General features: G+C 67.8%; 52 protein-coding genes (2 of these 52 only partly in view). 28 read left to right on the top strand and 24 right to left on the bottom strand.

All coding sequences use genetic code 11. The features are described from left to right. The 4 genes in view from ftsE to ung are tightly spaced (at most 7 nt apart) and all read left to right on the top strand, a layout consistent with a single transcriptional unit that may run on beyond the window. Nucleotides 1–377 carry the 3' portion of a cell division ATP-binding protein FtsE gene (ftsE, locus tag B9Y82_RS16790; protein ID WP_014648630.1) on the top strand. The gene continues 310 nt to the left of window position 1, outside the view, so the window shows 377 of its 687 coding nt (coding positions 311–687); the start codon falls outside the window, past its left edge; the stop codon is at nucleotides 375–377. Nucleotides 378–380: 3 nt separating this feature from the next. After that, nucleotides 381–1,328: a permease-like cell division protein FtsX gene (gene ftsX / locus B9Y82_RS16785; protein ID WP_100474115.1), complete on the top strand. Its 948-nt coding sequence runs from the start codon at nucleotides 381–383 to the stop codon at nucleotides 1,326–1,328. A gap of 7 nt (nucleotides 1,329–1,335) precedes the next feature. Continuing rightward, on the top strand, nucleotides 1,336–2,178 hold the full coding sequence (locus B9Y82_RS16780) for a response regulator (protein ID WP_049424094.1): 843 nt from the start codon (nucleotides 1,336–1,338) through the stop codon (nucleotides 2,176–2,178). Beyond that, on the top strand, nucleotides 2,175–2,888 hold the full coding sequence (gene ung / locus B9Y82_RS16775; protein WP_100474114.1) for a uracil-DNA glycosylase: 714 nt from the start codon (nucleotides 2,175–2,177) through the stop codon (nucleotides 2,886–2,888). The genes B9Y82_RS16780 and ung overlap by 4 nt, the downstream gene beginning before the upstream one ends. Nucleotides 2,889–2,925: 37 nt before the next feature. Here the strand turns inward: ung and B9Y82_RS16770 are convergent, their stop codons facing one another. From B9Y82_RS16770 to B9Y82_RS16760, 3 genes are all read right to left on the bottom strand, one after another. Further along, a complete protein-coding gene (locus B9Y82_RS16770) occupies nucleotides 2,926–4,461 on the bottom strand; it encodes a serine hydrolase domain-containing protein (RefSeq protein ID WP_238381626.1) in 1,536 nt (511 codons plus the stop codon). 130 nt (nucleotides 4,462–4,591) lie between these two features. Continuing rightward, on the bottom strand, nucleotides 4,592–6,121 hold the full coding sequence (locus B9Y82_RS16765) for a M56 family metallopeptidase (protein ID WP_100474112.1): 1,530 nt from the start codon (nucleotides 6,119–6,121) through the stop codon (nucleotides 4,592–4,594). After that, nucleotides 6,118–6,510, bottom strand: coding sequence for a BlaI/MecI/CopY family transcriptional regulator (locus B9Y82_RS16760; RefSeq protein WP_100474111.1), 393 nt, complete (start codon nucleotides 6,508–6,510; stop codon nucleotides 6,118–6,120). Before B9Y82_RS16760 ends, B9Y82_RS16765 begins: the two co-directional genes overlap by 4 nt. A gap of 358 nt (nucleotides 6,511–6,868) precedes the next feature. Here B9Y82_RS16760 and rpoH point away from each other — a divergent pair, with 358 nt between their 5' ends. Continuing rightward, a complete protein-coding gene (gene rpoH / locus B9Y82_RS16755) occupies nucleotides 6,869–7,744 on the top strand; it encodes an RNA polymerase sigma factor RpoH (protein ID WP_049424102.1) in 876 nt (291 codons plus the stop codon). Between the two features lie 146 nt (nucleotides 7,745–7,890). On the opposite strand, the gene purD is transcribed toward rpoH, so the two are convergent. Further along, nucleotides 7,891–9,174, bottom strand: coding sequence for a phosphoribosylamine--glycine ligase (gene purD / locus B9Y82_RS16750; RefSeq protein ID WP_100474110.1), 1,284 nt, complete (start codon nucleotides 9,172–9,174; stop codon nucleotides 7,891–7,893). 61 nt (nucleotides 9,175–9,235) lie between these two features. Further along, a complete protein-coding gene (gene purH, locus B9Y82_RS16745; protein ID WP_100474109.1) occupies nucleotides 9,236–10,819 on the bottom strand; it encodes a bifunctional phosphoribosylaminoimidazolecarboxamide formyltransferase/IMP cyclohydrolase in 1,584 nt (527 codons plus the stop codon). 208 nt (nucleotides 10,820–11,027) lie between these two features. On the opposite strand from purH, the gene B9Y82_RS16740 reads away from it, so the two are divergent. Genes B9Y82_RS16740 through B9Y82_RS16715 form a run of 6 tightly spaced genes read left to right on the top strand, consistent with a single transcriptional unit; the run spans nucleotide 11,028 to nucleotide 16,822 of the window. Then, nucleotides 11,028–11,645: a CDP-alcohol phosphatidyltransferase family protein gene (locus B9Y82_RS16740; RefSeq protein ID WP_100474108.1), complete on the top strand. Its 618-nt coding sequence runs from the start codon at nucleotides 11,028–11,030 to the stop codon at nucleotides 11,643–11,645. A gap of 31 nt (nucleotides 11,646–11,676) precedes the next feature. Continuing rightward, nucleotides 11,677–13,428, top strand: coding sequence for a bifunctional alpha/beta hydrolase/class I SAM-dependent methyltransferase (locus tag B9Y82_RS16735; RefSeq protein ID WP_100474107.1), 1,752 nt, complete (start codon nucleotides 11,677–11,679; stop codon nucleotides 13,426–13,428). Further along, nucleotides 13,428–14,753 (top strand): phosphatase PAP2/dual specificity phosphatase family protein, encoded by a 1,326-nt coding sequence (locus tag B9Y82_RS16730; protein WP_100474106.1) that lies wholly within the window; start codon nucleotides 13,428–13,430, stop codon nucleotides 14,751–14,753. The genes B9Y82_RS16735 and B9Y82_RS16730 overlap by 1 nt, the downstream gene beginning before the upstream one ends. Continuing rightward, on the top strand, nucleotides 14,750–15,187 hold the full coding sequence (locus tag B9Y82_RS16725; RefSeq protein WP_100474105.1) for a hypothetical protein: 438 nt from the start codon (nucleotides 14,750–14,752) through the stop codon (nucleotides 15,185–15,187). Before B9Y82_RS16730 ends, B9Y82_RS16725 begins: the two co-directional genes overlap by 4 nt. 13 nt (nucleotides 15,188–15,200) lie before the next feature. After that, complete coding sequence (locus tag B9Y82_RS16720) at nucleotides 15,201–15,830, top strand: lysophospholipid acyltransferase family protein (RefSeq protein ID WP_100474104.1); 630 nt, start codon at nucleotides 15,201–15,203, stop codon at nucleotides 15,828–15,830. Continuing rightward, complete coding sequence (locus B9Y82_RS16715) at nucleotides 15,827–16,822, top strand: phosphatidate cytidylyltransferase (RefSeq protein ID WP_087923789.1); 996 nt, start codon at nucleotides 15,827–15,829, stop codon at nucleotides 16,820–16,822. Before B9Y82_RS16720 ends, B9Y82_RS16715 begins: the two co-directional genes overlap by 4 nt. A gap of 77 nt (nucleotides 16,823–16,899) precedes the next feature. On the opposite strand, the gene fis is transcribed toward B9Y82_RS16715, so the two are convergent. The 3 genes from fis to prmA form a co-directional block, all read right to left on the bottom strand. Continuing rightward, nucleotides 16,900–17,175, bottom strand: a complete 276-nt coding sequence (fis, locus tag B9Y82_RS16710; RefSeq protein WP_005419706.1) for a DNA-binding transcriptional regulator Fis — start codon at nucleotides 17,173–17,175, stop codon at nucleotides 16,900–16,902. A gap of 115 nt (nucleotides 17,176–17,290) precedes the next feature. Further along, nucleotides 17,291–18,058: a DUF3426 domain-containing protein gene (locus B9Y82_RS16705; protein ID WP_100474103.1), complete on the bottom strand. Its 768-nt coding sequence runs from the start codon at nucleotides 18,056–18,058 to the stop codon at nucleotides 17,291–17,293. 42 nt (nucleotides 18,059–18,100) lie between these two features. Beyond that, on the bottom strand, nucleotides 18,101–19,021 hold the full coding sequence (gene prmA / locus B9Y82_RS16700) for a 50S ribosomal protein L11 methyltransferase (protein ID WP_100474102.1): 921 nt from the start codon (nucleotides 19,019–19,021) through the stop codon (nucleotides 18,101–18,103). Between the two features lie 164 nt (nucleotides 19,022–19,185). Here prmA and B9Y82_RS16695 point away from each other — a divergent pair, with 164 nt between their 5' ends. Together B9Y82_RS16695 and B9Y82_RS16690 are read left to right on the top strand one after the other, a co-directional pair. Next, entirely contained in the window at nucleotides 19,186–20,157 is a 972-nt protein-coding gene (locus tag B9Y82_RS16695) for a hypothetical protein (protein WP_100474101.1), read from the top strand. Further along, nucleotides 20,154–20,528: a hypothetical protein gene (locus B9Y82_RS16690; RefSeq protein ID WP_100474100.1), complete on the top strand. Its 375-nt coding sequence runs from the start codon at nucleotides 20,154–20,156 to the stop codon at nucleotides 20,526–20,528. The genes B9Y82_RS16695 and B9Y82_RS16690 overlap by 4 nt, the downstream gene beginning before the upstream one ends. 101 nt (nucleotides 20,529–20,629) lie before the next feature. Here B9Y82_RS16690 and accC read toward each other — a convergent pair whose 3' ends face one another. The 5 genes from accC to B9Y82_RS16665 all read right to left on the bottom strand — a co-directional run bounded on the left by accC (nucleotide 20,630) and on the right by B9Y82_RS16665 (nucleotide 24,415). Next, entirely contained in the window at nucleotides 20,630–21,997 is a 1,368-nt protein-coding gene (gene accC, locus B9Y82_RS16685; protein ID WP_100474099.1) for an acetyl-CoA carboxylase biotin carboxylase subunit, read from the bottom strand. A gap of 10 nt (nucleotides 21,998–22,007) precedes the next feature. Continuing rightward, a complete protein-coding gene (accB, locus tag B9Y82_RS16680) occupies nucleotides 22,008–22,487 on the bottom strand; it encodes an acetyl-CoA carboxylase biotin carboxyl carrier protein (RefSeq protein ID WP_100474098.1) in 480 nt (159 codons plus the stop codon). Between the two features lie 54 nt (nucleotides 22,488–22,541). Beyond that, nucleotides 22,542–22,964, bottom strand: a complete 423-nt coding sequence (locus B9Y82_RS16675) for a lysozyme inhibitor LprI family protein (protein WP_202908159.1) — start codon at nucleotides 22,962–22,964, stop codon at nucleotides 22,542–22,544. After that, complete coding sequence (gene aroQ / locus B9Y82_RS16670) at nucleotides 22,964–23,413, bottom strand: type II 3-dehydroquinate dehydratase (RefSeq protein WP_100474096.1); 450 nt, start codon at nucleotides 23,411–23,413, stop codon at nucleotides 22,964–22,966. Before aroQ ends, B9Y82_RS16675 begins: the two co-directional genes overlap by 1 nt. 273 nt (nucleotides 23,414–23,686) lie before the next feature. Beyond that, nucleotides 23,687–24,415 carry a DOPA 4,5-dioxygenase family protein gene (locus B9Y82_RS16665; protein ID WP_100474095.1) on the bottom strand — a complete coding sequence of 243 codons (729 nt, stop codon included), beginning with the start codon at nucleotides 24,413–24,415 and terminating at the stop codon, nucleotides 23,687–23,689. A 166-nt stretch (nucleotides 24,416–24,581) separates the two neighbouring features. Here B9Y82_RS16665 and B9Y82_RS16660 point away from each other — a divergent pair, with 166 nt between their 5' ends. Continuing rightward, nucleotides 24,582–25,409, top strand: a complete 828-nt coding sequence (locus B9Y82_RS16660) for an isocitrate lyase/PEP mutase family protein (protein WP_100474094.1) — start codon at nucleotides 24,582–24,584, stop codon at nucleotides 25,407–25,409. A 76-nt stretch (nucleotides 25,410–25,485) separates the two neighbouring features. On the opposite strand, the gene B9Y82_RS16655 is transcribed toward B9Y82_RS16660, so the two are convergent. Beyond that, the gene (locus tag B9Y82_RS16655) at nucleotides 25,486–26,019 is read right to left on the bottom strand and encodes a hypothetical protein (RefSeq protein ID WP_100474093.1); all 534 of its coding nucleotides are present in this window, start codon (nucleotides 26,017–26,019) and stop codon (nucleotides 25,486–25,488) included. A gap of 126 nt (nucleotides 26,020–26,145) precedes the next feature. Between B9Y82_RS16655 and B9Y82_RS16650 the strand changes: the two genes are divergently transcribed. After that, on the top strand, nucleotides 26,146–26,742 hold the full coding sequence (locus B9Y82_RS16650; protein ID WP_100474092.1) for an NAD(P)H-dependent oxidoreductase: 597 nt from the start codon (nucleotides 26,146–26,148) through the stop codon (nucleotides 26,740–26,742). Between the two features lie 16 nt (nucleotides 26,743–26,758). Next, a complete protein-coding gene (locus tag B9Y82_RS16645; RefSeq protein ID WP_100474091.1) occupies nucleotides 26,759–27,352 on the top strand; it encodes a TetR/AcrR family transcriptional regulator in 594 nt (197 codons plus the stop codon). Nucleotides 27,353–27,357: 5 nt separating this feature from the next. On the opposite strand, the gene B9Y82_RS16640 is transcribed toward B9Y82_RS16645, so the two are convergent. Further along, entirely contained in the window at nucleotides 27,358–28,152 is a 795-nt protein-coding gene (locus B9Y82_RS16640; RefSeq protein ID WP_100474090.1) for a D-alanyl-D-alanine carboxypeptidase family protein, read from the bottom strand. A gap of 118 nt (nucleotides 28,153–28,270) precedes the next feature. Here B9Y82_RS16640 and B9Y82_RS16635 point away from each other — a divergent pair, with 118 nt between their 5' ends. Both B9Y82_RS16635 and B9Y82_RS16630 read left to right on the top strand, forming a co-directional pair. After that, entirely contained in the window at nucleotides 28,271–29,824 is a 1,554-nt protein-coding gene (locus B9Y82_RS16635) for an alkaline phosphatase (protein ID WP_100475265.1), read from the top strand. A 42-nt stretch (nucleotides 29,825–29,866) separates the two neighbouring features. Continuing rightward, the gene (locus B9Y82_RS16630; protein WP_100474089.1) at nucleotides 29,867–30,433 is read left to right on the top strand and encodes a GIY-YIG nuclease family protein; all 567 of its coding nucleotides are present in this window, start codon (nucleotides 29,867–29,869) and stop codon (nucleotides 30,431–30,433) included. Nucleotides 30,434–30,440: 7 nt separating this feature from the next. Here the strand turns inward: B9Y82_RS16630 and B9Y82_RS20775 are convergent, their stop codons facing one another. Continuing rightward, entirely contained in the window at nucleotides 30,441–30,584 is a 144-nt protein-coding gene (locus tag B9Y82_RS20775; protein ID WP_202908131.1) for a hypothetical protein, read from the bottom strand. A 98-nt stretch (nucleotides 30,585–30,682) separates the two neighbouring features. Here B9Y82_RS20775 and B9Y82_RS16625 point away from each other — a divergent pair, with 98 nt between their 5' ends. The 4 genes from B9Y82_RS16625 (at nucleotide 30,683) to B9Y82_RS16610 (ending at nucleotide 34,833) form a co-directional block, all read left to right on the top strand. Continuing rightward, nucleotides 30,683–31,588, top strand: coding sequence for a LysR substrate-binding domain-containing protein (locus tag B9Y82_RS16625; protein WP_100474088.1), 906 nt, complete (start codon nucleotides 30,683–30,685; stop codon nucleotides 31,586–31,588). An 89-nt stretch (nucleotides 31,589–31,677) separates the two neighbouring features. Beyond that, on the top strand, nucleotides 31,678–32,367 hold the full coding sequence (locus tag B9Y82_RS16620; protein ID WP_100474087.1) for an HAD family hydrolase: 690 nt from the start codon (nucleotides 31,678–31,680) through the stop codon (nucleotides 32,365–32,367). Further along, the gene (locus B9Y82_RS16615) at nucleotides 32,364–33,668 is read left to right on the top strand and encodes a DUF5690 family protein (protein WP_100474086.1); all 1,305 of its coding nucleotides are present in this window, start codon (nucleotides 32,364–32,366) and stop codon (nucleotides 33,666–33,668) included. Before B9Y82_RS16620 ends, B9Y82_RS16615 begins: the two co-directional genes overlap by 4 nt. A 10-nt stretch (nucleotides 33,669–33,678) precedes the next feature. Next, the gene (locus B9Y82_RS16610; RefSeq protein WP_238381625.1) at nucleotides 33,679–34,833 is read left to right on the top strand and encodes a TIGR03364 family FAD-dependent oxidoreductase; all 1,155 of its coding nucleotides are present in this window, start codon (nucleotides 33,679–33,681) and stop codon (nucleotides 34,831–34,833) included. Nucleotides 34,834–34,872: 39 nt separating this feature from the next. Here B9Y82_RS16610 and phnF read toward each other — a convergent pair whose 3' ends face one another. Continuing rightward, nucleotides 34,873–35,619 (bottom strand): phosphonate metabolism transcriptional regulator PhnF, encoded by a 747-nt coding sequence (gene phnF, locus B9Y82_RS16605; protein WP_157804651.1) that lies wholly within the window; start codon nucleotides 35,617–35,619, stop codon nucleotides 34,873–34,875. A 100-nt stretch (nucleotides 35,620–35,719) separates the two neighbouring features. On the opposite strand from phnF, the gene B9Y82_RS16600 reads away from it, so the two are divergent. Together B9Y82_RS16600 and B9Y82_RS16595 are read left to right on the top strand one after the other, a co-directional pair. Next, the gene (locus B9Y82_RS16600) at nucleotides 35,720–36,862 is read left to right on the top strand and encodes an alpha-D-ribose 1-methylphosphonate 5-triphosphate diphosphatase (RefSeq protein ID WP_100474085.1); all 1,143 of its coding nucleotides are present in this window, start codon (nucleotides 35,720–35,722) and stop codon (nucleotides 36,860–36,862) included. Between the two features lie 136 nt (nucleotides 36,863–36,998). Beyond that, nucleotides 36,999–39,611 carry a TonB-dependent receptor gene (locus tag B9Y82_RS16595; RefSeq protein ID WP_100474084.1) on the top strand — a complete coding sequence of 871 codons (2,613 nt, stop codon included), beginning with the start codon at nucleotides 36,999–37,001 and terminating at the stop codon, nucleotides 39,609–39,611. 54 nt (nucleotides 39,612–39,665) lie between these two features. Here the strand turns inward: B9Y82_RS16595 and B9Y82_RS16590 are convergent, their stop codons facing one another. Further along, nucleotides 39,666–40,382 (bottom strand): ABC transporter substrate-binding protein, encoded by a 717-nt coding sequence (locus B9Y82_RS16590; RefSeq protein ID WP_100475262.1) that lies wholly within the window; start codon nucleotides 40,380–40,382, stop codon nucleotides 39,666–39,668. Nucleotides 40,383–40,463: 81 nt separating this feature from the next. On the opposite strand from B9Y82_RS16590, the gene B9Y82_RS16585 reads away from it, so the two are divergent. After that, nucleotides 40,464–40,835, top strand: coding sequence for a VOC family protein (locus B9Y82_RS16585; protein WP_100474083.1), 372 nt, complete (start codon nucleotides 40,464–40,466; stop codon nucleotides 40,833–40,835). A 19-nt stretch (nucleotides 40,836–40,854) separates the two neighbouring features. Here the strand turns inward: B9Y82_RS16585 and B9Y82_RS16580 are convergent, their stop codons facing one another. Further along, nucleotides 40,855–41,697 (bottom strand): arylamine N-acetyltransferase family protein, encoded by an 843-nt coding sequence (locus B9Y82_RS16580; protein ID WP_100474082.1) that lies wholly within the window; start codon nucleotides 41,695–41,697, stop codon nucleotides 40,855–40,857. A gap of 203 nt (nucleotides 41,698–41,900) precedes the next feature. Between B9Y82_RS16580 and B9Y82_RS16575 the strand changes: the two genes are divergently transcribed. Next, complete coding sequence (locus tag B9Y82_RS16575; protein ID WP_100474081.1) at nucleotides 41,901–44,438, top strand: methyl-accepting chemotaxis protein; 2,538 nt, start codon at nucleotides 41,901–41,903, stop codon at nucleotides 44,436–44,438. Nucleotides 44,439–44,484: 46 nt separating this feature from the next. Here B9Y82_RS16575 and B9Y82_RS16570 read toward each other — a convergent pair whose 3' ends face one another. The 5 genes from B9Y82_RS16570 to B9Y82_RS16550 form a co-directional block, all read right to left on the bottom strand. Continuing rightward, entirely contained in the window at nucleotides 44,485–47,007 is a 2,523-nt protein-coding gene (locus B9Y82_RS16570; RefSeq protein ID WP_100474080.1) for a PepSY domain-containing protein, read from the bottom strand. 745 nt (nucleotides 47,008–47,752) lie between these two features. Beyond that, nucleotides 47,753–48,316 carry a TlpA family protein disulfide reductase gene (locus B9Y82_RS16565; RefSeq protein ID WP_100474079.1) on the bottom strand — a complete coding sequence of 188 codons (564 nt, stop codon included), beginning with the start codon at nucleotides 48,314–48,316 and terminating at the stop codon, nucleotides 47,753–47,755. Continuing rightward, the gene (locus B9Y82_RS16560) at nucleotides 48,313–50,694 is read right to left on the bottom strand and encodes a protein-disulfide reductase DsbD family protein (protein WP_100474078.1); all 2,382 of its coding nucleotides are present in this window, start codon (nucleotides 50,692–50,694) and stop codon (nucleotides 48,313–48,315) included. The genes B9Y82_RS16565 and B9Y82_RS16560 overlap by 4 nt, the downstream gene beginning before the upstream one ends. Then, nucleotides 50,691–51,029, bottom strand: coding sequence for a divalent-cation tolerance protein CutA (gene cutA / locus B9Y82_RS16555; RefSeq protein WP_010481118.1), 339 nt, complete (start codon nucleotides 51,027–51,029; stop codon nucleotides 50,691–50,693). Before cutA ends, B9Y82_RS16560 begins: the two co-directional genes overlap by 4 nt. Before the next feature lie 68 nt (nucleotides 51,030–51,097). Next, on the bottom strand, nucleotides 51,098–52,888 hold the full coding sequence (locus B9Y82_RS16550; RefSeq protein WP_100474077.1) for an endonuclease: 1,791 nt from the start codon (nucleotides 52,886–52,888) through the stop codon (nucleotides 51,098–51,100). Nucleotides 52,889–53,200: 312 nt separating this feature from the next. On the opposite strand from B9Y82_RS16550, the gene B9Y82_RS16545 reads away from it, so the two are divergent. Both B9Y82_RS16545 and groL read left to right on the top strand, forming a co-directional pair. After that, nucleotides 53,201–53,488, top strand: coding sequence for a co-chaperone GroES (locus B9Y82_RS16545; RefSeq protein ID WP_006396661.1), 288 nt, complete (start codon nucleotides 53,201–53,203; stop codon nucleotides 53,486–53,488). Between the two features lie 81 nt (nucleotides 53,489–53,569). Then, nucleotides 53,570–54,780, top strand: the 5' portion of a protein-coding gene (gene groL / locus B9Y82_RS16540; protein WP_057500842.1) for a chaperonin GroEL. It continues 439 nt past the right edge of the window; only the first 1,211 of its 1,650 coding nucleotides appear in the window; it begins with the start codon at nucleotides 53,570–53,572; its stop codon lies beyond the right edge, outside the window.

The following is a 54,780-nucleotide window of genomic DNA, read 5'->3' as shown; positions in this document are numbered from 1 at the left end:
TGCCGCTGATCCTGCGTGGCACCCGCCGTGGCGACATCAGCAAGCGCGTGCGCTCGGTGCTCGAGCGGATGGGCCTGGGCCATCGCGAGAAGGCGCTGCCCTCGCAGCTGTCGGCCGGCGAGCAGCAGCGCGTGGGCATCGCCCGCGCCATCGTCGGCGAGCCCAAGCTGCTGGTGGCCGATGAGCCGACCGGCAACCTCGACCCGACCCTGGCGGCGGAGATCATGGCCCTGTTCGCCGAGCTGCCTTCGCGCGGCACCAGCGTGCTGGTGGTCAGCCACGACCTGCCGCTGCTGCGCCGCATGCGCAAGCGCGTGCTGATCCTCGACCACGGCCGGCTGGTGGATGACATCTCGCCGCAGGACCTGGCGGAGTAACCGATGGCGAAGAACGAAAACAGCGAAGCCGCCGCCCCCTCGCGTGTGGGTGTCTGGTTCCAGCACCACGTGCACAGCGTGGTGTTCAGCCTGGGCCGCGCCTGCCGCAAGCCGTGGGCGACCCTGCTGACGGTGATGGTCATGGCATTGGCGCTGGCGTTGCCGCTGGGGCTGTCGATCGCCCTGGACAACCTCAAGCAGTTCGCCGGCAGCGTGCAGCAGTCGCGCGACATCAACGTGTTCCTGAAGGGCAACGTCGATGGCCCCGGCGCGCTGCGCCTGGCCGGCCAGCTGCGCGGCCGCGATGACGTGGCCGAAGTGAACGTGCGCACGCCCGAGCAGGGCCTGCAGGAACTGCGCGATGCCGGCCTCGGCGAGGCGATCGACGCACTCAACGACAATCCACTGCCTTCGTTGCTGGTGATCACCCCCGGCCAGGGCAAGGATGACGCGCGCCTGGCGCGCGCGCTGGAAGGCCTGCCCGAGGCGGACCTGGTGCAGCACGATGCGCTGTGGCGCCAACGCCTGGATGCCTGGCTGGCCTTCGGTGCGCGGCTGGTGCAGGTGCTGTCGGTGCTGCTTGGCGTGGGTGCCGCGCTGGTGGTCGGCAACACGGTGCGCCTGGACATCCAGGCCCGCCGCGAAGAGATCGGCGTGCTGCAGCTGCTGGGCGCCAGCGATGGCTTCATCCGCCGCCCGTTCCTGTACCTGGGCGCGTGGTACGGCCTGGGCGCCGGTGCGGTGGCGCTGGCCCTGATCGCCGCCGCCGGTGCCGCGCTGCGCGTGCCGCTGGCCGAACTTTCGCGCAGCTACGGCAGCCCGTTCGTGCTGCACGGCCTGGACCTGCTGCACGGCGGCCTGGTCCTGCTCGGCACGCTGCTGCTGGGTTGGCTGGGCGCCTGGCTGGTCACCGGCCACTTCCTCCGCCAGACCCGCCCGACCGACACCTGAGACCGGCATGCAACCGCAAGCGCTGAAGCACCTTGAAGGGCCCGCGACGCGGGTGATGGTGGTCGATGGTTCGAAGCTGGTCCGCAAGCTGATCGCCGACGTCCTGCAGCGCGACCTGCCGGGCGTGGAGGTGATCGGCTGCGACAGCATCGAGGATGCGCAGCAGGCGCTGGCGCAGGGCCCGGTGGACCTGGTGACGACCTCGCTGACCCTGCGCGATGGTGACGGCCTGGCGCTGGCGCGGATGGTGCGCGAAGCGGCCGGCCAGGCCTATGTGCCGGTGATCGTGGTCTCTGGCGATGCCCAGCAGCACCTGGAGCAGCGTCGCTTCACCGAGTACGTCACCGACTATTTCGACAAGGCGCTGGGCCACGAGGCACTGGCGACCTTCATCCGCGGCTACGTGCAGCCGCAGACCATTCCCGGCGCCACCATCCTCTATATCGAGGACAGCCGCGTGGTGGCCGAGGCGACCAAGCGCATGCTGGAACGCCAGCAACTGAACGTGCTGCACGTGGTCAGCGCCGAAGAAGCGTTCACCCTGCTGACCGCCGAGTCGCTGGGCCGCAGCCGCCACCGCATCGACCTGGTGCTGACCGACGTCACCCTGAAGGGCGAACTGAGCGGCCGCGACGTGGTGCAGCGCGTGCGCGTGGACTTCGGCTACGGCAAGCGCCGCCTGCCGGTGCTGGTGATGACCGGCGATGGCAATCCGCACAACCAGACCGGGCTGCTGCAGTCCGGTGCCAACGACCTGGTGCTCAAGCCGATCGAAGAACGGTTGCTGGTTACCAAGGTGCTGTTCCAGCTACGGCTGGCCCGATTGAACGATGGACCTCTGTTGCGATGATGGATGAAGTAGCCGACACCCCGACGATCCAGCTGGAACCGAGCTGGAAGCAGCATGTCGGCGATTACCTGCTGCAGCCGCAGATGCGCGAGCTGTCCGCCTTCCTGCGCCAGCGCAAGGCCGGTGGCGCGGCGGTGTTCCCGCCCGGCCCGCAGATCTTCGCCGCGTTCGACGCCACGCCGTTCGAGCAGGTGAAGGTGGTCATCCTCGGCCAGGATCCATACCACGGCCGCGGTCAGGCACATGGCCTGAGTTTCTCGGTGCCGCCGGGCGTGCCGGTGCCGCCGTCGCTGCTGAACATCTACAAGGAGATCGAGAGCGATCTCGGCATTCCGCGCCCGGACCACGGCTGCCTGATTCCGTGGGCGCAGCGTGGCGTACTGCTGCTCAATGCGGTGCTGACGGTGGAGGAGGGCAAGGCCGGTGCGCACCAGGGCCGTGGCTGGGAAGGCTTCACCGACCACGTGGTGGACGTGCTCAACCGCGAGCGCGAAGGGCTGGTGTTCATGCTGTGGGGCGCCTACGCGCAGCAGAAGGGCAAGGTCATCGACACCCGCCGCCATCGCGTGCTGAAGTCGCCGCATCCGTCGCCGCTGTCGGCCCATCGCGGCTTCCTCGGCTGCCGCCATTTCTCGATGGCCAACGAGTACCTGCAGCGTCGCGGGCAGGCCCCGATCGACTGGTCGCTGCCGCCGCGTTCGGCACTCTGAGCGGGCCGGGCAGTAGCCCGGCGCCGCCAGCGATGGATCAATGGCCCGCTGCTGGCGCGATATCCGCCCGCCGATAGTAGGCACGCGCGCCTTCGGCGATCACGCTGAGGGCCTGGACCGTGCCGTCGCCGCCACGGTGGAACAGCAGCTCTGCGCCCACGCTGCCGGCGAGGAAGCGAACAGGGGTCAGCGCTTGGAGCACGACGGCCTTGTCCCGTCCTGGAAGGTGCAGTTCCAGTCCCGCTTGGCCTACCTGTAGATCCAACGTCGTGGCTTCGAACCAGTCAGCGAGACCGCCGCGGACGTCCATCGGCAGCGCGCCATCGAGCACGAAGTGACCGCTGAAACCTGGGTAGCTGTCGCGCAGAAGCGCCGGGTCAAGCGTGCGGATGACTGGTTTGGCATTGTGGCCGAGTGCATCGGAAAGGGCATTGCGGATTTCCCCGCGCAGTGCGGGGCCGTTGTCGCCATTGGTCAGGATGACGAATCCATCGCCGCTCTCCGGGTAGCCTTCAATGCCGGCGTGATAGCTGTCATTGCTGCCGTTGTGGAAGAAACGGCGACTGGCGCCGGTGCCGGCCAGCTCCGGACCCAGGCCACGACCGGCCGGCGCCACTTCGCTGACCATCTGCAGGGCCAATGGCTGCGGCAGCCATCCATCCTTGGTGCGGATGCTGCGCAGCAGGGCTGCGACGAACAGGCCCATGTCGTTGGCGCTGGTCCACAGCCCGGACGCCGCCTGTTCTGGAAAGCTCTGCCAGCCGCGTGGCAGGGCCTCCGGCTGGCCCCTGTTGTCGTGCGCGTGGGCAATGTTGCCGTAGCTGGCCGGCAAGGGATTCTGGTACGTGCTGCGGGACATGCCCAATGGCGCGAACACCTCGCGTTGTGCGACCTCAGCGAATGCTCTGCCGGTCAGATCTTCGATCGCCAGCTGCACCACCATGTAGCCGCCACCGGAGTAGTCGACCTGCCGGCCGGGCGCGTGGACCAGGCGTATCGGTTCATTCTTCGCAGGCGCCAGTCCATCCAGTGTCTGCAGCAAGGTCGGCAGGCGTTCGCCGGGCTGGTAGTCCTGGAAGCCATGCACGTTGAAGCCGGCGGTGTGCGAGAGCAGCATGCGCAGGTTGATCGGCGGGTGCAGTCCCTGCGCATCGGCAGGCACATGCCAGCGACGCAGCCGAAGGTCGATGTTCTCTTCCAGCGAGACTGTGCCGGCGGCAACCAGCTTCAGGGTGGTTGCTGCAGCGCCCATCTTGCTGACCGAGCCGACCGAGAACACGGTATCGGCATCCACCGCATCGCGCGTGCCCGCCTGGCGCAGGCCGAATCCAGCGGCGTATACCACCTGGCCATTCCGGATCACCGCAACGGCAGCGCCCGGTATCTTGTAGTGGGCGAGGCGTTCCTCGATCGACCACTGCGGCAGTGCGGCGCCCAGCGGGGCCGTGCTGGGGCGCAGGCCATGGGCCATTGCCTGGGCAAAGCGCGCAGGGTCTTCAGCACTGGCGTCAGTGGCCATCACGTGGAACGGGGTCAGGGAGACCAGTAGCGAACACAGCAACAGGCGGTTCATCATCGACATCCTTGCGGGAGTGGAAGAGGGTTGGGATCGGCGCAGGCGTTGCCACGCACGCCTGCCGCGTCCGGTCGTTGCGGGTGGAACGGGTTATCGCCGCAGCGCGGGAGGCGATGCGGCGGCGGCGTCAGCGTCGTTCGCGGCGGGCGCCCTGCGCCAGCAGGTAATCGCGCACGGCCGCGTTGCCAGCCTGGTTCAGCGGTGTCCGCCAGCGCCCCAGCCAGCCGTCGGCCTCCACGCCCAGGTTGATGTCGGCGCCGTGCGCGAGCAGGTACTGCACGGTGGCCAGATGCCCTTCGCGCGAGGCATTGATCAGCGGTGTCTCGTCATAGGTCACGACCCGGTTGACGTCTGCACCGGCCTGCACCAGCTGCTCGACGATGGGTTGCAGGCCCAGCGCGGAGGCGACGATCAATGGATTGCCTTCGCCCAGCGCGGCACGATCGGGGTCGGCGCCCAGTTGCAGCAGGGCGTCGACCATCGCCGGATCGCGTGCGCGGATGGCCTGGATCAGCGCCGTGCCGTCGCCGAGCACGCGCGCATCAAGATCGACACCGGCCGCCGCCAACGCGTGGACCTGCGCGACGTCATGCGTGCTGGCGGCCTGGAGCAGCGTGTTGACGCGCGTATCGGAGGAGCTGGCAACCGGTGGTGAGGCGAGTCGTGGTGAGACAGCCACCGCAGTGCCGGTGCAGGCCAGCAGAAGCAGCAGGCCCAGCACCAACAGGCTGCGGCGCCGGGGGGACTGCGACGCGGCGTCCAGCAGCTGATCGATGCGCTGCGCCAGCTGGCTGCGTGCACTGAACATGCCCAGTGCAAGCGTCGGTGCCTCTTCGCGCAGGGCCTGCAGCTGTTCGATGCTGGCCAGCAGCGAACCTGCATAGTCCAGCGGTTCGCGTGCCTGCATCGCAGCGCGTGCATCACAGGCCATTTCGCGCAGTACCGCCAGGCGTGCCTGGGCAAGGTGCAGGAGTGGATTCCACCAGAACAGTGCTGTTCCCGCCCGCAGCAGCGTGCTTGTCCACAGGTCGCGTCGATCCAGGTGTGCAACCTCGTGGCGGACGATGTCGCGCAGCACGTTGTTGTCCAGCCGTGCCAGCAAGGGGCGGGGCAGGAGGATCTGCGGGCGCCACAGGCCGACGACCATCGGCCCGTCGACGGCGCAGGTGGCGATCGTCACGCGGGCGGGCACGATGTCGGCCAGGACCGCGCGCAATCCGGCGGACGCCGGTTGCGCCAGCCGCCGCAGCCGGCGCGCGTGCAGCATCGCGTCCAGCAGGCGCATGCCCAGCCACAGGGTGCCCAGCAGCCAAAGCAGTGCAAGCACCGTCGGCAGGGTCTTTGGCAGTTCGACGTAATAGATGTCGGGCTGCCGTCCGGCTTCGAAGATGGCCTCTTCCGTCGTTGCCCCTTCGCCGGGCATGGGGTGGAACGCGGCCGCGGGCGGTGCCGGTGCGGGCAGGGTGGTCGACCAGCCCGGGAGGAAGGCGCTGAGCGGCAACAGCAGGGCCACTGCCATCGCTGCGGTCAGCAGCCAGGAGCGTTGTTCGGCACTGAGGGCCCGCCGCCGTGCCAGCCACAGCGCTGGCAGCAGCACAACTGCGGACAACAGCAACTGCCGAAGGCCCAGTGCCATCGCCATGTCGATGAGGTTCATTCCTTCCTCCCGGCCCTGGCATCGCTGATGCGCTGCTGCAGTGCCTGCAGTTCGTTGCGGTCGATTTCGCGTTCGTCCACCAGGTGCTGTGCCAACACGTTCGGTGAGCCGTCGAAGAACTGATGCAGCAGATGGTCGAGCGCCTGCCGGCGGGCCTGCTCGCGGCTGAGCGTGGCGTGGTAGATGTAGGCGCGACCTTCCTGGCGATGACTGACGAAGCCTTTCTTCGCCAGCACGTTGAACATAGTCAGCACCGTGGTGTACGCGACCGGCTTGTGTTCGCCGAGCACATCCGCCACTTCGCGCACGGACGCTTCGCCCTTGTCCCAGAGGATGTCCAGGATGGCCTGCTCGGCGGGGGTGGGAGTCTGCGAGACAGGACGGGCCATGTGCTTCTACGTATGAATTAGTTGATGCATCGGAGCATGTCGCCGGATGGCTGTCAACGGGTTTCTTAGTAGTAAAGGGGGCGACCCTCGGCCTTCGGGCCTGAACACCCGGCAACGTCTCCAGGCCTGAATGGACCTCCAGGCCGGCTCGTTCAGCTCCGCTTGACCGGAAATCGCCGGTTTCCGGCAGGTAATTGATTGAATTCCAAGGGATTGTGAATCCCGAAAAGCGTGCTCGCCACTGTCATCAAATCGCGCTACGGTAGGGCTCTGTTTGGGACCAGTGTTGCATCAATAGGATGCTGGAACTTTTTCCTCCTTTAGCAGTCCAAATCCCGGACTGCTAAGATGGGTGCCTATGAGCCAGAACACCTCTACTGCCCTTGTGGCAAACAATCTCCCGATTCCCAGTGCGCTCGGTTCGCTGGACGCCTACATCGGTGCCGTGCACCAGATCCCGGTGCTGTCGGTCGATGACGAACAGGACCTGGCCCGTCGCTTCCGCGACGGCAACGATCTGGACGCTGCCCGCGAGCTGGTGCATTCGCACCTGCGCTTCGTGGTGCATGTGGCCCGCGGCTACAACGGCTACGGCCTTGCCCTGGGCGACCTGATCCAGGAAGGCAACATCGGCCTGATGAAGGCGGTCAAGCGCTTCGACCCGGACATGGGCGTGCGCCTGGTCTCCTTTGCCGTGCACTGGATCCGTGCCGAGATGCACGAGTTCATCCTGAAGAACTGGCGCATCGTGAAGGTCGCCACCACCAAGGCGCAGCGCAAGCTGTTCTTCAACCTGCGCAAGTCGAAGACGCGCCTGGGCTGGATGAACGCGGCTGAGGTCAGCGCGGTGGCGAAGGACCTGAACGTGTCCGAGCGCGAGGTCATGGAAATGGAGTCGCGCCTGTCCGGTCGCGATATCGGTTTCGATGCGCCGGCCGACGAGGACAACGAACACGCGCCGCCGTCGCCGGCTGCGTTCCTGGTCGCCAACGACGAAGACCCGTCGATGGCCTACGAACGTGCCGACAGTGAAGACAACCAGATGCAGCTGCTGCGCGAAGGCCTGGCCGAGCTGGATGCGCGTTCGCGCGACATCATCCGCCGCCGCTGGCTGGATGCCGACAGCAAGGTGACGCTGCAGGAGCTGGCCGACGAGTACGGCGTGTCGGCCGAGCGCATCCGCCAGGTCGAGGCGAACGCGCTGAAGAAAATGAAGGCGCTGTTCACCGCGTAAGGCGGGACGGCGTTGAAGCAATGAAAAGGCCCGGCACTGCCGGGCCTTTCTTTTCGGGTGTTCAATCCACGCATGGCGTGCATCTCCCCCTGCTGCAGAACCAGTAGATCCACGCGATGCGTGGATGTCCTGACGCCGCGCCTGCCTCACCCCTCGCGTGCGATCGCGCGCCAGCCGATGTCGTTGCGGTGGAATTCGTTGGCCCAGCTGACCTTGGCCACGCCGGCATAGGCGTTGGCCTGCGCGTCGCGCACGCTGTCGCCCAGCGCAGCCACGCACAGCACGCGGCCGCCGGCGCTCAGCACCTGGCCCTGCGCATCCAATGCCGTACCGGCATGGAACACCTTGGCACTGGCAGGCACCTCGTCCAGGCCGGAAATCACGTCACCGGTGATCGGCGATTCCGGGTACGGCCTGGCGGCCATCACCACGCCCAGCGACGGGCGCGCATCCCAGTGTGCTTCCACCTGGTCCAGGCGGCCATCGATGGCCGCTTCCACCAGCTCCACCAGATCCGACTGCAGGCGCAGCATCACCGGCTGGGTTTCCGGGTCGCCGAAGCGCACGTTGAATTCGATCACCTTCGGCGCGCCACTGGCGTCGATCATCAGGCCGGCGTAGAGGAAGCCGGTGAACGGGATACCGTCGGCAATCATGCCCTGCACGGTCGGGTTCACCACTTCGCGCATCACCCGCGCGTGCACCTCCGGCGTGACCACCGGGGCCGGCGAGTACGCACCCATGCCGCCGGTGTTGGGGCCGGTGTCGCCGTCGCCGACGCGCTTGTGGTCCTGCGAGGTGGCCATCGGCAGCGCATGCACGCCGTCCACCATCGAAATGAAGCTGGCTTCCTCGCCGTCGAGGAACTCTTCGATCACCACGCGGGCGCCGGCATCGCCGAACGCGTTGCCGGAGAGCATGTCACGCACCGCGTCTTCGGCCTCGGTCAAGCTCATCGCGACGATCACGCCCTTGCCGGCGGCGAGGCCATCGGCCTTGACCACGATCGGTGCGCCCTTCTCGCGCACGTACGCCAACGCAGCGTCCACGTCGCTGTGCACGGCGTAGAACGCGGTGGGGATGTTGTGGCGGGCCAGGAAATCCTTGGCGTAAGCCTTGCTGCCTTCCAGCTGCGCGGCAGCGGCGGTCGGCCCGAAGATGCGCAGGCCAGCGGCGCGGAAGCGGTCGACCACGCCGGCCACCAGCGGTACTTCCGGGCCGACCACGGTCAGCGCGACGCCCTCGGCCTGGGCCAGCGCCAGCAGGCCGTCGATGTCAGTGACTTTCACCGCCACGTTGCGGCACTTGCCTTCACTGGCGGTGCCGGCGTTGCCGGGCGCCACGATCACTTCAGTGACACGGGAGGACTGGGCCAGCTTCCATGCCAGGGCGTGTTCGCGGCCGCCGGAGCCGATGACGAGGATCTTCATGGGACAGGGTTCTCGGGTGCGGAAAAGAAAAGCCGGGCAGGGCCCGGCTTCGTAATGCGGATCAATGGCGGAAGTGGCGCACGCCGGTGAACACCATGGCCAGGCCATGTTCGTCGGCAGCGGCGATCACTTCGGCATCGCGCATCGAACCGCCCGGCTGGATGACCGCCTTGATGCCGGCGGCAGCGGCGGCGTCGATGCCGTCGCGGAACGGGAAGAACGCGTCGGAGGCCATCACCGAGCCCTCGACCACCAGGTTCGCGTCGGCGGCCTTGATGCCGGCGATGCGGGCCGAGTACACGCGGCTCATCTGGCCGGCGCCCACGCCAATCGTGCGGTTGTCCTTGGCGTAGACGATCGCGTTGGACTTCACGAACTTGGCGACCTTCCAGGCGAACAGCAGGTCGGTGAACTGCTTGTCGGTCGGCGCCAGCTTGCTGACCACCTTCAGTTCATCGCGGGTCATGCCGCGGTTGTCCGAGGACTGCAGCAGCAGGCCCGAGCCGACGCGCTTGCTGTCGAAGTTGTTCAGGCCATCGCCGTGCGGGATGCGCAGCACGCGTACGTTGGCCTTCTTCTGCGCGTATTCCAGCGCGGCAGGTTCGTAGTCCGGGGCAATCAGGACTTCGACGAACTGGCGGTCCAGGATCACCTTGGCGGTGGCCGCGTCCAGCGGTTTGTTGAAAGCGATGATGCCGCCGAAGGCGCTGGTCGGGTCGGTGGCGTAGGCCAGCTCGTAGGCATCGCCGTTGCCGGCACCGACGGCCACGCCGCACGGGTTGGCGTGCTTGACGATGACGCAGGCCGGCGCGTCGAACTGGCGCACGCATTCCCACGCTGCATCGGCATCGGCCAGGTTGTTGTAGCTCAGTTCCTTGCCCTGCAGCTGCTGGAAGGTGGCCAGCGTGCCCGGCACCGGGTAGAGATCGCGGTAGAACGCGCCGCTCTGGTGCGGGTTCTCGCCGTAGCGCAGGTCCATCACCTTCACGAAGGTGGAGTTCATCTGTGCCGGGTACTCGGCACGCGCCGGTACCGCGGCGTCGGTGGCGGTGACGGCCGACAGGTAGTTGCTGATCGCCGCATCGTACTGGGCGACGCGGTTGAACGCGGCCACCGAGAACGCGAAGCGGGTGGTGGCCGACAGCTGGCCGTCGTTGGCGTCCAGCGAAGCCAGCAGTTCGGCGTACTGCGACGGATCGGTCGCCACCGCCACGCGGGCGAAGTTCTTGGCCGCCGAGCGCAGCATGGCCGGGCCGCCGATGTCGATGTTTTCGACCGCGTCGGCCAGGGTGCAATCGGCCTTGGCGGTGACCGATTCGAACGGATACAGGTTCAGCACCAGCAGGTCGATGGCGCCGATGCCGTGCTCGGCCATCACTGCGTCATCCAGGCCGGAGCGGCCCAGCAGGCCGCCGTGCACCATCGGGTGGAGGGTCTTGACCCGGCCGTCCATCATTTCCGGGAAGCCGGTGACGTCGGCCACGTCCTTCACGGCCAGGCCCGCATCGCGGATCGCCTTGGCGGTGCCGCCGGTGGACAGCAGCTCCACGCCGCGTGCCGCCAGCGCAGTGGCCAGCTCGACCAGGCCGGTCTTGTCGGAAACGGAGAGGAGGGCCCGGCGGACGGGCAACAGATCAGCAGTCATGGGACAGAATCGGCAGCGGAGCGGGGCCGATATTGTAGGCGGTGGGGGCCGGTGGCGGGCGCCGGTGGGGAAAATCGGCCCGCGCCGGTGGCCCTGCGGCCGCCTTCAGCACAGCCGGGCCGGAGTGGCCCGCAGGCAACAGGATGGGGCCGGCTGCCCCAATCGGGTAGGCTGTGCCCGCACTGCCAAGGATCAGCGGGTACGGATCATGTCGATCTATGCATTGAAAGGACGTTTCCAGGACCTGTTGCGTCCGGCCGTACGCGGCCTGTACCGCATGGGGATCACCGCCAATACGGTGACCGTGGCCGCTGCCGGGGTCTCGCTGCTGGTGGCCGCCGCCGTGTGGTGCTGCGCGCCGGCCCAGCCGCTGTTGTACCTGCTGCTGCCGCTGTGGATGCTGCTGCGCATGGCGCTCAACGCCGTGGACGGCATGCTGGCCCGCGAGTTCGGCCAGCAGTCGCGGCTGGGCGCCTATCTGAACGAGCTGTGCGATGTGATCGCCGACGCCGCGCTGTACCTGAGCCTGCTCAGCGTGCCGGGCGTGCGCCCGGAGGCGCTGTGGCTGCTGGCCTGGACCGCTGCGCTGAGCGAGTACGCCGGGGTGCTGGGGCTGATGGTCGGCGCCAGCCGCCGCTATGACGGCCCGATGGGCAAGAGCGATCGCGCCTTCGTGATCGGTGCGCTGGGCCTGCTGCTGGCGTTTGAGTGGGGTGGCGCGATGACGGTCACTGGCGTGGCCGCGGCCATGGCGGTGCTGTGCGTGCTGACGATGATCAACCGCGTCCGTCGTGGACTGCGGGAAGCGGCGGTTTCGCCGAATTAATCAAGATACAAAAAGACAATCAGGAGATTGCATGCGCCAGGCGCAGGAACGGGAATTCCACAGCTTCGACCAGGTACCGCTGTTCTACCGGTACTGGGCGGGCACCACCGCCACCCCGGCCACCAAGGCCATCGTGCTGTTGCATCGTGGCCACGAGCACTCCGGGCGTGTCACCCACCTGGTCGATGAGCTGGACCTGCCCGACACCGCCTTCTTCGCCTGGGACGCGCGTGGCAATGGCCGTTCGCCGGGCGCACGTGGCGATGCACCGGGCTTCCCGGCGCTGGTGCGCGATCTGGACAGCTTCATTGCCCATATCGGCGCCGAGCATGGCATCGCGGTGCAGGACATCGTGGTGATCGCGCAAAGCGTGGGAGCGGTGGTTGCCGCCACCTGGGTGCACGATTACGCACCGCGCCTGCGCGCACTGGTGATGGCTTCGCCGGCGTTCAAGGTGAAGCTGTACGTGCCGTTCGCACGCCCGGGCCTGGCCTTGATGCAGAAGCTGCGTGGCAACTTCTTCGTCAACAGCTACGTCAAGCCGCAGTGGCTGACCCATGACCCGGCGCGGGTGGAAAGCTACCGCACCGATCCGCTGATCACCCGGCCGATCTCGGTGCGCGTACTGCTGGGCCTGTACGAGGCCGCCGACCGCATCGTCGCCGATGCGCAGGCGATCAGTGTGCCGGTGCAGCTGCTGGTGTCCGGCTCGGACTTCGTCGTGCATCGTGGCCCGCAGGACCGCTTCTACGAGCGCCTGTCCAGCCCGGTCAAGGAGCGCGTGCACCTGCCGGGCTTCTTCCACGACACGCTGGGCGAACGTGATCGGGCGCCGGCACTGGCGCGCATCCGCAGCTTCATCCAGGCGCGTTTCGCCGAACCGCTGCGTGAGCTGTCACGGCGCGATGCGCACCGCCATGGGCCGACCTTCGAGGAATCGGAGATCCTGGCCTGGCCACCGGAGCGCAACAGCCTGGCCGACCTGCGCTGGCGGGTGGTACGTGGCGGCCTGCGTTTCGGCGGAACGTTGTCCGAAGGTATCGCGCTGGGACTGCAGACCGGTTTCGATTCGGGCAGCACGCTCGACTACATCTACCGCGATGAGGCGCGCGGCAAGGGCCCATTGGGTCGCATGGTCGACCGTAATTATCTGGACGCGATCGGCTGGCGCGGCATCCGCGTGCGTGGCCAGCACCTGCAGGAACTGCTGCGCGATGCTGCCCAGCGCCTGCGCGGGCAGGGCACGCCGGTGCGCGTGCTGGACGTGGCCGCTGGCCATGGCCGCTATGTGCTGGAAGCACTGGGCCAGGGCGAACAACGCGCCGAGCGCATCGTGCTGCGTGACTTCAGCGATCTGAACGTCACCCAGGGCCAGGCCTTGATAGAGCGCCTGGGGGCGGCCGACATCGCCCGCTTCGAACAGGGCGATGCGTTCGACCCGGTGCAGCTGGCGAAGGTCGACCCGGCACCGACGTTGGCGGTGGTATCGGGCCTGTACGAGCTGTTCCCCGACAACGATGCGGTGCTGCGCTCGCTGCAGGGCATTGCCGCGACGGTGCCGGCGGGCGGCTACCTGGCCTATACCGGCCAGCCCTGGCACCCGCAGCTGGAATTCATCGCCCGCGCGCTGACCAGCCATCGGGGTGGCGCCGCGTGGGTGATGCGCCGCCGTACCCAACAGGAAATGGATGAGCTGGTGCGCCTGGCCGGGTTCGAGAAGGTGGCGCAGCGTATCGACGACTTCGGCATCTTCACGGTGTCGCTGGCGCGCCGGATCGCGTGATGGCGACGCTCGCCGCATCCCCGCTGGCCGCAGAGGGGCGCCCCTGGCGGCGCGCCCTGTTGTGGCTGGCCCTGCTGGGCCCGTTCTTCTTCGCCAGCTATGGCTTCGCCAACTGGATGGCCGGCCGCCACGCTACGCTGCCGGTGATGGCGTTCGCGTGGGAGGCGCATATCCCGTTCGTGCCGTGGACGATCGTGCCGTACTGGTCGATCGACCTGTTCTACGCGGTCTCGTTCTTCCTGTGCCGGCAGCGCCTCGAACTGGACCGGCACGCGCTGCGGCTGTTCAGTGCACAGCTGATCGCCGTGAGTTGTTTCCTGCTGTGGCCGCTGCGCTTCAGCTTCCAGCGGCCGGAGATTGGCGGTGTGTTTGGCTGGCTGTTCGACGTGCTGCTGGGCTTCGACAAGCCGTTCAACCAGGCGCCGTCGCTGCACATCGTGCTGCTGATCGTGCTGTGGGTGAAGTTCGCGCAATACCTGCACGGTGCGTGGCGCTGGGTGCTGCATGGGTGGGCGCTGCTGATCGGCGTTTCGGTACTGACCACGTTCCAGCATCACTTCATCGATATCCCGACCGGCCTGCTGGCCGGCTGGCTGTGCGTCTGGCTGTGGCCGGAGCAGGGCACGCCACCGCTGCGTGCATGGCGCACGACACGTGATGCCGGGCGCTGGCGCCTGGCGGGGTTGTACCTGCTGGGGGCCGCTGTGCTGATGGTGCCGGTGATCCTGCTGCGGAGTGTGGCGTTGTGGCTGCTGTGGCCGGTGGTGTCGCTGCTGCTGGTGGCGCTGGCCTATGCCGGGCTGGGCACGGCGGTGTTCCAGAAGCGCGCCGATGGGCGGCTGACCATGGCGGCGCGCTGGTTGCTGGCGCCGTACCTGGGCGCGGCCTGGATCAATTCGCGGCTGTGGACGCGACGTGCGCCGCAGCCGGTGCCGGTGATGGATGGCGTGTGGCTGGGGCGCATTCCCTGTGCTGCGTTGCCAACACCCTTGGTCGGCGTGGTCGATACCTGTGCTGAACTGTCCTGTCGTGCATCGGGCGCGGCGTATGCCAGCGTGCCGATGCTGGACCTGGTGGTGCCCACGCCGGAACAGCTGCGCGCGGCGGCCGAGGCCATCGAGCGCCTGCGCATGCAGGGGCCACTGTTGGTCTGTTGCGCGCTGGGCTATTCGCGCAGCGCCGCCAGTGTGGCGACCTGGCTGCTGCGCAGTGGTCGTGTGGCCGACGCGGACGCGGCGGTGGCGATCGTGCGTGGTGCACGCCCCGGCATCGTGTTGGGCGCAGCGCACCTGAAGGCCATCACTGCTGCAGGAGCGCGCGCATGAGCATGGCCCCCGATCTGGCGACCATGCAGTTGCTGTTGCGGCAGGGGCGTTGGCCGGCGCTGCTGTCGCTGGGCCTGTTGCTGGTGGCGTTGCTGCTGCTCGGCATCGAGCCGGGCCTGGCGATGATCGCTGCCGGCCTGTTGCTGATCAGTGTTGCCGTGGGTATCGCACAGGCCTGCCAGGCATGGCGGGTCGGGCTGGATGCCAGCCTGCTGCAGCTGCTGCGCGATGAGGGCCTGGACGGCGAAGCCGCTGCGCGCCGCACCGATCAGCTGCTGCACGACAGTGGCCTGCGTCGCGCGGCGCCCGATGCGCCGCTGCGCGGCTGGGACGCGCGCTGGGCCGGCATGCGCCGCCTGCTGCTGCGCCAATACCTGCTGACCACAGTGCAGTTCGCACTGCTGGTGCTGGCCGTGTTGTGGCCGCAGACGTGAACGGGAGGGACCAATGTTCGCCGAGCTGATTGCCAGCGCCTGCAGTGGCGCGATCCATGTGGTGACCGGCGCCCGCGCGCTGTGGATCGGCTGCGCGCCGTCCAGCGAACGACGCGTGTATTACGGCAACCATGCCAGCCATGGTGACTTCGTGCTGATCTGGTCGTCGATGCCACCAGCACTGCGGCGCCAGGTGCGCCCGGTGGCTGCGGCCGAATACTGGCAGCGCGATGGCCTGCGCCGCTACCTGATCGACGCGGTGTTCAACGGCGTGCTGGTTGAACGCGAGGCCGGCCAGCGCCGGCAGGACCCGCTGCAGGTGCTGCGTGACGCGGTGGACGAAGACTGCTCGCTGATCCTGTTTCCGGAAGGTACCCGCAATGTGGGCGATGAGCCGCTGTTGCCGTTCAAGAGCGGCATCTACCATCTGGCGCGGCAACGGCCGGAGCTGGAGTTCGTGCCGGTGTGGATCGACAACCTGAAGCGGGTGATGCCCAAGGGGCGGTTCCTGCCGCTGCCGCTGCTGTGCACGGCCACGTTCGGGACGCCGCTGCGGCTGCAGGCCGACGAGGACAAGGCGGCCTTCCTGGCCCGCAGCCGGCAGGCGCTGCTGGACCTGGCGCCGAACGGGGGGCGTGCATGAGTTTCGTGTTGGATGTATCTGGCGATCTGGCAACGCAGAGCGTAGGCCAGCAGACCGGCCTGCTGTTTGCCGGTGTCGGTGCGGTGCTGGTGCTGGCCACGCTGGTGGCCGAGACCCTGCGCTGGCGCCAGCGCGGTCGGCCCAGTGCGGTGATCGCCAACCTGGTTTCACGCATCCGTGCCTGGTGGGTGATGGCGATCGTGGTCGGGCTGGCGCTGTTCTTCGGCCGTGCCGGCGTGATCGTGCTGTTCGCGATCATCTCGCTGTTCGCGCTGCGCGAGTTCATCACCCTGGCACCGACACGCTCAGGGGACTACTACGCGTTGCTGGCCGCGTTCTACATCGTGCTGCCCTGGCAGTACTACCTGGTGTGGATCGACTGGTACGGCATGTACACGCTTCTGATCCCGGTGTACGCGTTCCTGTTCCTGCCGATCCTGTCGACCATCGGTGGCGACACCACGCACTACCTGGAGCGCACGGCGAAGGTGCAGTGGGGGCTGATGATCTGCGTGTTCTGCATCTCGCACGTGCCGCTGCTGCTGAACCTGCACGTGCCCGGCCATGACCCGTCGCGCAACGTGCTGCTGTTCGCCTTCCTGGTGATCGTGGTGCAGTCCTCGGACGTGCTGCAGTACATCTGGGGCAAGTTGCTGGGCAGGCACCTGATTGCGCCGAAGCTGTCGCCGTCGAAGACCGTGGAGGGCTTCGTGGGCGGCGTGCTGAGTGCCAGTGCGCTGGGCGCGGCGCTGTGGTGGATCACCCCGTTCACGCCGCTGCAGGCGTTCGGCCTGTCGCTGCTGATCAACCTGATGGGATTCTGGGGCGGCCTGGTGATGTCGGCGATCAAGCGCGACCGCGGCATCAAGGACTGGGGCCACATGATCGAGGGCCATGGTGGCATGCTCGACCGGCTGGACTCGGTGTGCTTCGCCGCCCCGGTGTTCTTCCACGTGGTGCGGTATTACTGGAAGGCAGGCGGAGGCGGCTGATTCTGCCGGGGCGGCATCCACGCATGGCGTGGATCTACCGGTAGTGCCGGCCAGCGGCCGGCACTACCCACGCGCGCTCAGGCGCTGATGCCGTATTCCTTCAGCTTCTTGCGCAGGGTGGCGCGGTGGATGCCCAGCATCGCGGCGGCACGGCTCTGGTTGCCTTCGCAGTGGTTGAGTACTTCCACGAACAACGGGATTTCCATCTCGCGCAGCACGATCTCGTAGACATCGTCCGCGTCGCAGCCATCGAGGTCACGCAGATAACGGCGCACGGACTGGGCGACGTGTTCACGCAGCGGTGGCCGGGGAGCGCCACGACTGTTGTCAGGACGAGAGAGGACAGCGTTCAAGGGGGTTCCCGATCTGGTTGGCCCGTGCGCGCGGAGCGCGCGGCCGGACGAGGTGGTGGCGGCCAGTCTAGCGCGAGCGTGCCCGACCTGCCACGGCTGGTCGCCTCTACCTTGGTCAGAGGAAGTCGAAGGTGAATGCGACGGTGGACGCGGCAGGCTCCTGCACGCGGAACGCGATGCGCGCACTCTGGCCCGGTTCCAGCAGGGCCGCGCCGGGGGCCTCGCCGAGGTACTGCGCCGGTGCGAACACGCCGCTGCCGATCACCCGGCCATCGGCATCGGACAGCGACAGGCGCAGGTCCGGCCAGGCCTGTGCCCAGCGCGCATCGTTGCGGATGCTGGCCTGCACCTGCAGTACGCCGGGCTGGCCCGGCAGCGGACGGACCTCACGGCTGGTCATGGTGAAGGCGGTGGGCTCGTGCCAGGGCGGCAGGCTGCAGCGCAGTGCGCCGCACAATGCGCCCAGCCAGGCGCGGTTGCCGGCGTCGGCGGCCAGTCGCGCACGATCGGCCAGCACGCTCTGCAGTACCAGCAGCAGTGCCAGCCCGGCAACCAGCACCCAGTGCCAGCGCGGCGTCGGCAGCGCGCGCGGCCGTGAAGTGCCCAGGAAGCTCGGCGCATCGCCGGCCACGGCCTGCGCGGCCGGGACGGCAGGGACGGGTTCGATCACGGCCGCCTCGTCGAGGATGACGGTGTCATCGATCTGTCGCGTCTCCGCCATCGGCGGCAACGCCGCGTCGATCGGGTCGCCGGTCTCCACGGCAGGAATGCCATGCGCCGCCGGGTCGGGCGTGCGCGCATCGGTCGCAGGTGCAGCCTCGCCTTCCGGCGCGGGGCGCAGGAAGGTGGCCAGGGGACGGCGCGGCGGGTTCGGCTCGGACATGTTCAGGGCGCGGGCTCGGATCCAGCGGTCATTCAATCATGATCAGGCGCGGCGCACGCCGGTGATGCGCATCCAGTCGCCATCCTGGGTGGCCTGCAGATCGTCGAACCACGCGGCATAGCGCTGCAGCAGTTCGCCTTCCTGGCCATGCAGGATGCCCGACAGGGCAATGCGACCGCCAGCGGCGACGCGTGCGGCCAGCAGCTCGGCCAGTGCATCCAGCGCCGAAGCAAGGATGTTGGCGACCACGACCGGGTAGGTGGCGACCGGTTCGTCCTGCGGCAGGTACACATGCATGCGGGCCTGCTCGCCATTGCGCTCGGCATTGTCGGCGGTGGCGACCAGCGCCTGCGGATCGTTGTCCACGCCGATCGCTTCGGCAGCGCCCAGCTTCAGCGCGGCCAGTGCGAGGATGCCCGAGCCGCAGCCGAAGTCGAGCACGCGCTGGCCCTGCAGCTGGCCGTCCACGGCCAGCTGGTCCAGCCAGCGCAGGCACAGGGCGGTGGTCGGGTGGGTGCCCGAGCCGAACGCCAGGCCCGGGTCCAGCCGCACCACGGCGGCATCGGCGGCCTGTGCAGCGTCCGGCAGTTCATGGTTCCACGGCACGATCCAGGTGCGGCTGCCGAAATCCATCGGCTGGAACTGGTCCAGCCAGGCGCGTTCCCAGTCTTCGTCTTCGACCGCGCGGAAGCTGCCATTGCTCCAGTCCAGTTCCGGGTCGAAGGATTCCAGTGCGGCCAGCAGCAACAGCGCGTTGCTGTCGGCGGGGAACAGCGCGCTCAGCACCAGGGTGTCCCACAGCGGCGTTTCACCCACGCCCGGTTCGAGGATGGCCTGTTCGTTGCTGGTGTCGGCTTCGGCATCGAGCAGGGTGACGGCCAGTGCGCCGACGTCCTCCAGCGCATTTTCATAGCGGGGCTGGGTGGCTTCGGTGCAGCGCAGGGTCAGTTCCAGGAACGGCATGGCGGTGGGGGCAATCGCGGGAAAGGGGGCCATGCTAGACCATCGGGGCGTCTCCGTATCGCCTGAGATGCCGCCTTGAGATGAACGGGCGCAGTTCAGACAGGCCTGCCGGGCCTTGCTAAACTCGGTGCTTTCCTGTGCGCCGTGAACGCTCACCGCCGCCGATGGCCTTCGCTCCGACCCTGAAAACCTGGTTGCTCGTGCTGCCGGCGGTGGCCGTGCTGGGCGTGGCCGGGTATCGGGCCAGCGGCCACGCAGCGGGCGGGGCATCGCCGTCGGCGTCGCCGGACCTGCCACTGGCGGTGGCCAGCCGTGACAGCGGAGCGCCGCTGCCGGTGGTGCCCGAAGCACTGGCGCGACGGCTGGCGGCCTTCGAGCGGGGCAACACGCTGCCGTCGGGCCTGCCGCTGGACCTGCGCGCCGACATCGAAGACGCCAGCGACCTGTATGCCTACGCCCAGCGCCTGCGCACACAGGCCGACAACGGTAATCACGAGGCGCGCTGGATGCTCAGCCGCGTCTATGACTATTGCGCGCAGTACGCACTCGATCCGGGCGGCTACCGCCTGGACAACAACGTACTGAGTGGGTTGGGCCTGACTGCGGCGCCGGCGATGGTCGAGGCGCGCGAGCGCGTGGCGCAGCGCTGCGGCGGATTCGTGCCGGGCGACAAGCTGGGCGCGGCGCTGGTGCTGTCCGAACGCCGCAAAGCGGCCGCGCAGGGCAACCTGGCTGCGGAAGCAGCGCTGTTCGCCGAAGGTGAGCCGCTGCACGACAGTGCCGAGTACCGCCGCGACCTGGTCGAGCGCGTGCGCACCTCGCGCGACCCGGAGGCCTACATGGCCATCGCGCCGGGCATGGGCGTGCGTGCTGCCGGTGACCGCGCGCTTGACGGGCTGGTGGCCGGCGAGCAGCTCAGTGAACTTGCATGGCGGCTTGCGGCCTGTGAACTCGGTCTAGCTTGTGGAGCGGACAGCGTGCTGGTCAACAATTTTTGTGCGAACGGAGGGATCTGTTCGCAGGATGGGGCGCAGGATTTCCGGGATTTCGTGTATGACGCTGCGGTATCGCGGCAAGGTGCTGGGAAAATGAAGGAATGGATCAAGCGATTGGTTGGAAAGAGGAACGAGCAATGAACTACCGCCGATTCCTGCACGGGGCCAAGTTCTGGTTCTGGGTGGCGCTGTTCGTGGCCTACTCGGCCGGCGCGGTTGGCCTGTTGATGATCGATACCTACGAGGATCGCTACCGGCATCTGTCGAAGGTCGAACTGACCACGGTGAAGGCGCAGGAAGACGTGCGTCGCGCCGGTGCCAGCCAGGTCGCTGCGGTCTATCGCGCGCAGAGTGGCATGCCGTTCACTTCACTGCCAGCCGGCAGCACCTTCCAGGTGGTGTGGCCCGATGGTTCCACCGAAACCATGGTGATCGTCGATCCGACCTCGCCCAATGGCGTGCGGCCGCTGGCCAATTCGCAGATCCCGGCGACGGCGGCGGACGCGCGCTGAGCCGGCCAGTGTAGAGCCGGGCCATGCCCGGCGCTACAGGAAGGGAAACAGAAAAGGGCGGGGAGATCCCCGCCCTTTCCATGTCCAGCACCTGCCGCCGATCAGGTCAGTGCGATCGGCTTGTTCTTGCGCTCGGCGAGGCGCTTTTCCAGGTAGTGGATGTTCTGGCCACCGGCCTGGAAGCCCTTGTCGCGCATGATCCGCTGCTGCAGGGCGACGTTGGTCTTGATGCCATCGACCACCATTTCGCTCAGTGCCACGCGCATGCGGGCGATGGCGGTTTCGCGGTCCGGGCCGTGCACGATCAGCTTGCCGATCATCGAGTCGTAGTTCGACGGCACGCGGTAGCCACTGTAGATGTGGGTATCCACGCGCACGCCGGGGCCACCGGGCGGATGGAAGCCGGTGATGGTGCCCGGGCTCGGCACGAAGGTCTCGGCGTCTTCGGCATTGATGCGGCATTCGATGGCATGGCCGGTCAGCACCACGTCGCTCTGCTTGATCGACAGCTTCTGGCCGGCGGCGATCTTCAGCTGCTCGGCCACCAGGTCGATGCCGGTGACCATTTCGGTAACCGGATGCTCCACCTGGATGCGGGTGTTCATTTCGATGAAGTAGAAGCGGCCGTCCTCGTAGAGGAATTCGAACGTGCCAGCGCCGCGATAGCCGATGCGGATGCAGGCTTCCACGCACACCTTGCCGATCTGCTCGCGCTGCTCGGCGCTGATGCCCGGTGCCGGTGCTTCTTCCACCACCTTCTGGTGGCGGCGTTGCATCGAGCAGTCGCGCTCGCCCAGGTGGATGGCGTTGCCCTGGCCGTCGGCCAGCACCTGGATTTCCACGTGGCGCGGATTCTCCAGGAACTTCTCCATGTAGACCTCGCCATTGCCGAACGCGGCCTTGGCCTCGCTCTTGGTGGTTTCGATCGAGGTCTTCAGTGAGGCTTCGGCGTGCACCACGCGCATGCCGCGGCCACCGCCGCCGCCAGCCGCCTTGATGATGACCGGGTAACCGATCTCACGGGCGATCTTGGTGTTGGCGACGATGTCCTCGCCCAGCGGGCCGCCCGAGCCGGGCACGCACGGCACGCCGGCGGCCTTCATCGCGCGGATGGCTTCGACCTTGTCACCCATCATGCGGATGGTGTCGGCCTTGGGACCGATGAAGATGAAGCCGGACTCTTCCACGCGTTCGGCGAAGTCGGCGTTCTCCGACAGGAAGCCATAGCCCGGGTGGATGGCCTGGGCGTCGGTGACTTCCGCGGCAGCGATCAGTGCCGGGATGTTGAGGTAGCTCTGCGGCGACGGCGCGGGGCCGATGCAGACCGACTCGTCGGCCATGGCCACGTGCTTGAGGTTGCGATCGACCGTGGAGTGCACGGCCACCGTGCGGATGCCGAGGGTGTGGCACGCACGCAGGATGCGCAGCGCGATCTCCCCTCGGTTGGCGATGACGACTTTGTCGAGCATGGCGTGCCCCTCAGCCGATCACGAACAGCGGCTGGTCGAATTCCACCGGCTGGCCGTTCTCGCCGAGGATGGCGACGATGGTGCCGGACGTGTCGGCCTCGATCGGGTTGAACATCTTCATCGCTTCGATGATGGCCAGGGTTTCGCCTTCCTTGACCTGCTGGCCAACGGTGACGAAGGCCGGCTTGTCCGGGGCGGACGAGGCGTAGAAGGTGCCGACCATCGGCGAGCGCAGCACGTGGCCTTCCGGCAGCGCCGGGCCCGGCTTGGCGGTGCCGCCGGTGGAGGCTTCGGTCGGCGACTGCATCGGCATCGCCTGCGGCGCCGGAGCGGCCGGAGCGGCGTACACCGGGGCTGCAATCGGGGCGGCATAGCCGGCCACCGGGGCGCGCGACAGGCGCACCGACTCTTCGCCTTCCTTGATTTCGATTTCAGCCAGGTTCGACTCTTCCAGCAGGTCGATCAGCTTCTTGATTTTGCGGAGATCCATGGTGGCCTCTTTGCTCGTGATGTCAGTGTGGTGGGGAGTGCGGTTGCACTCGGGTCAAAGCAGTTCGTAGAACTCGCGCAGCTGCCGCGTACGGTCGCGCGTCTGGGTGATCAGGCACTGCATCTTCGCAGGGTTGCGCGAGGTGCCGTCTGCATTGAAGGCGTAGACCGCCTCGCAGTCTGCATCGCGCAGGGTTATCCAGATGCGCTGGGCCTTCACCAGGTGCTGTTCGGCCGCCGCGCAGCGGCTGCAGCTGCCATCGGCGGCCTGTGCCTTCAGTTCGCCGCGCGCCTGGATGTAGACGGCGTTCAATGCGCTGTCGGCATCATCCAGGCGATCGGAATCGCACATGTCGCGCTCGTAGCCACCGGTGGCCTGCGCGCAGTCAATGCCTGCGGCCGCGCGCTCGGCGGCGACGCTGGCGCTGCACACGCCGGCCCACAGCACGATGCCGGCAACCACTCTTGGGAGCATCATCACGCGCGGGCCGCCTGCACGCGCAGCAGCGCCGCGTCCATCGCGTAGCGATAGCTGTCGGCACCGAAGCCACAGACCACGCCCACGGCCTTGTCACTGAAGTAGCTGTGCTGGCGGAACGGCTCGCGGGTGTGCGGGTTGGACAGGTGGATCTCGATGAACGGCACCGCCACCGCCGCCAGCGCATCGCGCAGGGCAACCGAGGTGTGGGTGAAGGCGGCGGGGTTGATCAGGATGAACGCGGTTCCGTCGTTGCGTGCGGCCTGCACGCGGTCCACCAGCACATGCTCGGCGTTGGACTGCAGGCTCTCCACGGTGTGCCCGGCAGCCGATGCCTGGGCGGCCAGGGCCTGGTCGATGTCGGCCAGCGTGGTGTGGCCGTAGACCTCCGGCTCGCGGGTGCCGAGCAGGTTGAGGTTGGGGCCGTGCAGGACCAGCAGCTTCGCCATGGGATCCGGAAGACGGGAAAGGGCGGCAGTCTGGCGGAACCGGCGGATACTGTCCAGTTCGGCGAAGTTTGCAGCGTTTCAATCGATTGTTTGAAATTCGCCGAAGCGCTTGTGGCCGTACGGCGGGCGCTGGATCAAGGCGCGCTGAATGGCGTGCTGGCCGGGGATGCAGGCACGTAGGCCGACGATGACGGCAAGGCCGGACGATGACGGATGCTGCAATGGCCCGTGACGCCGTAGATCCACGCCATGCGTGGATGGATGCTCGATTGCTCAGGTCTCCAGCGGCACCGTCGGCACCACGTTCGGGAACACCTCCTCCAGCGGTTCCCGTTCCCCGGGCTTCGGCGCTGGCCAGTTGTAGGCATTCACCGGCTGCGCGCGGTTCACCCATAACGCGTAATACAGATGGTCGGCACGGCCATCACCGGTGTTGGGGTGGATCAGGATGGTCAGGCCCAGGCTGTTGAGCTGCAGCCAGGGCACCAGCACCGGCAGCAGGTCGTTGGTGAAGCCGAAGTAGAACGACGGGGTGACGTGCGGGCCGCGCGGCTCAAGGTTCCAGTTGCCCAGTTCCACCGGGAAGCGCTCGGCCGCCCAGCGCCGCAGCAGCGCGGCCTTCTCGAAGCTGTCCTCATCGAAGTAGATATGCGCGTGATAGCTCTTGATGTCGGTGTAGGCGCGTGGCCGGGCGGGCAGGGTGGCCTCGCCAGGGCGCACGCTGGTCGGGCGCGGGGTGGGCTCGCTTGCCGTAGCCAGGCCCCAGGGGCTGCGGCCTTCGGGCGTCGGCGGGACGATGGCGCGGAAGCCGGGGCGTCCGGGCTCGGTAGTGTTCACCGCGCTGTCGCTGCGCGCGGCGGCGGTGGCGGTCGACGCGCTGGCCAGGCCGCCGGCAGCCAGTCCGGCTGATGCGATCAGGCGACGTCGTGCGGGCGAGAGCAGGTCGGCCCAGTGGGCGTCATCGTCGCCGGCGTCGACGGGGGGCTGCGGGTCCGGCTGCATGGAAGGCTCCGTGGTGGCACTGTGTGGGTAGGCAAGCACGCTCGGGCAGCGCGCACGGTGGTGTCCAATAAGCAGCCGGTATCACTTCATGCACGGCCGCCTTCATCGCCATTGAGCGCGGCCGGGCGGCGGGCTAGGGTGCAGGTCTGCCGCCCCGGAGCCCGCCATGACCTCGCCTGATGCCGACACCCAACGCAAGCGCGTGGCTTTCCGCCAACTGCATGCACACGGTTGTTTCGTGCTGCCCAATCCGTGGGACGTGGGCAGCGCCCGCTACCTGCAGCGCCAGGGCTTCCAGGCACTGGCCACCACCAGTGCCGGTTGCGCCTGGAGTGAAGGGCGGCCGGATGGGGCGGTTTCGCTGCAGGCCACGCTGGAACATCTGCGGCTGATGGCGGCAGCGACACCGCTGCCGTTGAACGCCGATTTCGGTGATGGCTTCGGCGCCACGCCTCAGGCCGTGGGGGAGGCGGTGGCGGCAGCGATCGGCACCGGCATCGCGGCGCTGTCGATCGAGGATGCCAGCGGCGTGGCCGATGCACCGCTGCGCCCGATCGACCAGGCGGTCGAGCGCCTGCGCGCTGCCCGTGCAGCCATCGATCGCGCGGGCGGCGACGTGCTGCTGGTCGGGCGAGCCGAGAATTTCTTCGTTGGCGTACCGGACCTGCAGGACACCCTGCGGCGCCTGCGTGCGTATGCCGAGGCCGGTGCCGATGTGCTGTACGCGCCGGGCATCAGCACGCGCGAGCAGATCAGTGCGGTGGTTGCCGCTGCGGGATCGAAGCCGGTGAACCTGCTGGTCGGTGGACCGACACCGCTGAGCCTGCAGGACATCGCTGCACTCGGCGTGCGCCGGGTCAGCCTGGGCGGTGCGCTGGCGCGCGCGGCATGGGGTGGGCTGATGCAGGCGACCCAGCCGATCGTGCAGGACGGCCGCTTCGATGGCCTGCAGCAGGCGGCTTCCGGGGCTGCGTTGAACGCGCTGTTTCGCTGACGGCAGCCTCGGCGCGGGCCCCAGGCCAGCAGACGGGCAGAAGCTCCACGCCATGCCTGGATGGATGTGCCTGCGATTACAGCGCTTCCATCCCACTCTTGGGCAGCGTCACGCCAGGCTCCAGAGCCGGCAGCAGTTGACGCAGCAGCGCGGGGTTGTCCAGCAGCGTGGAACCGTCAATGAAATTCCATTGGCTCGTGCCGACACGGCGTACAGCGACCATGAATGACGTGCTGCGCATCGGCGCCTCGCGCACGCGCAGCAGTGAATGGCGCAGTACGAAGCAGACGTCCTCGTCACCGGCCGCATAGGTGCGGCCCGGCACGCCCGCTTCGTCGCTGATGATGGTGACGCCGGCCTTGCGCAGCGCCTTCACCGTGTCGCGGGTCGCCCGCGCATAGGCCTCGTCGCCGCCGGCCAGCTGTTTCAGGCTGGGATGGGTGCGCGCGATGATCAGCTCGGTATCGCCCCGGGCGAAGGCGTCCATCATCGCCTGCACCTCCTTGCGCAATGCGACCGAGTCTTCCGGACTGAGTTCACCGGCCAGCGCTGGCGCAACGGCCATTGCCATCGGCAGGGCCAGCAGAAGGGCAAGCAGGTATCGGTGCATCGTCGGGTATCTCGGCGGCAACCGCCGCACTATACGGTGGATGCGGAAACAGCGTCCCACCCATGGTGCTGGTATCCCGGGCGTCGCTACTTACTATTGGTAGTTAGTGAATTCCGGACATCCCCCATGCACACCCTCATCGTTACCGCCCATCCTGAATCCGGCGCGTTGACCCAGGCCGTCGCCAGGCGTATCGGCGACGCGATCACCGCGTCGGATACCGCCAACAGCGTGACCCACGCCGATCTGATGGCCGAAGGCTTCGATCCACGCTTCACCCGACAGGACCAGGCGCTGTTCCGTGGCACCGGCGCAGCTCCCGCCGACGTCGCCGCCGAGCAGGCGCGGCTGGAGGCTGCCGACACGCTGGTACTGGTCTACCCGTTGTACTGGTGGTCGTTCCCTGCGCTGCTGAAGGGGTGGATCGATCGCGTGTTCACCCAGGGCTGGGCCTACCAGGACGGTGCCGATGGCAAGGTACGGAAAAAGCTGCAGTGGTTGCATGTGCACCTGGTCGGCATCGGCGGAGCCGGCGCGGACATGATCGAACGGCGCGGCTACGGTGCCGCGATGAAGGCCCAGATCGACATGGGCATCTTCGACTACTGCGGCGCGCGCGTGCTGTCATCCGATCTGCTGCTGGACGCCGATTCCGGTACGGCCGAAGCGCATCTGCAGACCGCGCTGGCGATCGGCCGTAAAATCGGTACTCCGATGCGCTGACCGCCGTGCCCTGCCGATGCCTGCCAATGCCGCACCCACGCGCCGCCGATTGACCCGCGAGCAACGCGCCCGCCAGTTGCTGGACGTGGCCTGGGCACTGGTGGGCGGCGAAGGCACCGACGCGTTGACGCTCGGGCGGCTGGCCGAGGCAGCCGGCGTGACCAAGCCGGTGGCCTACGACCATTTCGTCACCCGCAATGGGTTGCTGGCGGCGCTCTACGATGACTACGACGGCCGCCAGACGCGGGTCTTCAACGAGCGCATCGGCCGCGCCAGGGCGCAGCTGGCCGATCGCGCGGCGGCCATCGCCTCCGGATACATCGACTGCATCCTCAGCCAGGGCAGTGAAGTGCAGGGCATCCTTGCCGCACTGGTCGGCGCACCGGAACTGCACGAGGTGCGGCGGCGCTACCAGCAGGATTTCATCGACAACTGCGACACCTGGCTGGGCCCGTTCGCTGCCGATGGCACGGTGCCGCTGGCGGGACGCTGGGCGATTCTCGGTGCGGCCGAAGCCTTGTCCGAAGCCGTGGCTTCCGGCGCGCTGGACAAGGCCGCTGCCGAAGCCGAGCTGCAGCGCTTGATCGTAGCGACGGTCAAGCGGCGCTGAGCCGCTCAGGCGTTGGCGGTGTTGCCGGCCAGTGCCGCGAACCCGGCGGCCAGCCGTTCGCGCACCAGAGCGTCGCGCGCGTCGCGGCTTTCAGAACCCAGTACCACGGTGATCAGGCGGGCCGGTGGGTCGTGCCCGGGCACCGGCCGGCACGCGGTGGCGGCCAGGCAGAAGCCTGCGGCCTGGGTGTAGCCGGTCTTCAATCCATCCACGCCGTCTTCGCCAAGCAGTGCGTTCTGGTTGCTGCGGCTGAAGCTGCCATGCGCGAATGCGCGCTGCGCGGTGATGGCCAGTATCTGCGGATGGTCATTCAGCAGGCAGGCGGCCAGCACTGCCATGTCGCGCGCGCTGGACGCATGGTGCGGCGTGGTGATGCCGGAGACGCTGGCGAACCAGGTGTCGCGCAGGCCAAGCTGGCGTGCGTGCCGGTTCATGCGGTCAAGGAACGCAGGCTGTGATCCGTCCAGATGGCGCGCGATGGCCAGCGCCGCATCATTGCCGGAGACGATCATCAGCCCTTCCAGCAGGCGTGCCAGGCTGACCGATTCGCCGGGCACCAGGCCCATGCGCGTTTCATCGTCGGCCACCGCATGCACATCCTCGGCGGCGATGATGACCGCTTCGTCCCACGCCCTTCCGTTCTCTTCGACACATTCGTAAGCGGCGTAGGCCGTCATCAGCTTGGTCAGCGAGGCCGGTTGCCGCGCGACGTCCGCGTGGTGCTGGTGGATCACCGCGAAGGTTGCCGCATCGAGGGTGATCGAGGACAGCGGCGCGCGCGCAGGAGCAGGAGACGGCATGGAGAGGGCGATGGAGGAGGGCCTGCAGGATAGCCCGTGGCGGCTGCATCAAACTGCAATATTGAAACGATATAACGTATCGTCATTGTGGGCCGCCGATGGCCCGATGGGATATCCGATGACTGCACCTGTTCCTCGCCGCCGGCTTCATTCTTGGCTGCTGCTCGCGCTGGCCGCGCTTGGCGGCTGCCAGCCCAACCTGCGCGCCGAGGCCGTTTCCTCCGCCGAAGCCCGCCCGCACAACGTGATCGTGATGATCAATGACGGTGCCGGTTGGGGTACCTGGGACGCGGCCGCCTACTGGCAATACGGCAGCCGCGAAGGCGCACCCTATGCCGATTTCCCACAGCGCCTGGCGGTGACCACTTTCCCGCTGAACGCCAGCAGCCAGCCGACCCGCGATCACGCACAGGCCCTCGGCTACGACGCAGCCAGGGCGTGGGACGAAACCCCAGTGCCGGCGCAGGACCTGCCGTTCGCCGGCTACCAGTACCTGGCGGCGGTCGCGACCGACAGTGCGGCGGCGGGTACGGCGTTGTCCTCGGGGATCAAGACCTACAACAACGCCATCAATTACAACAACGATGGCAACGCGGTCGAGTTCAACACGCTGCGCGCCAAGCGCCTGGGCATGGCCACCGGCGTGGTGACCTCGGTACCGTTCGCGCACGCCACGCCGGCGGCGTTCGCGGCGCAGAACGCATCGCGCAACAACTATCACGCCATTGCGCACCAGATGCTGGCGCAGGGCCACATGGACCTGGTGATGGGCACCGGCGGCCCCGGCTACAGCGTCGATGGTCGCGCCTGCGACGAGGGTGCCGGTGCGACGAAGGCCGAGGGCTGCGCGAACCCGTGGGAATGGGTGTCGCAGCAGGATTGGCAGCAGCTGGAAGCGGGCAGCACCATTGCCGGCAACCCGGCGGGGCCGTGGCGCCTTATCCGCAGCAAGGAAGCGTTCGCTGCGCTGGCGCAGGGAACGCTGCCGGCCGACCGGCCGCTGATTGGCGTGCCGCGCGTGGCCAATACGCTGCAGCAGGCGCGCCAGCTGCAGGTGCTGGGCAAGGATGCGGCCACGCCTTCCGGCGTGAGGAAGATCGACAGCGTGCCCGATCTTGCGACCATGACGCGTGGCGCGCTGCAGTTCCTGCAGCAGCGTTCGGCCAAGGGCCTGTTCCTGATGGTGGAAGGCGGGGCCACCGACTGGGCCGCGCATACCAGCGCCTGCGGTACCGAATGGCACTACGGCCAATGCAGCGACCAGCCGCAATACGGCCGCCTGATCGAGGAAACCGTGGAGTTCAATGACGCAGTGGCGGCAGTGGTTGAATGGATCGAGCGCAACGGTGGTTGGGAGCGCAACCTGCTGATCGTCACCACCGACCACGACAACAGCATGCCGATGGGCCCGGATGCACAGAACGTTGCCTTCGAGCCGGTACGCAACAAGGGTCGTGGGCGCATGCCGGGGATGAGCTTCCGCCCCACCGGCAACCATTCCAATGCGCTGGTGCCGCTGTGGGCAAAGGGCGCTGGCGCGGAGCTGCTTGCAAAGCGCGTGCGGGGTGTCGATGCCGGTTACCGCCAGCATGTGCGCTGGAACGACGGCAGCTACATCGACAACACCGACGTGGCTGCGGCGGTGCAGGAGGCGCTGCAGCGTCCACGGTAACGCCCGGTTGCACCCGGGCTGTTGTCGAGGCAGCCTGCGCACATGCAATCGGATATCCGCATCGACGGTCGTGTCTTCGCCTACGTCTTCCCCTGTGCCTGGGAGGACTACGCCAAGATCGGCTTTTCACGTGATCCGCTCAGACGCATCGGCGCATTGCACCGGCGTTGGTTCGAGTTCTTCGACCTCGACGCCGGTGCACTGGTGGAAGCGGAAAGCGAGCGTGATGCGCGGGATCTTGAGCTGCAGCTGCGTTCGCCGTTCAAGGCGCACCGCGCACCGGCGCCGATGACGGTCCAGGACAAGGCTGGAGGTCGTACCGAATGGGTACGTGGTGCCAACCCGGCGTTGTCGCGTGCGATTGCCGCGTTGGGCGAACAAGGCTATCGCTGTTATCCACTGAAGGCGTGGCTGCGGGCGGCGATGCGCCTGCGCATGGACCGGTTGCACGACTGGGCCGCGGTGCAGCTTCCAGAAGAGGAAGGCCTGCGGATGCCCGGTGGCCCCGGCGAGGGCGCGCTGCGTGACACCCTCGACGGTTGCCGGGCATTGGATATCGATCCGATCCCGTGGCTGCCTGAACACGTCCAACGCTGGTATGCAGGTTGAGGAGCGTTCAACGGGTTCGCGGCGGCTGAACCGGCGCGGCCGGTTGCCGCGCGCACTGCGGGGCAGGTGCAGACGGGCTGGCCAGCTGCCGTGCCAGCTCGGCGTTGGCTACGTGGCCGTGCAGGAACAACAGGCTGCTGTAGATGTTCATGAGCGTGCCTCCACTTGAGTGGATTGCACGATACGGGCAGCATGGGTAGGCAAAAAGCGACATTTCCGCAAGCATGCCTTGAGAGGAATTCAAGCCTGATGTCCCGCCCTCCGCTCCATGCCCTGCAGGGCTTCGTGGCCGCCGCCCGGCTGGGCAACCTCTCGCGCGCCGCCGCGTCGATGAATGTGACCGTCAGCGCGCTCAGCCATCAGATGCGCCAGCTGGAAGAGCGGCTGGGACAGCCGCTGCTGGTCCGCCAGCCGCGTGGCGTCACCCTCACCCTGGAAGGGCAGCGCCTGCTCGACCAGGTCGGCCCGCATCTGGATGCGATCAACGAGGCCTTCCAGCCCTATGCCGCACGCGCCGAGCACGTGCTGACGATCAGCGCGGTGCCGTCGATGGCGTCGGCGTGGCTGGTGCCGCGGCTGGGTCACTTCGTGGCTGAGCACCCGCAGATCGAGATCAACCTGCAGTCGAGTGAACGCCTGGTTGATTTCGAGCGGCAGCGCCAGTTCGACGCCGCGCTGCGGCTGGGCAGCGGGCAGTGGCCGGGCCTGGTGGTGGAGCCGCTGTTCGACGAGTGGCTGCTGCCGATGGCCAGCCCGGCACTGATCGAACGCATGGGCGGCATCGACCGCGTGCCGCTGAACCAGTGGCCGCTGTTGGGTGATCCCGACGGCGCATGGGGTGCCTGGTTCGCGCTGAGCGGGCAGAACCCTCCGCCGCGCTTCGTGGCGGTGCTGGATGATTCGGAGGCACACCACCGCGCGGCGCTGGACGGCGTAGGCGTGGCGCTCGGACGGGTGACCCGGGCACGCCTGCTGCTGGAATCCGGCCAGCTGGTCGCGCTGTCCAGGCTGCGACTGAAGACGGCGTGGCCGCATTGGCTGGTGTACCCGCAGCGCTCGGCCAGCCATCGTGGCTTCCTCGCCTTCCGCGACTGGCTGCATGCGCAGGCCGCCGAGCACGTGCGGCACATGGCAGCGCAGGGGCCGCACGGCTAGACAGGTGCACCGGCCTGTCCGGGCGCTGTCATCAGCGTGTGGCCGGTCGCGGCGAAGCTGGGCACCTCCGCTCAACACCACCTGCCGCCATGCGCTACCGCCTCGTCGTCCTTGATATCGCCGGAACCACCGTTGCCGACCCGGGGCTGGTCGCCCGCGCCTTCGCCGAAGCGATGGCCGCCGCCGGCCACCCCATCGACGTGGAGGACGTTCGCCCGTTGATGGGCTACCCCAAGCCACAGGCCATTGCGCGGCTGCTGGGCACCGCGGTGGACGACCCGCGCGTGGCACCGATCCACGCCGACTTCGTGGCGCGCATGCTTGAGTGCTATCGCCATGCGCCGGGCATCGCACCGTTGCCGGGTGCCGAGGCCCTGTTCGAAACGCTGCGCGCGCACGGCATCCGCATCGGCCTGGACACCGGCTTCTCGCGCGACATCGCCGAGGTGATCATCGAGCGGCTCGGCTGGCAGGATCGCATCGATGCGCTGGTGGCCAGCGACGAGGTGCCGGCGGGTCGACCGGCACCCTACATGATCCAGGCACTGATGCAGCGCACCAGCGTCGACGATGCCGCGACGGTGGTGAAGGTGGGCGACACCGAGGTCGACATCAATGAAGGGCGCAATGCTGGTGTCGGCCTGAACGTGGCGGTCACCACTGGCGCGTTCACCCGTGCCGAACTGCTGCCGCATGGTCCGGACCACATCATCGACCACCTCGAGCGCCTGCCGGCGCTGCTCGGCCTGGCACGTTCCGGCACGGTCGCCGCTGCATGAGCCGGCCCTCGCTGCGGGCGCGGCTGCAGGGGCATCCGCTGGCGCTGACGGTGTTCGCCGGCAGTGCCGCACTGTCCACCTATGCGTGCATGTACGCCTTCCGCAAGCCATTCGCCGCCGCATCGTTCGATGGCCAGCACCTGTTCGGCGCCGACTACAAGGTGTGGCTGGTGGTGGCGCAGGTGCTGGGCTACATGTGCAGCAAGTTCATCGGCGTGCGGGTGATCGGCGAACTGCGCGCCGAGCGCCGCGCCAGCCTGCTGCTGGGCCTGATCGGCATCTCCTGGCTGGCCCTGCTTGGCTTCGCGCTGGTGCCGGCGCCCTGGAACATCCCGTTCCTGTTCCTCAACGGCTTGCCGCTGGGCATGGTCTGGGGCCTGGTGTTCAGCTACCTGGAAGGGCGGCGGACCACCGAAGCGATGGGTGCGATCCTCGCCTCCAGCTTCATCATGGCCTCCGGCGTGGTGAAGTCGGTCGGCAAGTGGCTGCTGCTGCAGGGCGTGAGCGAGTGCTGGATGCCGTTCCTGTGCGGGTTGCTGTTCCTGCCGCTGCTGCTGGTGTCGGTGCGCATGCTCGAACGCATTCCTGCTCCGGATGCCGCCGACCTGCGCGAGCGCTCGCCACGCCTGCCGATGGATCGCACGCAGCGCCGTGCCTTCGTGCGCCGCTTCCTGCCGGGGCTGGCACTGATGATCCTGTGCTATGTGTGCCTGACCGTGGTCCGCGACTTCCGCGACTTCCGCGACAGCTTCGAGGCCGAGCTGTTCCGCGAGCTGGGCTATGGTGGCAGCGCCGGCGTGTTCGCCGCCATCGAGACGCCGGTGGCGTTCGCGGTGCTGGCGCTGACCGCCGGCCTGACCTGGTTCCGCAACAACCTCAACGGCCTGATGGCGTTGCACGCGCTGATGGTCATCGGCCTGGCCACTGCAGGACTGAGCACGCTGGCGTTCCGCGAGGGCATGCTGCATCCGCTGGCGTGGCTGGGCCTGGTGGGCTTCGGCCTGTACCTGGCCTACGTGCCGTTCAACTGCGTGTTCTTCGAACGCCTGATCGCCACCTTCAAGGTCGCTGGCAACGTCGGCTTCGTGATGTACCTGGCCGATGCATTCGGCTACCTGGGCAGCGTGCTGGTCCTGCTCGGCCACGAATTGTCCGGCCTGCAGCTGTCGTGGGTGCGTTTCTTCTCCAGTGCGGTCATCCATCTGTCGCTGCTGGGCGGTGCCTGCCTGTTGTTGTCGCTGCTGTACTTCCACCACAAGGCGCTGCGCCTGGCCCGCATGCCGGCACTCGCCTCCGTCTGAGTCCATCCCCATGAAGAACACAACCGCCCTCGTGGTCGGTGCCGGCATCGTCGGCTTGGCCGTGGCCCGCGCGCTGGCCGTACGTGGCTGCAAGGTCACCGTGCTGGAACGCCATGAACGCGCTGTCGGCGCCTCCATCCGCAACTTCGGCATGGTCTGGCCGATCGGCGTGCCCAATGGCCCGTTGTATGAGCGCGCGCTGCGCTCGCGGCAGATCTGGCAGGAGCTGATCGACGTCGCCGGCCTCTGGCACGATCCCAGCGGCTCGCTGCATGTTGCCCATGCCGACGACGAATGGGCCGTGCTGCAGCAGTATGCGGCAGCCAATGCGCAGCTGCGCCCTTGCCGCCTGCTGGATCGGGATGCGGCACTGGTGAAGTCGCCGGCGCTGGTTGCGCGCGAACTGCGTGGCGCACTGTTCAATGCCGATGAGCTGGTGGTCGATCCGCGCCAGGCGATCCGCGCGCTGCCGGATGTGCTTCACCAGTGCCATGGAGTGCAGTTCCAGTGGCGCACGCCGGTGACGGCGGTGGAGAGCGGCCGGGTATGGTCCGGCAGCCGCCTGTTCGAGGCCGACCAGGTGTTCGTCTGCAGCGGCCCGGAGTTTGAACAACTGTATCCCGAGCTGTACGCGGCGGCCCCGCTGACACGCTGCAAGCTGCAGATGCTGCGGCTGGCGGCGCAACCCTCCGCGTTCCGCCTGGGTGCTGCGCTTTGTGGCGGCCTGTCGCTGGTGCACTATGCTGGCTTCCGCGAGGCCGCCGATGTCGCTCCGCTGCAGGCGCGCTACCAGGCCGAGCATGCCGACCTGATCGAGCTGGGCATCCACGTGATGGCCGCACAGAACGGCCTGGGTGAAATCACCATTGGTGATTCGCATGCCTATGCGCATACGCATGATCCGTTCGACGAGCACACCATCAACCAGAAGGTGCTCGATTACCTGTCCCGTTTCATGCAGGTTCCGGACGCGCGCATCGCGCAGACCTGGCACGGCATCTATCCCAAGCTGCTGGACGGCCGCAGCGAGTTCGTCGCCGAGCCGGCACCGGGCGTGACCATCGTCAACGCCATCGGCGGCGGTGGCCTGGGCATGACGCTCAGCTTCGGCCTGGCCGAGGAACTGGTGGACGGTCGCTACGCGGCATTGCGCCGCGTGGCGTGAAGCCTGCGCGCGGCGGGTGCAACGCCCGCCGCGCCTTCCCTAGAGGTCGCTGCTGACCATCAGCTGCACCCAGTCACCGGCGAAGCTGGTGATGCCGAACTGCACTGGCTGCCCCTGCGGATCGACGTTGAGCGAGTGCACGCACAGCACCGGCCGTCGCGTTGACTGCCCGAGCACGCGTGCGACCTCGGCATCGGGCAGGCGCGCCATCACCGTCGTATGCCGGCGCAGGTAGTCAGTGACCCCGAACGCGGCAAGCGTGCGGGTCACCGACGGCGTGCGTGCGAACACCTCGCCCAGCCCTGGGAAGCGGGTGGCCGGGAAATAGGCTTCGCTGTGGTCCACCGTGCGGCCTTCCACCTGGCTGGAGTACACCACCCGATGCACGCGTTCGCCGGCAATCAGGCCGAGCGCAGGGGCCACCTGGCGGCTCGGCACCTGCACGCGGGCATCGAGCAGGGTGTAGTGGCTTTCCACGTTCAGGTCATGCATGGCCCGGCCGAAGCGGGTACGCCGGCTGATCGGGTAGTGGTACGGATGCTCCTGCACGAAGCTTCCGCGGCCGGTTTCGGTGCGTACGTAGCCGCGCTCCTCCAGCGCCTCGATCGCGCGCCGCACGGTGTGGCGGTTGACCGCGAAGCGCTTGGCCAGCACCTGCGCCGAGGGCAGTGCATCGCCTTCCACCAGCTGGCGTTCGCGTATCTGCCGCAGCAGCGCCTGTTCGATCTGCTGCCACAGTGGCAGGACCGAATCGCGCGGCGTCGGGGCCGGGGCGGGCATGGTCATCAAACCTCCATCTGCGGCTGCTGGACTAGACAGGTGCACTGCACGTGCAGGCATATCAACGCGTTGCGGTTGCAACGGCATGACACGGACGGTGGAATCCATGGGCGAACGCATCCTCGACAATCTGAAGCTGGTGCTGGCCGACGAGGTCGTGCACGGCCATGTGGTGCTGGATGGGGCACGCATCCGCGCGGTGGGGCAGGGGCGGGTGGGGCTGCCGGGCGCCGAAGACTGTGGCGGCGACTGGCTGATGCCAGGGTTTGTCGAGCTGCATACCGACAATCTGGAAAAGCACCTGGTGCCGCGCCCCGGCGTGGCTTTCCCGGCGGCGGCGGCGGTGCAGGCGCACGATGCACAGCTGCTCGCCGCAGGCATCACCACGGCCTGCGATGCCTTGGCAGTGGGCGACGTGGAAGCCGACAGCGTGCGCGTGCGCAGCCTGCAGGCCGCCCATGCGGCGCTGGCCGAGGCGCGCCGTGCCGGCGGCCTGCGCAGCGACCATTACCTGCACCTGCGTGCCGAACTGCCGTATCCCGGGTTGCTGCCGCTGCTGGAGCCACTGCTGGATGATCCGGCGGTGCGCCTGCTGTCGCTGACCGACCACACACCGGGGCAGCGCCAGTTCCGAAACCTGCAGCGCTATGCGGCCTACTATGGTTTGCCGGCCGACACGAAGACCGGTTATCTGGAAGACCTGCTGCAGGCACGCCGTGCGCAGCAGGCGCGCTTTCGCCCTGCACACCTGCGACAGGTGTTGCAGTGGGCGCGCCGGCGCGGCCTGTGCCTGGCCAGCCACGACGACACGGTGGCTGCGGATGTGGATGAAGCCGTGGCCTGCGGTGCGCGCATCTGCGAGTTCCCGACCACGCTGGAGGCCGCAGCGGCCGCGCGCGCGGCCGGCCTGACGATCGTTGCCGGCGCACCCAACCTGGTGCTGGGCGGCTCGCATTCGGGCAACGTGGCGGCGCTGGAACTGGCCCGCGCCGGCTGCCTCGACGTGCTGTCCTCGGACTATGTGCCGGCCAGCCTGCTGCCGGCGCTGGGCGTACTGTGCGTGCAGCTGGGCTGGAGCCTGCCGCGTGCGGTGGGCACGGTCAGCCATGCACCGGCACAGGCGCTGGGCCTGCCGGATCGGGGCCGCATCGGCGAAGGCCTGCGCGCCGATCTGCTGCGGGTGCGTGGATCCATGCCGGACTACGTGGCCGATGTCTGGGTGGGCGGCCGCCGCCTGCTGGCCCAGTGACCACCCTCGCGATCACCTAGACAGCTGCCCCGACCTGCCTAGTGGATGCCGCCTGCGCTTCACCGCGCTGATTGAAAGTGGCCGCCATCGCCGCTCCCGCTGTAGCGGTCCACTTTCCCTTGCCACCGCCATCGCCATGTCCACTCTGCCTACGCGCCATCCGCTCACTTTGGGCCTGCTCGCCCTGCTGCATGCCCCGCTGGCCGTCCAGGCCGCGTCTCCGGCCGCGACCGATACCGCACCCGCCCCCTCTGCCGTTGATCTGGATACCGTCACCGTGGTCGGCAGCATCGTCAGCGGCGAGAAGCAGGCACTGGACGCCCAGCGCGAAGCCAGCAACCTGATGAACGTGGTCAGCGCCGATGGCATCGGCAAGCTGCCCGACCACAACGCCGCCGAAGCCGTGCAGCGCGTACCGGGCGTGTCGATCGAACGCGACCAGGGCGAAGGCCGCTTCGTCGCGGTGCGAGGCCTGCCCGCACAGTGGAACTCGACCACCCTCAACGGTGACCGTCTGCCGACGGCCGAAGAGGAAACCACCAGCCGCGCCACCGCGTTCGATTTCTTCCCGACCGAGCTGATCGAACGCATTGAAGTGAGCAAGACGCTGACGCCGGATCGCGAAGGCGACGCCATTGGTGGCCAGGTCAACTTCGTTACCCGCACCGCGCCTGCGCGCCGCACGTTTGCCGCCAGCGTGGCCGGCAACTACAACGACAAGGCCGTCGATACCGGCACCAGCGCCAATGTGCTGTATGGCGACCGCAGCGCCGATGGCCGCTTCGGCTTCCTGATCAACGGAACCTACTGGAAGCGCCCCTGGGCGACCGATAACTTCGAACCGCGGCGCAGTGCCGATGGCCTTGGCATCTACCGCCTGGAGCTGCGTGACTACACCGGTGAGCGCACCACCCGCGGCGTCAATGGCGGCATGGAGTTCCTGCCGGCGGACGGCCACCGGCTGTACGTGCGCGGCCAGTATGGTGAACTGAGCGATGACGAGACCCACTACAAGCACCGCTATCGTTTCGACAAGGATCGCGTCGAGCTGCAGAACATCCACAACGAGCTGATCACCGAGTTCAAGACCATCGAATTCGGTGGCCAGCACACCTTCGGCCGCGGCCAGGTGGACTGGAAGCTGGCCAGCGCCGAGAACGACTTCCGCTATGGCTGCATTCCCACCTGTGCCGACAACGCCTACTTCGTGGTCCAGTTCAACCAGGGCAAGGTCGGCTACCAGGGCCTGCAGGACCGCGGCGCAGGGCGCAACTCGTACAACGCCATCGATGGCGGCAACGTCGCCGCCGATACCCCGGAGACCCATCTGCCGCCTGGCTTCTCGATGGACCCGCGGAAGATGCCGCTGAGCGCGGTGGAGCTGTATCGGGTGGCGATCAATGAGAAGGACAAGGCCGTCGCGCAACTGGACTTTACCTTCGATGCCAGCGATACGCTGACCTGGAAGACCGGTGCCAAGTACCGCGACAAGCAGCGCCGCGCCCGTTTCTCCGACGAGTTCTATGCCTGGAACACTGCTACCGGCGGCCCGGTGCCGACCCTTGCCGACTTCCCGTTGATGGACCAGCCCGGCCGCAGCGGCTATGACACCGGCAATGGCCGCGACTACGCCGGTGACTTCTCGCAGGTGGTGCCGATGCAGGCCCTGGCCGAGTGGTACCGGCAGAACAGGCAGCATCTGGTGCTGGTACCGGCCGACTCGGCGCTGGTGGCCAATGGCGCGGCGCTGGGGCGCAACTTCGACGTGGCCGAGAAGCAGTACGCGGCCTATGCGATGGGAACCTGGACGCCGGACGAACGCTGGGACGTGGTCGGCGGTGTGCGCCTGGAGCGGACCGCCACCGACGTGCGCGGGCTGGTGCTGGAGCGCGATGCCGATGGCAGCAGCGCGCTGGTGCCCAACCTGGGCCGCAAGCGCTATACCTCGGTGCTGCCGCAGCTGAACATACGCTTCTCACCCCGCAGCGAGCTCAACCTGCGGCTGGGCCTGACCCGCAGTTTCGCCCGGCCGAACTTCGGTGACATCAACCCGGGTGGCTCGTTCATGGAGGCCGATGGCACCTTCACCTCCGGCAACGCCAACCTGGACCCGACCTATTCGGACAACCTGGACCTGATGGCCGAATGGTATGCCGGTCCGCTGGGCCTGCTGTCCGGCGGCGTGTTCTACAAGAACATCAGCAATCCGGTGTTCCAGAGCAGCAGCACCGGCAGCTTCAACGGCAACCCCAACGTCACCTTCTACCGGCCCGAGAACGGTGACGACGCCAAGCTGTGGGGGGCCGAGTTCGCCTTCGTGCGCCGCTTCGATTTCCTGCCCGGCCTGTGGAGCAACTTCGGCATCAACGCCAACCTGACCCTGATGGATTCGCGCATGCGCATTCCGGGTCGTAGCGGCAACGTGCCGATCACCGGCCAGGCCGACCGCCTGTACAACGTTACGGTGTACTACGACGACGGCGCGTTCGCAGCTCGTCTGGCCACCAACCACAAGGGTGCCTACATCGAAGCGCACGGCGACAGCAGCGCCACCGACGCCTGGTACGGCGCCAACACCTCGGTCGATTTCAGTGCGTCCTATACCTTCGATCGCTGGACGGTGTTCGCCGAGCTGAGCAATCTCACCAACGAGCCGTTGAAGTACTACCAGGGCAGCCCGCAGCGCCCGCTGCAGGTGGAGTACTACGGCCGCCGCGCGCAGATCGGCTTGAAGTACCTGTTCCAGTAAGCCGTACGCGCGCCCTGTAGCGTCGAGCCATGCTCGACTCCGTGTGCTCTACAGTCACCGAACCAGCGTGACTGCCTGCCCGGCGCGCGCGAACGCTTCCTCAAGCAACGGGCCGGCCTTGATCGCTTCCACCTCCTCGAACAACGCCCGCAATGCGTCGGCCGGGCGTGAGGCCGGCGCCGCCACTGCCTGCTGGATCGAGGTGAAACGGTCGGCCAGCACGCGGTGGCCGGGATGCGTCTGCGCCCATGCTTGCAGCGGTTGGCGTACACCGGCGGCGGCATCCAGATGCTGCTGATCGAACAACGTGATAGCGGCTGCCGATGTCTCTGCCCGCTCGATCGTGGCGTGGCGCAGTTCACGGCTGAGAAACAGGTCGTAGGCTGCACCACGGCCGACCGCGATGCGCAATCCATCGCGATCGAGGTCGGCCGCCTGCTGCGCGGGGCTGTCCTCGCGCACCAGATAGGTGCCTTCGATCTCCACGTACGGGGCACTGAAGGCAATGCGGTCGGCGCGCGCCGGATCGATGGCCAGGAAGGCCAAGTCCCAGGCGTCCTCGCCTGCTGCGGCGACCACCGAGGCCGCGGCGTCGTGGCAGGTGAAACGGGCCTGCACGCCCATCCGCTGCGCCAATGCGGTGGCCAGTTCCAGTGAGGGCCCGCGCGGTGAGCCTGCATCGCCCTGCGCCAGCACCGGGTTGCCAAGGTTGATCGCCACGCGCAGGAAGCCCTGCGGTGCCAGTGTGCTTTTGTGATCGGCCAGGGGCATGCTGGATTCCGCAGGAGAGGGGGCGTCCAGCATGCCAGTGCTCCTGCGCAGGCGGCGTCAGCGTCCGGTTATCCTGCGCGGATGAACCTGATCCTGCATGTCGAGATCCCAGCCAGTGACCTGGCCCGTGCCATTACCTTCTACCAGCAGTGGTTGCAGGTGGAGATGGACGAACCGATCGTGCTGCACGAATGCCGCATGGCCTACCTGCCGTTCGCCGATGAAGCGGCGGGGGCCAGCATGGCGCTGGTGCAAGGGGCGGACTATCTGCCGTCCGAACAGGGTGCCCGCATCTACATCGGGGTTGATGACCTGGATGCCAGTCTTGAGCGTGCGCTGCGCGCCGGGGCCGAGCTGCGCTTCGGCCCGGCCGACGCCGGCGGCTGGCGCGTGGCCGAGATCCGCGACAGCGAAGGCAACCGGATCGCATTGCAGGCGCGCGCGGCTGTGTAGCGTCGAGCGATGCTCGACTCTACATGTGGGTCGCGGCGCGTGAGCGCTGCAGCCAGTCGTTGATCGCCGGATCCAGCCGCGGGTCGTCTGGAAGCTGGATGCCGAAGCGCTGCTGCAGCACGTCGCGCACGTCGCCGACGTCGTGCAGCGGGCGCTTGTCCGGTGCCTGCCCGGGGCGATACTCGGTGTAGTTGCCGCTGCCGATGGTGCGTCGCCAGTCCGGCCCGGTCAGTGACGCGCGCAGCTGGCCGGGGAAACCGGAATCGGGATGGGTGCACACGTACCAGTTGCCCACCACGTTGTCGATCGGTGCCGGCGCGTGCAGGTCGAAGCGATACATCGCCCGCCAGCCATCGCCGGACTCGGCGGACAGCACGAAATCCCCCTCGCCAGGCAGGCGCTGCAGCAGGAAGCGCTCGTGAGGCGTGGCCTGCGGCTGCGGATCCTGCAGGCGCAGCGGCACGGTCGGGGTCAGGCTGCCGAAACCGGCATCCACCAGCCAGTCGTCGCCGTCCACCTGCACGCGCAGCAGCAGGTGGGTCCGTGCCGTCAGTTCGCCGTCCTGGGCGGCCAGCAGCACGCGCGCGCTCAACGGCTGCGCATCGAAGCCCAGCGCTTGCAGCAGCGCCAGCAGGCCGCCGTTGAGTTCGAAGCAGTAGCCGCCACGGCGGTCGTCGAGCAGCTTGCGCTGGATGCTGTCCAGGTCGATCGGCACTGCATCGCGCAGCAGGCAGCTGAGGGTTTCGAACGGCAGCAATGCGTTGTGGCGCTGCTGCAGCAGGGTCAGGCCCGCCAGCGTCAGCGGTGGCGGTGCATCCAGCTGCAGGCGTTGCAGGTAGCGGGGGACATCGAGCGTCGGCATGGGGGCACCGGGCGGGGGAGGGACGTCCACTGTGCTCCCCCAACCGGGGTTGAGGTCAAGCACTGCGCGGGTGTCATCCCCCCGTCGCCTGTGCCGGGTACAAAGGCCGCGTCCGCCAGCAATCGGTGGGACTGAAGTAAGAACGCCCTAAAGTTGCTCCGTTTCCAGCCGATACAGGTGCGTCCTTCCGCCTGGAGTCTGTCATGTCGGCCGTCGTCCCCCACCTCCGGTCCCTGCGCATGCGGCTTGCCGCGCTGCGCTCGGCGTCCCCCGGCCTGCTGCTGTGGCTGCAGCCGCACCGGCTCAGCGTAGCCAACAAGCTCAAGGCGACCCTGTGGGTCTGTGGCCTGGGCCTGGTCGCGATCGCCGCCGTCTACGCCTGGACCGCCCATGCCAGCACGCAGGCGGCGCGCAGCCAGGCCAGCTACCAGCACGGCAGCGACCTGGCCGCGAGCCTGGCCACGCGGGTGGCCGAGGCGCGTCGCCTGCAGACCCAGTATGCACGCAGTTTCGACGATGCCGACCGCGCGCAGCTGCTGGCGACGCAGCAGGCGCTGAAGGCCGATCTTCAGGCGTTGCGCGCGATGCCGATGGATGCCGGCCGGCGCGAGGCACTGCAGGCACTGACCGAAGCCGCCAGCGCGTTCTCGCAGGGCGTGGCCGCCCTGTTCGAACGCGTCGATGAGATGGGGCGTGGTGATGCCGGCCTTGCCGCGCAGCTGCAGCAGGCCGCCGACAGCCTGCAGGCGCAGGTGGATCCGCTGCAGCGGCCTTCGTTGGCGTTGTCCCTGCAGAGGATGCGCCGGCAGGAGGCACTGCTGCTGCTCGACGGCGACTCCACCCATGCCGACCGTGCAAGCGAAGAGAAACTGCCGTTCGATCTGGCGCTGGTGGGCTTGCCGACCGATGCGCAGGACGCCCTTCGCAACGGCATGGAGGCCTATCAGGTCGCGTTGCTGGGCTATACCGCCGCCCGCGTTGGCCTGGATGTGGAGGCGCAATCGCTGTTGGATACCGCCGCTGGCGTGGCGCCGGCGCTGGCCGCCTTCCAGCAGGCCCAGGTGGCGGCGCTGGCCAAGGCACAGGCGCGCCAGCAGGCCGGCGCACGCACCATGAGCGTGCTGTTCGCAGTGACCCTGCTGCTGGTCGCCGGTGTATTGATCACCAGCCTGATGCTGGTGCTGCGTGCGGTGCGACAGCCGATCCAGGACACCCTGCGCTTTGCCAGCGATATCGCCGACGACCGCTTGGACACCACCCTGCGCGTCTACAACGCCAATGATGAGATCGGCCAACTCGCACAGCGCCTGGTCGACATGCAGCAGCGCCTGCGTGCGCGCATCGGGACCGAGCGTGCCGTTGCGCGGGGCAATACCCGGGTGCGCCAGGCGCTGGACAGCGCGCAGACCGGTCTGATGGTGATCGATGCCGAGGGCCAGGTGGCATACGTCAATCCGGCACTGCTGCAGCAGCTTGAACGCCAGCGCGAAGACCTGGTGGGCAGCGATGCAGTGCGCCTGCATCCGGCGCTGGCCAGCCTGGCCGGCGTGCGTCAGCGCGAGGAGCGCGAGATCGGTCATGCCGGCGTGCGCTACCAGCTGATTGCCAACCCCATCATCGACGAAGGGCAGTTCCTCGGCATTGCGGTGGAATGGCGCAGCCGTGCGTTGGAAACCCTGCTGGAAACCGAAGTGGCTGCCCTGGTCGATGCGGCGGCACACGGTGACCTGCATGGCCGCATCGCGCTGGAGGGCAAGCAGGGCTTCGTGCGCACGTTGTCGACCAGCATCAATCGCCTGCTGGCCACCTTTGAAACCAACCTCGGTGACCTGCAGGCACTGCTGGCTGCGCTGGCCCGTGGCGACCTCAGCGTGCGCATGGAGGGTGACCTGCAGGGTGTGTTCGCGCGCATGCGTGACGATGCCAATGCCACCGTCGCGCAGCTGGGCCACATCGTCACCCGCATCCAGCAGGCCACGTCCAGCCTGGATACCGGTGTCGGCGAAATCGTCTCCGGCCACCACGATCTGTCGCAGCGCACCGAGCAGCAGGCCGCCAACCTGGAAGAGACCGCAGCGTCGATGCAGGAGCTGACCGACACCGTGGGCCGCAACGCCGATGCCGCCGGCCGCGCCGATGCCCTGGTGCAGGGCGCCGCAGCGGTGGCCCAGCGGGGTGGCGAGGCCGTTGGCCAGGTGGTTGCAACCATGCACGGCATCAGCGAAGCGTCACGGCGGATCGGTGACATCACTCAGTTGATCGATGGCATCGCCTTCCAGACCAACATCCTGGCGCTCAATGCGGCGGTGGAAGCGGCGCGCGCCGGCGAGCAGGGCCGCAGCTTCGCCGTGGTGGCTGCGGAAGTACGCCTGCTGGCGCAGCGCAGCGCCGAGGCGGCCAAGCAGATCAAGGGGCTGATCGAGGATTCGGTGGCGCGTGTCGGCCAGGGCAACCAGCAGGCCGCACAGGCCGGCACCACGATGGGCGAGATCGTCGGCAGCGTGCAGCAGCTGGCCGACCTGCTGGCTGGCATCCGTAGTGCGTCGCAGGACCAGCATGCCGGCATCGCACAGGTGAACCAGACCATCGTGCAGATGGAGGCCAGCACCCAGCGCAATGCCAGCCTGGTGGAAGAGGCGGGGGCCTCGACTGCGCAGATGCAGGCGCAGGTGCATGCCCTGGCCGAAGCGGTGGGCGCGTTCCGCCTGCAGTCGATGCCGCAGGCGCGCGCGGCGGCCTGAAGCTGCCCGGGTAGTGCCGGCCGCTGGCCGCCACTACCCGGGTGGCTCAATACACGTCGCGGCGGTAGCGCCCGTTCTCCAGCAGCGTTTCCACCGCGTCATCACCCAGCGCGGTACGCAGCACCTGGTCCACGCCCTCGGCCATGCCCTGCAGCGAGCCGCAGACATGGATCACCGCACCGCGTTGCATCCACTCGCGCAGCGCATCGGTGGCCGCCTGCAGGCGATCCTGCACGTACCCCCCCTCGCCATCGCGCGAGAACGCCAGGTCCACCCGCGTGAGATGGCCCTGGGCCTGCCAGGCCTCGATCTCGTCGGCGAACAGGAAGTCGCGCGCACGCTGGCGTTCACCGAACAGCAGCCAGTGCCCGTGCTCACCTGCATGCGCGGCTTCGCGCAACAGGCTGCGCAGCCCGGCGATGCCGGTGCCGTTGCCGATCAGCAGCATCGGCGCAGCGCCGACACGATGGAATCCAGGATTGCGGTGCACACGGGCCACGATGCTGGCACCGATCGGTGCATGCAGCGACAACCAGCCCGAGCCCAGCCCGGCTCGACCGGAGGCGTCATGCACCAGCCTCACCACCAGCTCCACCACACCGTCATCCGTACAGGAGGCGATCGAATACTCGCGGCCAGGCAGCAGCGGCAGCCCGGCCAGCCACAGGCAGGCATCCTGCACCGCCAGCGCGGCCTCGGCCTCCGGCAGCTCGCGTTCGCTGGCCAGCGCCAGCAGCGTGCGCGGATGGCCATCGACCAGCAGTGGCTGCAGCGGGTCCAGCCCATGTGCCTTCAACACGGCACCGGCATGCCGCGCGTTGTGACGGGGTGAGATGTGCAGGATGTCACCCGCCTGCCACTGCACGTCGGCCGGTGCCGCAAGACGGATACGCCAGATGGCCCCGCCGATGCTGCCCGGATTGAGGCGGTCGCGGCCGAGCAGGCGCCATTCATGCATCTGCGTAGCCGCAGGCAGCACGCTGTCATCGGTGGTGATGCCGGTGAGCGCACCCAGCTGCTGCTGCCACTGGCGCAGCGCCGGCACCGAAGCGGCATCGACATCGATGCGCTCGAACAGGGGACGCGCGCCGTTGGCGACCAGCCAGCCATCGAACTGTCGGCCGAAGCCGCAGTAATGCGGGTACTGGCGGTCACCCAGCGCGAGCAGGCCGAACTGCAGGCACGACAGTTGCAGGCGTTGCGCGAGCAGTAGCCGCGCCGCGCGGCGCGCCGCATCCGGCGGCTCGCCGTCGCCGAAAGTGCTCAGCACGAACAGTGCCTTCGATGCACGCAGCAGCTGCGCGGCATCGACGTGCGCCAGCGGCAGTACCTGCACTGCGTGACCGGACGCCTGCAGCTGCGCGGCTGCGCGCCATGCAAGTTGTTCGCCCAGCCCGCTCTGGCTGGCGTGCACCACCAGCCACGGTAGGCCGACACCCTCGGCAGCCGTCGCGGGCAGCGACTGGCGCAGCCCGCGCGCGGCACGCTGGCTGCGGCGCCGGTCCAGGTACAGCATCCAGCCCGTGATGAAGAACAGGCTCATGCCCACGCTGCTGAGCATCACCACCACGCGCCCGGGGACGCCGAAGTAGCTTCCCGAGTGCAGCGCGAACACGCTGGTGGCCAGCTGGCCACCCGTGCCCTGGCGTGCATAGGGGCGGGCATCGAGCACCGCACCACTGGCCGGATCGAGCTGCAGCAGGTCATGCGCACGATCGTGGTGGCCGCCGCGCTGCGACGGATCACCGGCCATCACCCGCACGTTCAGTGCCTGCCCCGGCTTCTCCGGCAGGCGCAGGTCGATGAAGCCGGTGCGCACGCCGGGCAGCGCGTACAGCGTGGCCTCGATGCGATTGAGGTTCAGAGCGGCGTCGGTGGCGACCTTGTGCTTGGCGGCCGGTGCGACGCCCAGCAGGGTGTTGGCGGCATTGCGGTACCAGTCGAACGACCACCACAGGCCGGTCAGCGCGCTCATCAAATAGATCAGCAGCACCCAGGTGCCGATCACCGAGTGCAGGCTCCACAGGAAGCCGCGGCCGCTGCGCTTCCACTCCACCGCCAGCCAGCTGCGCCAGTGCCACCAGCGTCGTGGCCAGCGCAGGTAAAGACCGGACAGGGTGAAGAACAGCAGCGCGATGGCACAGCTGCCGGTGATCCACTTGCCGCGTTCGCCAGCGGCGAGGTGGCGATGCAGGTCCTCGACGAAGTCGAAGAACGCCTGCCCGCGCAGGGCGCTGAAACGCTCGCCGCTGTACGGATCGAAGTACACCCAGTGTTCCTTGCCGCCGGCAAAGCGCGCGACCGACGGCCGCTGTCCGGTGGCATCCACGCGCAGGCGTTGCAGGGGGCGTTCGCTGCCGGCCTGCAGCAGCGGCACCAGTTCACTGAGAGCAAGGGGATGCTGTCCGTCGGCATGGTGCTCGGCGATTTCGGCGAAGCCGGGATTGGCCGCGCGCAGCAGCTCGTCCTCGAAGGACAGCGTGGCGCCGCTGAGGCCCATCACGGCCAGGACGGCACCGGCGGTGATGCCCAGCAGCCAGTGCAGTTGGAACAGGGCGTTCTTGAACATCGAAGGAGGAGGGCCCGGAAGGCTGCCGCCCGCATCCTGCGCAACAGCAAATGAGAATTAGTCGCGGAATTCTCCGTGGCGCCCTGCCTGCGGTCAAGCAGGGGGTATCAGCCGGGCGGCGCCCGGCACCCGCGGTAGTGCCGGCCGCTGGCCGGCAACCTCAGAAGCAACAGCCGAAGCAACAGCGTGAATTCCGTGGATTGGCGGGGTGGGTCCGGTTGAGGGGGACGCTGCAAGTACATCCATGTAAGCTCGGTCGCCGCATCCATGCGGCTCACGCCCCCTCAACCGGACCCACCCCGCCTTCGACAGTTTCTCGGGACCTGCCGTAGATCCATGCCATGCATGGACGCTTTTCGTTCAAACGTCGAAATATTCGATTTCGTTGGAGAGTCATCCACGCATGGCGTGGATCTACCGTGTCGACCAAGGTCGACACCTACCAACAGCTGCGGGAGTCTGTCAGAGGCGGGGCGGCGTGGCTGGGCAGGACCGTTGGCGCCATGGATGGCGCCATCGAGCCCCCATGGGTGAGGGCGCTTTGCTTGCGAAGCACTGCTTCGCAAGCGCCCGAACGCACAGCCGCCAGCGGCTGGGCCGGACCCCGGAGGGGGGTACGGCGTGTCCTGCCCAGCCGCACCGCCCCGCCAGGCCATCAGCAATCCGGAGCCGCATTGGCTTTGGCTGTCGCTGTTGCTGTTGCTTGAAGGCCTCTGCGGGTGCAGGGCGCAGCCCTGCCGAACCCTCACTTCACCCAGCTGTCGATCTCGCCGTGGGCGAACGGTCCCAGCTTCGCCTTCACCAGCCGCCCCTGTGCATCGAACAGTACGCTGTAAGGCAGCAGGCCCTGCGCATTGCCCAGCTGCACGCTGGCATCGCGTGGCCCGGGTGCCTCGATCACGATCGGGTAGTCTACCGGCACCTGCTGCAGGAAGCGGCGCACATCCTCCGGCGTATCCAGCGCCAGGCCAAGCACCTGCACGCCTTGGTCGTCCTGGGCAGCGGCAAAGCGCGCCAGCTCGGGCATTTCTTCCACGCAGGGCGCACACCAGCTGGCCCAGACGTTGATCAGCAGCGGGCGGCCGACAGCGTGTTGGCGCAGGTCCAGCGGCCGGCCTTCAAGATCGGGCAGCGACAACGCGGGGAGACTATCGCCGACCTGCAGGGCGGGTGCCGCAACCGCGGCAGCAGGCGCCACTGGCATGGGCCCGGGTGCAGCCGGCGCCGGTGCCAATCGATGCCCGGCCCACAGGCCGAGGCCGGCGGCCAGCACCGCTGTCCACAGCAGCGCTGGCCGTTGCCACTTCATCGTGCGGTGCGCAGCAGCGCTTCCTCGACCACCGCCTGGGTCAGCAGGGTCGGCAGCACGGTCGGCGGCGCGCCGGGGCCGTACACCACGTACAGCGGCACGCCCACGGCCTTGTGTTCTTCCAGGAACGTGGTGATCTGCGGGTCGACATTGGTGTAGTCACCGCGCATGTACACCGCGTTGGTGCGCTTGAGCAGTTCCTTGAACTCCGGCCGCGACAGCACGGCGCGTTCATTGGCCTTGCAGCTCACGCACCAGTCGGCGGTCATGTTGACGAACACCACGCGGTTGTCGGCGCGCAGGCGGTCCAGCAACTGCGGCGAATACTCGACCACGTTCTCGCTGGCGGACTGCGCGGCCCGTGCCGGCGGTGCCAGCTGGGTCACGCCCCAGGCAGGAACCAGCGCACCGATTGCCAGCAGCACGCCTAGCAGGGTCACCGCGCGCGAGCCGGTCCAGCGGTTGCGTTCAAACAGCCACAGGCCGAAGGCGAACAGCAGCAGGCCACCCAGCACCAGTGCCATGCCGTCCACGCCGCGCTGCTTGCCCAGCACCCACAGCAGCCACAGCGCGGTGGCATACATCGGGAAGGCCAGCACGTGCTTGAGCGTTTCCATCCACGGGCCGGGCTTGGGCAGGCGGCGTGCCAGTGCCGGCACGAAGCCGATCAGCAGGAACGGCAGCGCCAGGCCCAGGCCGAGGAACAGGAACACCGTCATCGCCTTCAGTGGCGGGGCAATGAAGGCATAGGCAATCGCCCCGCCCATGAACGGGCCGACGCAGGCACTGCCGACCACGCAGGCCAGCGCACCGGTGAAGAAATCTCCGGCCGGACCGCTGCGGCTGGCCAGCGACTGGCCAAGATTGCCGATGCCACCACCGAGGGTGAACACGCCCGACAGGCTCAGGCCCACTGCAAACATGATGTACGCCAGTGCGGCCACCACGCCCGGGTGCTGCAGCTGGAAGCCGATGCCGACCGCGTTGCCGATCGCACGCAGGCCCACCATCAGCGCACCGATCACCGCGAACGCGACCAGCACGCCCAGCGTGTACCAGAGTGCATGGCTGCGAGCACGCTGCGGGCTCTCGCCACTCTGCGCAAGGCTCAGCACCTTCAGCGAGAGGATCGGCAGCACGCAGGGCATCAGGTTAAGCACCAGGCCACCGGCCAGCGCCAGCAGCAGCACCCAGACGAACGAACGGTCCGGGTTCGGCGTGGTCGCCGGTGGACGCGTGCGCAGGGCGTTGCCATCGCGCGCATCGGCGGCGAGCTCATTGCCTGCACCCTCACTGCCGGTGGCGGCGGGAGCGGCGTTGCCATCGTTGGGGACGGTCGGCAGCAGGCGCAGCGGTGCGCCGCTGGCCGATTCACGCGGCGCGCCGGCGGCGCGCAGCGGGTTGATCACCTCGTTGCGCGCTGGTGCCTGGTCAGTGCTGGCGGAGAGCTTGCCAGCCGGAATCGACAGCTTCACCCGGCGGGTCATCGGCGGGTAGCAGATGCCATCGGTCTGGCAGCCCTGGAAGGTCACCACCAGGGTGCTGTCGACTGCATCAGTGACGGTGCGGCGCAGCGGCAGCGGCACTTCCACCTGGTTGAAGTAGACCGAGACATCGCCGAAGTGCTCGTCGCGATGCGATTGCGCGGCCGGCCAGCGCGGCTTGTCGGCCAGCACGCCGGCGCTGCCTTCCAGCTTCAGCGAGGTGCGGTCGCGGTAGAGGTAATAGCCAGGTGCTGGGCTGAAGCGCAGCAGCACGGTATTGCCGTCACTGGCGATGGCATCGAAGCCGAACGCCTGTTCCGACGGCAGCGGAAGTGCCTGGCCGTTATTGGCTGCCCCCGGCAGGCGCAGGCCGCCCGCGTTGCCGGCGCCGGCCAACGGATTGTTGAATGGGTTCGCTGCACCGGCACGCGCGGCAGGCACCGCGGCTGCCGCACCGGCGCCCGGCAGGGTGACCTGCACCACGCGCTTCTGCGGCGGGTAGCAGACACCGGCGTCGGCACAGCCCTGGTAACGCACTTCCAAGCTGATGGTGCCGGCAGCGTCGGTCGGTGTGCCTGGCAGGGTGGCCTGCAGGCGCTCGCGATAGGTCTCGACCTCGCCGAAGAAATCGTCGTGGTGCTTGTCGCCCTTGGGCATCTGCAGCGCGCCGGCATTGAAGGCCGGGTCGGCCTTGACGCTGGTGCGGTGGCGATACAGGTAATAGCCCGGCGCGATCTTGAACCGCAGTTGCACCTGGCCCCGTTCGGGAGCACTGGCGGTCAGTGCGAACGCCTGGTCCACCGGCAGCAGGTCCTTCTCATCCAGCGCGAAGGCCGGCAGCGAGAGCCACAACAGGGCGCACAAGGCGGCGCCGCGCGCAAACAGAGTCTTCAATCAGTGTCCTCCCGGGTCTGTGCCCGGATCCAGTCCAGATACGCCGGCAGGCCGGCCCGGGTTTCGACCGCGATGCACTCCGGGAGTTCATACGGATGCAGTTCGACGATCCGGGCAATCGCGTCATCGACGCGGCTCGCGGTGGTTTTCACCAGCAGTTGCAGTTCGGCGTCGGTGGTCACCTCGCCCTGCCAGCGGTAGGTCGACTGCGCGCCATCGAGGCGGGTGACGCACGCGGCCAGCCGCTCGCCGACCAGCGCGTGCGCGATGCGCTCGGCACTGGCCCGGTCCGGGCAGGTGGTCAACAGCAGCAGGACGGGATCGACGGTCGACATGACCGTCGAGTATAGGGCCGCCGCCGGGTCAGGGCCCGGCGGCGGCAGTGGACCGCTGCGTTGCGCGGTCAGTTGGCCAGCTGGCAGGTCGCCGGCTTGGCCGAGGTGAACAAGGCCGGGGTCGCCCACTCGGGATGGTCGATGAATGGGTTTCGGTTGCCCTGGAAGCTGTAGATCACGTCGTTGCGGGCGCGTTCTGCAGCACTCGGCGGGTCGGCCAGATGCCAGTCGATCAACGTCGACAGCAGCCCCATGTAGGCCGGCGAGCTGCTGGTCTTGACGATCTTGCTGCGGTCATCGGTCAGCTCCAGGTCCGGCTCGGACTGTCCCGTGGCCGCATCCTTGCCGCCCTCGTAGCGGATCGCCATGTACAGCACCGCACGCGCCATGTCGCCCTTGCGTGCCCCCCACACTTCAAAGGTGCCACCGTTGCCGTCCGGGGTGCGAACCCAGTTCGAATTGCCCGGATAGCCGCCGCTGCCGCCACCCTGGCCGTTGTTGGCCTCGGTGGCGCGCTCGCCGCAGTTGGCGTCGCACTTGCCGAACGGCTTGTTGCCACGGTCGGCGTTCCACTGCGCGTCGGTCAGGTACAGCATGTGGGTGTCGGTGTAGGGCGCGTACGGCAGGCCCTTGTCACCGGTGGTGGTGGCAAAGCCCAGCGAGTTCGGCCAGGTGTGCTCGCGGTTGTACTTCAGGCCACCGCCGCTGCCGGCGCGATCGGTCACCTTGGCGTAGCTGCGGTTGCGGTAGGCATCCAGGATCCTGCCGGCATTGTTCGGATCCTCGTCGGCGATTTCCAGGATGGTCCAGGTGCTGGTGCTCGAGCCGCTGTACGGGTAGGCGGTGTGGCCCTTGATGGTGGCGTGCAGCGAGCAGCGCAGCTGGCTGGGGCTGCTGGTGTTGACCTTGGAGTAGTAACCGGCCGGCACGCCCGGGTTGCCCGGGTCCGGATTGCCGCCGGTGCTGGCTACGGTGAAGGCGATGCGGCTGTCGGCGGCCGGATGCGCGCCCTGCAGGTCGGTGATGCGCGCGGCACGGATGTCGAAGCGGCAGGCTTCACCGGCCACCAGCGCGGTGTTGGTGGACAGCTTCACGCTGCGGCCGCTGGCCGGGAAGGTCAGCGGCACGCTGCCGGAGGTGCCGCAGCTCAGGGCGAAGGCGCCACTGGCCAGGTTCACCGTCTCGCTGAACACCACTTCCAGGTCGGCGGCGGCCGGGAAGGTGCCGCTGCCCTGCGCCGGGGTGGTGGTGGAGACCGACGGCGGCGTGTTCGGGCCCGGGGTGCTGCCACCACTGAAGGTCTGGCCGTTGTTGCAGCTGCCAAACGTCTGCGTGGCCGACTCGGCCCAGGTGAAGTGGGCGTACTGGCTGCCGCTGCCGGTCAGCTGCAGCGAGGTGCCCGCCGCGGTGCTGTTGGTTTCGGCCACCGGGATGTTCTGGCTGGTCATGCCAGCGGCAGGGCCAGCGGAGGCGGTGATGGCGCCCTCGTAGCTGAGGAACTGGACCACCTTGCCGCTGGCATCGACCAGGGCAATGCCGTCGTTCGCGCCGTTCTGCAGGCCGTTGGTCGGGTAGTTGACCACGGCGATGGTCGCGCTGCCGCAGCCTGCGGCGCTACCGGCAGGCACCGGGTTGTTGGCGTAGACCACGGCCGCCGACGGATTGCTGCCGTTGTAGAGGTACAGGCGGTAGCCGGACAGGTCCTCACCTGCGGTGGCCACGACCTCGATCGCTTCGCCGACGTCACCGGCGGCGGTGCTGTCGTCGTAGTGCAGTTCATTGATGAAGACCTCGGCCTGGGCCGGCGCAGCGGCCAGGGCCAGCAGGCAGGCGGCGGCAAGCGGGGACAGCAATCGCATCGACTACTCCTTGTGATTGGGAATGCGCGGCCGAGCCTAAGGCCGATCCAGTGACACTTTGTCGTAAATGAACGTCAGATATCTGACAGTGCGACGCTGGTCACTGAATCTGGCCGGATCCGCTGCGTCGCCGCATGAGCGAGACGGAAAAATTTTTTCGCCTCCCGCCCTTGAAAGGGGATCGGTGGGCTCCATCTCTGCCCTGCTCCCGACGTTGTCGGGTTTCTTCACGTGCGGTTCTGGCACTCGCCATGAGCGAGTGCTAACATCGCCGGACTTTTTCAGACCAATCAATAACTTAAGAGGTCTCTTATGAGCATCAAGCCGCTGCACGACCGCGTTGTGGTCAAGCCGATCGAAGCCGACGAAATCTCCGCCGGTGGCATCGTCATTCCGGATTCGGCCAAGGAAAAGTCCACCAAGGGTGAAGTCGTGGCCGTTGGCCCGGGCAAGCCGCTGGACAACGGCAGCGTGCGCGCTCCGTCGCTGAAGGTCGGCGACAAGGTCATCTACGGCCAGTACGCCGGCAGCTCGTACAAGAGCGAAGGCGTCGAGTACAAGGTCCTGCGCGAAGACGACGTGCTCGCCGTCATCGGCTGAGCTTCGGCGCGACCTGCTTTCCTGTAAGACATCCCTTTTCGTTGCCGGGCCCGGCCCGGTGCAAACATCGAGGTAATCGCAATGGCTGCCAAGGATATTCGTTTCGGTGAAGACGCCCGTTCGCGCATGGTGCGCGGCGTCAACGTTCTCGCCAATGCCGTCAAGGCCACCCTGGGCCCGAAGGGCCGCAACGTCGTGCTGGAAAAGAGCTTCGGCGCACCGACCATCACCAAGGACGGCGTCTCCGTCGCCAAGGAAATCGAACTGGCTGACAAGTTCGAGAACATGGGCGCGCAGATGGTGAAGGAAGTCGCTTCGCGCACCAACGACGACGCCGGCGACGGCACCACCACCGCCACCGTGCTGGCCCAGGCCCTGATCCGCGAAGGCGCCAAGGCCGTGGCTGCCGGCATGAACCCGATGGACCTCAAGCGCGGTATCGACAAGGCCGTCGTGGCCGCCGTCTCCGAGCTGAAGAACATCTCCAAGCCGACCGCCGACGACAAGGCAATTGCCCAGGTCGGCACCATCTCGGCCAACTCGGACGAGTCGATCGGCCAGATCATCGCCGACGCGATGAAGGAAGTCGGCAAGGAAGGCGTGATCACCGTTGAAGAAGGCTCGGGCCTGGACAACGAGCTGGACGTGGTCAAGGGCATGCAGTTCGACCGCGGCTACCTCTCCCCGTACTTCATCAACAACCAGCAGTCGCAGACCGCTGACCTGGATGACCCGTACATCCTGCTGCACGACAAGAAGATCTCCAACGTCCGTGACCTGCTGCCGGTGCTGGAAGGCGTCGCCAAGGCCGGCAAGCCGCTGCTGATCGTGGCCGAGGAAGTCGAAGGCGAAGCGCTGGCGACCCTGGTGGTCAACACCATCCGTGGCATCGTCAAGGTCGTGGCCGTCAAGGCGCCGGGCTTCGGCGACCGTCGCAAGGCGATGCTGGAAGACATGGCCGTGCTGACCGGCGGCACCGTGATCTCCGAAGAAGTCGGCCTGTCGCTGGAAAAGGCCACCATCAAGGACCTGGGCCGCGCCAAGAAGGTGCAGGTTTCCAAGGAAAACACCACCATCATCGATGGCGTGGGTGACAAGGCTGCCGTCGATGCACGCGTCGGCCAGATCAAGACCCAGATCCAGGACACCTCCTCCGACTACGATCGCGAGAAGCTGCAGGAACGCGTGGCCAAGCTGGCCGGCGGCGTTGCCGTGATCAAGGTCGGCGCGTCGACCGAAATCGAAATGAAGGAAAAGAAGGATCGCGTCGACGACGCCCTGCACGCCACCCG

It is taken from the genome of Stenotrophomonas maltophilia (genome assembly GCF_002799155.1).
GTDB lineage: Bacteria > Pseudomonadota > Gammaproteobacteria > Xanthomonadales > Xanthomonadaceae > Stenotrophomonas > Stenotrophomonas maltophilia_R.
The sequence above is the reverse complement of the archived record's forward strand: the minus strand, read 5'-3'. Positions and strand labels throughout refer to the sequence as shown.

Excerpts from the sequence above, each read along its gene's own strand:
- B9Y82_RS16575 (WP_100474081.1), top strand. The coding sequence starts at position 41,901 with ATGTCGGCCGTCGTCCCCCACCTCCGGTCCCTGCGCATGCGGCTTGCC.
- B9Y82_RS16580 (WP_100474082.1), bottom strand. The coding sequence starts at position 41,697 with ATGCCGACGCTCGATGTCCCCCGCTACCTGCAACGCCTGCAGCTGGAT.
- accB (WP_100474098.1), bottom strand. The coding sequence starts at position 22,487 with ATGGATCTCCGCAAAATCAAGAAGCTGATCGACCTGCTGGAAGAGTCG.
- B9Y82_RS16695 (WP_100474101.1), top strand. The coding sequence starts at position 19,186 with ATGGCCTTCGCTCCGACCCTGAAAACCTGGTTGCTCGTGCTGCCGGCG.
- B9Y82_RS16630 (WP_100474089.1), top strand. The coding sequence starts at position 29,867 with ATGCAATCGGATATCCGCATCGACGGTCGTGTCTTCGCCTACGTCTTC.
- aroQ (WP_100474096.1), bottom strand. The coding sequence starts at position 23,413 with ATGGCGAAGCTGCTGGTCCTGCACGGCCCCAACCTCAACCTGCTCGGC.
- B9Y82_RS16730 (WP_100474106.1), top strand. The coding sequence starts at position 13,428 with ATGGCGACGCTCGCCGCATCCCCGCTGGCCGCAGAGGGGCGCCCCTGG.
- B9Y82_RS16650 (WP_100474092.1), top strand. The coding sequence starts at position 26,146 with ATGCACACCCTCATCGTTACCGCCCATCCTGAATCCGGCGCGTTGACC.
- B9Y82_RS20775 (WP_202908131.1), bottom strand. The coding sequence starts at position 30,584 with ATGAACATCTACAGCAGCCTGTTGTTCCTGCACGGCCACGTAGCCAAC.
- B9Y82_RS16725 (WP_100474105.1), top strand. The coding sequence starts at position 14,750 with ATGAGCATGGCCCCCGATCTGGCGACCATGCAGTTGCTGTTGCGGCAG.
- B9Y82_RS16720 (WP_100474104.1), top strand. The coding sequence starts at position 15,201 with ATGTTCGCCGAGCTGATTGCCAGCGCCTGCAGTGGCGCGATCCATGTG.
- prmA (WP_100474102.1), bottom strand. The coding sequence starts at position 19,021 with ATGCCGTTCCTGGAACTGACCCTGCGCTGCACCGAAGCCACCCAGCCC.
- B9Y82_RS16590 (WP_100475262.1), bottom strand. The coding sequence starts at position 40,382 with ATGCCCCTGGCCGATCACAAAAGCACACTGGCACCGCAGGGCTTCCTG.
- B9Y82_RS16600 (WP_100474085.1), top strand. The coding sequence starts at position 35,720 with ATGGGCGAACGCATCCTCGACAATCTGAAGCTGGTGCTGGCCGACGAG.
- purD (WP_100474110.1), bottom strand. The coding sequence starts at position 9,174 with ATGAAGATCCTCGTCATCGGCTCCGGCGGCCGCGAACACGCCCTGGCA.
- B9Y82_RS16640 (WP_100474090.1), bottom strand. The coding sequence starts at position 28,152 with ATGCCGTCTCCTGCTCCTGCGCGCGCGCCGCTGTCCTCGATCACCCTC.
- B9Y82_RS16635 (WP_100475265.1), top strand. The coding sequence starts at position 28,271 with ATGACTGCACCTGTTCCTCGCCGCCGGCTTCATTCTTGGCTGCTGCTC.
- ung (WP_100474114.1), top strand. The coding sequence starts at position 2,175 with ATGATGGATGAAGTAGCCGACACCCCGACGATCCAGCTGGAACCGAGC.
- B9Y82_RS16545 (WP_006396661.1), top strand. The coding sequence starts at position 53,201 with ATGAGCATCAAGCCGCTGCACGACCGCGTTGTGGTCAAGCCGATCGAA.
- B9Y82_RS16585 (WP_100474083.1), top strand. The coding sequence starts at position 40,464 with ATGAACCTGATCCTGCATGTCGAGATCCCAGCCAGTGACCTGGCCCGT.
- B9Y82_RS16740 (WP_100474108.1), top strand. The coding sequence starts at position 11,028 with ATGTCGATCTATGCATTGAAAGGACGTTTCCAGGACCTGTTGCGTCCG.
- B9Y82_RS16550 (WP_100474077.1), bottom strand. The coding sequence starts at position 52,888 with ATGCGATTGCTGTCCCCGCTTGCCGCCGCCTGCCTGCTGGCCCTGGCC.
- phnF (WP_157804651.1), bottom strand. The coding sequence starts at position 35,619 with ATGACCATGCCCGCCCCGGCCCCGACGCCGCGCGATTCGGTCCTGCCA.
- B9Y82_RS16620 (WP_100474087.1), top strand. The coding sequence starts at position 31,678 with ATGCGCTACCGCCTCGTCGTCCTTGATATCGCCGGAACCACCGTTGCC.
- B9Y82_RS16660 (WP_100474094.1), top strand. The coding sequence starts at position 24,582 with ATGACCTCGCCTGATGCCGACACCCAACGCAAGCGCGTGGCTTTCCGC.
- B9Y82_RS16655 (WP_100474093.1), bottom strand. The coding sequence starts at position 26,019 with ATGCACCGATACCTGCTTGCCCTTCTGCTGGCCCTGCCGATGGCAATG.
- accC (WP_100474099.1), bottom strand. The coding sequence starts at position 21,997 with ATGCTCGACAAAGTCGTCATCGCCAACCGAGGGGAGATCGCGCTGCGC.
- B9Y82_RS16705 (WP_100474103.1), bottom strand. The coding sequence starts at position 18,058 with ATGTCCGAGCCGAACCCGCCGCGCCGTCCCCTGGCCACCTTCCTGCGC.
- B9Y82_RS16570 (WP_100474080.1), bottom strand. The coding sequence starts at position 47,007 with ATGTTCAAGAACGCCCTGTTCCAACTGCACTGGCTGCTGGGCATCACC.
- B9Y82_RS16780 (WP_049424094.1), top strand. The coding sequence starts at position 1,336 with ATGCAACCGCAAGCGCTGAAGCACCTTGAAGGGCCCGCGACGCGGGTG.
- B9Y82_RS16770 (WP_238381626.1), bottom strand. The coding sequence starts at position 4,461 with ATGAACCGCCTGTTGCTGTGTTCGCTACTGGTCTCCCTGACCCCGTTC.
- B9Y82_RS16675 (WP_202908159.1), bottom strand. The coding sequence starts at position 22,964 with ATGATGCTCCCAAGAGTGGTTGCCGGCATCGTGCTGTGGGCCGGCGTG.
- B9Y82_RS16690 (WP_100474100.1), top strand. The coding sequence starts at position 20,154 with ATGAACTACCGCCGATTCCTGCACGGGGCCAAGTTCTGGTTCTGGGTG.
- B9Y82_RS16625 (WP_100474088.1), top strand. The coding sequence starts at position 30,683 with ATGTCCCGCCCTCCGCTCCATGCCCTGCAGGGCTTCGTGGCCGCCGCC.
- B9Y82_RS16765 (WP_100474112.1), bottom strand. The coding sequence starts at position 6,121 with ATGAACCTCATCGACATGGCGATGGCACTGGGCCTTCGGCAGTTGCTG.
- ftsX (WP_100474115.1), top strand. The coding sequence starts at position 381 with ATGGCGAAGAACGAAAACAGCGAAGCCGCCGCCCCCTCGCGTGTGGGT.
- purH (WP_100474109.1), bottom strand. The coding sequence starts at position 10,819 with ATGACTGCTGATCTGTTGCCCGTCCGCCGGGCCCTCCTCTCCGTTTCC.
- B9Y82_RS16565 (WP_100474079.1), bottom strand. The coding sequence starts at position 48,316 with ATGAAGTGGCAACGGCCAGCGCTGCTGTGGACAGCGGTGCTGGCCGCC.
- B9Y82_RS16645 (WP_100474091.1), top strand. The coding sequence starts at position 26,759 with ATGCCTGCCAATGCCGCACCCACGCGCCGCCGATTGACCCGCGAGCAA.
- B9Y82_RS16735 (WP_100474107.1), top strand. The coding sequence starts at position 11,677 with ATGCGCCAGGCGCAGGAACGGGAATTCCACAGCTTCGACCAGGTACCG.
- B9Y82_RS16595 (WP_100474084.1), top strand. The coding sequence starts at position 36,999 with ATGTCCACTCTGCCTACGCGCCATCCGCTCACTTTGGGCCTGCTCGCC.
- rpoH (WP_049424102.1), top strand. The coding sequence starts at position 6,869 with ATGAGCCAGAACACCTCTACTGCCCTTGTGGCAAACAATCTCCCGATT.
- B9Y82_RS16665 (WP_100474095.1), bottom strand. The coding sequence starts at position 24,415 with ATGCAGCCGGACCCGCAGCCCCCCGTCGACGCCGGCGACGATGACGCC.
- cutA (WP_010481118.1), bottom strand. The coding sequence starts at position 51,029 with ATGTCGACCGTCGATCCCGTCCTGCTGCTGTTGACCACCTGCCCGGAC.
- B9Y82_RS16615 (WP_100474086.1), top strand. The coding sequence starts at position 32,364 with ATGAGCCGGCCCTCGCTGCGGGCGCGGCTGCAGGGGCATCCGCTGGCG.
- B9Y82_RS16610 (WP_238381625.1), top strand. The coding sequence starts at position 33,679 with ATGAAGAACACAACCGCCCTCGTGGTCGGTGCCGGCATCGTCGGCTTG.
- B9Y82_RS16760 (WP_100474111.1), bottom strand. The coding sequence starts at position 6,510 with ATGGCCCGTCCTGTCTCGCAGACTCCCACCCCCGCCGAGCAGGCCATC.
- B9Y82_RS16715 (WP_087923789.1), top strand. The coding sequence starts at position 15,827 with ATGAGTTTCGTGTTGGATGTATCTGGCGATCTGGCAACGCAGAGCGTA.